The sequence below is a fragment of the Staphylococcus sp. HMSC069D12 genome, assembly GCF_001810405.1.
In the GTDB taxonomy this organism is placed as follows: domain Bacteria; phylum Bacillota; class Bacilli; order Staphylococcales; family Staphylococcaceae; genus Staphylococcus; species Staphylococcus haemolyticus.
In genome coordinates this window covers 437,013-493,892 of sequence record NZ_KV801108.1, presented here as the reverse complement: position 1 = coordinate 493,892, position 56,880 = coordinate 437,013, and the positions used below count along the sequence as shown (strand labels likewise).

The window sequence follows — 56,880 nt, the reverse complement described above, 5'->3', positions numbered from 1 at the left end:
GCTAATAATTATAGAGGTAATTGCGCCATTTTTGCATTCAAACATAAAAAATAGCTATGAAGCATTCTATAGTCATAGATTACTTCATAGCTATTTTAGTAATTAGTTATTCAACTGAGAATAAATATTGATAAATCGGTTGCCCACCATTATGTTCTTCTACTTCAACATCTGGGTATTCACTTTCAACCCATTCTACTAATTTGTCAGAGATTTCATCATTTGCATCCTCACCAGCAATGATAGTTAAAATTTCACTATCTTCGTTAAGCATAGCTTTAAGCAAACCAGTGACTGTAGCAAATTCATCATCATTGCTTGTAACAATTTTGCTTTCTGACAATCCCATGAATTCGCCTTTTTTAATTTCTACACCATCAATTTTAGTGTCGCGAACAGCAAATGTTACTGAACCAGATTTCACTGATTCTAATGCTGTTGTCATATGAGAGTGATTATCTTCAAGTGATGATGAAGGATCGTATTGGAACAATGCCGCAATACCTTGTGGAATTGATGTTGTAGGTATAACAACTGTATCCGCTTCAACTAAAGTTGCAGCTTGATCACTCGACATTCTAATATTTTTATTATTTGGTAGAATAATAGCGCGTTTGCATTGCGATTGCTCAATTACTTTCACAATATCTTCTGTTGAAGGATTCATTGTTTGCCCACCACTTATGATATGTGTCGCACCCATAGATGTAAACAATTCAGAAATACCATCACCCATTGAAATCGCGATAATCGCAGTCTCAACTGTTTTTGATTCTTCTTGCTGTTCAGAATGATGATTTAGTTTCTCTTTTCTAATCACTTCACGATGTTGTTCACGCATATTTTCAACTTTTAATTTAATAAGTTCACCATACTCTTGACCATAGTTGAACACTTCACCAGGCGTTTCAGTATGTACGTGCACTTTAACAATTTCATCATCATTAATCACAAGTAAAGAATCACCGAATTGACTCATATCTGTTCTAAATGTTTGTTCATCAAATGCTCTTTTATCTTTTCCAAAGCGAACCATCATTTCAGTACAATAGCCGTATTTAATATCTTCAGTATTTATCACACCGTGGAAATCATGTTCTTCATGTACTAATTCTTCTGTGTTTAACTTTTCTTTTTTAGCTTCAATAGTTTGACCTGTCAATCCTTTTAAGAAGCCTTCATACACACATAGTAATCCTTTACCGCCACTATCTACTACACCAACTTCTTTTAATACGGCAAGTAGATTTGGCGTATTATTTAATGATTTTTCAGCTTCCGCAATTGTATATTCCATAACTTCAACGCAATCATCTGTTTCTTCGGCTTTATTAACCGCAGCTTTTGCTGCATCTTTAGCAACAGTTAAGATCGTACCTTCAACCGGTTTCATCACTGCTTTATAAGCTGTATCAACTCCCGCTTGAAAACTACTTGCAAGTTGTTGCGCATTTATTTCATTTTCAGTTTCTATATTTTTACAGAAACCTCTAAATAATTGAGATAGAATAACACCTGAGTTGCCACGAGCACCCATAAGTAATCCTTTAGAGAATGTCTTCCCTAATTCACCAGTGCTTTGAGATAAATTATTTTCAACTTCTTCACGTCCAGAAGTAATTGTAAGATTCATATTCGTTCCTGTATCGCCATCTGGCACAGGGTATACATTTAAAGAATCCACTAAATCTGCATTATTAGATAAATTTTGTGCCCCTTGTATTATCATATCGGCAAATAATTTACCATTAATTTTGCTAATCATCCTGCTAAGTCCTCCTATACCTACTTGCCCTTATTATTAAGTCTTACACCTTGTACAAATATATTAATTGAATTCACTTTAACATTTAGTGAGTTTTCAAGTGTATATTTTACTGATGATTGTACGTTGTTTGCTACTTCTGAAATTTTTACACCATAGCTTACAATAATATACATATCTATATCAATGACACCATTGTTTTCTTTTACTTCAATGCCTCTAGCATAATTTTCATGTCCTAAAATATCGGCAATGCCATCTCTAACTTGTTGTCTTGATGCCATGCCTACAATACCATAGCTTTCAACAGCTTTGCTGCCTACTACAGAAGCAATGACTTCATTTGAGATATCGATTTTACCATAATCATTTGAGATTTCTATTGTCATCTTTATTTTCCTCCTGAAATTTGTTTAAAAATGACTTACAATTAAATTCATAATTGAAAATAACCGATTCTTCCATAAATAAGTCTTAATAACTTAATTAAATATATTACATAACTCCTCAGCTTACAATTATACCATAAATTATAAATTTCAAAACATTTTTAAAGAAAACGCCTTTAATTTCGTTGCTTTAAAATTTTATATATGGTATCTTATTTAAGTATATAAGTAGTCAAGTGTATTTATATTTATTAAAGGAGGTACTTTGATGGGTAAACAATGTTACGTAACAGGTCGTAAAGCATCGACTGGTAATAATCGTTCACACGCTTTAAATGCGAATAAACGCAGATTTAATGCTAACCTTCAAAAAGTTAGAATTTTAGTTGACGGAAAACCTAAAAAAGTTTGGGTTTCTGCTCGTGCTTTAAAATCTGGTAAAGTTACTAGAGTTTAATAAATATAATGCACTAAAAAATGCCTTCATATGTGGTGAAGGCATTTTTTTATGCTTAATTTTAATTTGCATCTCTACTTCTAATCTGTAAGACTTGTCCATCATGTACTTCGATTTGTGCAATTTTCTCTTTAACCTCATTCGATAATGTAAGTGTAGATCCTTTTTCAAGAGGTTGATGATTCAAATTGTATTTAAATCCAACTAATGACAAAGCAACCATATCACTAACTGGAATAAATGAAACATATGGATAATTTTGTAATTTATGAATTTCATGACTACCTTTCTTCAATAACTTAATTTCATTTTGTAGATCTTCAACAATAATTAAGATGTTTTGTTCTACATATTTTGGCTTTTGTAGTATTTGCAAAACACCCATAAAATGATCTAATCTACCACCTGTTGCTCCATAAATATGTATTTCTGTAAATCCTCTATTAACAGCTTCCTCTACACCTAATGCCAAATCAGTATCATCTTTTTCAGCCTTAACTGGTTTGATATTTAATTCGTGTTTCAATTGATGACGTTCTTCTTCTGAAACAGAATCAAAATCTCCAACTGAGAAAACTGGAATAATAGAATGATTTATTAGAATAAGTGCACCTCTATCAATCCCGCCCCAGCGGTCCTTCTTCAATGCGGTTAATACATCTGATGGCAAATGACGGTCACTACATAATAAATTGATTCGCATATCAATATCAGCCTTTCAATAATTGTGTTACCTTACCATAATCTTTCTGTTTAAAGAAATAAGAACCGGTAACAAACATATCTGCCCCATTATCAGCACATATTTTAATAGTTTCATTGTTGATACCACCATCAACTTCGATATTAAAATTTAAATTTAATGATTGTCTTAAATCTCTTAAGATTTTCACTTTTGCTGCACATGCTTCTATAAATGATTGACCACCAAATCCTGGATTTACAGTCATAACAAGTACAAAATCAACAATTTCAAGTACTGGCAATAATGACTCAACTGGTGTACCAGGATTAATTACAACGCCAGCCTTCTTTCCGGCATTTTTTATCATTTGTAATGCTCTATGAATATGCTGTGTAGCCTCTACATGTATTGATATCATGTCAGCACCGTGTTCAGCAAAGGTATTAATATATTGTTCAGGTTGTTCGATCATTAAGTGAACATCAATCGGTAATTGAGTAATTGCTCTAACTGAATCAAGAATAGGAATACCAATAGAAATATTAGGTACAAATTGACCATCCATTACATCAAAGTGCAGACCATCAATTTGTGCTTCTTCTAAAGCTTTAATTTCATTCTCTAAATTTAAAAAATCGGCTGATAAAAGTGATGGGTAGATTTTCTTCATTAATATCTGACCTTTCTATTTGAAATTTCATTATATAATTGAATATAGTGATCATAGCGAAATTGTGCTAAATAACCATTTTCTAATTGCTGTTTGACATGACACTTTGGTTCCTTAATGTGGTTGCAATTTCGAAATTTACATTCTTCACCAAAGCGATTCATTTCTATAAAATAATGCTTCAATTCATCTTTATCAATATGATCGAAATCTAGCGCACTAAATCCAGGTGTATCTGCGATAAAACCAGATTCTCTTTCAAATAACTCTACATGTCTAGTTGTATGTTTACCACGATTAAGCGACTTAGAGATATGATTAGTTTCTAAATTTAGTTCTGGTTTAAACGCATTGATAAACGTTGATTTACCTACACCTGATTGACCACTTAATACAATGAGCCCTTTAGGCCATGTAGCCACAACTTCTTGTTGATTCGTATGCTTGCCTACAAATTGCGTATTGTAACCAATTTCTTCATAAATTTTTAACCACGCATTAATTTGTTCAATTTCATTTTCAGAGGCTAAATCCTTTTTAGTCACTAGAATACTCGGCTCTAAATTATACGAATGCGCTATAACCAAGAAGCGATCTAACAATTGCGTTGAAAAATCTGGTTCTACAGCGCTCATCACGATGATTAAGCCATCAATATTACTAACTGGTGGTCGTTTCAATTCATTATGACGCTCGTGAATGTGATGAATATAGCCCTCACTTGTGTTTTGAATTTCAAAATCAACGATATCTCCCACAATTGGTGAAAATTTCTTCTTTCTGAAAAGACCGCGTGGTTTAGTATCATATAAAGTTCCATCAACATCGACTTGATAGACACCACTAATTAGTTTGATAATTCGTCCAGTTTCCAAAATGACACCTCTTAATCATTATTTATATTAAATTATTATAGCAAATGCTTGAAGATTATTATATTCAGAAGTGAATTGAAGAGATGATTTATCATAATATATTTATTTCTTTAGTTTACATAATAATTTTACGATATATTTTTCATGAAGAAACCCTTTTAGCGAATGTGCATTATTCCATTCACTAAAAGGGTTAAATTTAATATTCTATATCTTTATCTGCAATTACATCGCCATCAACTCTGATCGTATAGCCCGCGTCTGAGCCTTGCTCAATTTTAAGCGGAATCGTTATCGTTTTGTCATCTTTTATACTAAACGTTTGGCTAGCAGATGTGCCACTATTGTCCTTATCTCTAATGTAAACTTGAACTTTTTGACTTTCGTCATCTCCCGTATATGGGATGTGATATGTTTCTGTATAATTCTTAACTTTTTGTTTATCATCAGACTTGTCTTCACTAGAAGATTTAGATTTCTCTGAATCTTTGTCTCCATCTTTTGAAGATGCTTTTCCTTTTGAAACAATGAATTGTACTGTACTTCCCTCTTCAACCTCTGTATTTTTAGGGCTTTGTGAAATAATATTATCCTTTTTAACATTATTACTTGATTCTGTTGTCATTTGTACTTTCAGACCACTTTTTTCAAGTTCTTTCTTTGCAGTTTGATAATTTTTATTTTCATAATTTTTAACATATACCTTTTTAACACCTAATGATTCGGTTAAAGTAATTTGATGATCGTTTATGCGAACATAACTATCAGGATTAACACTTTGCTTAGCTATAGCACCTTTAGGTACCTGATTATTATATTCTTGATTGACTGTCACATGATCAAGTTTAGATTGTTTCAATTTATCTAATGCATCTGCTTTTTTCATGCCCATAACATTAGGCATTTTAGCACGTTCGGGCCCTTTTGAAAGCACAATATCTACTTTTTCATGCTGATTAACTCTTTCACCTTGTTTTGGTTTAGTCTTTATTATTTTATTTTCCGGATAATCATCACTGTAATCTCTAGAGATATTACCAATTTCTAAATGAGATTGTCGTAGAATTTTTTCCGCTTCTTTTTCAGTTTTACCTTTAAGATCAGGCATTTCCGCATATTTACTACCAAACATGCCCATCGCTATAAAACCAAATAAACTTGCGACTAATAAAAGTAAAATAAGCACAATAGCGAATTTCTTCTTTTTTGAACGTTTTTTCTTAGGTGGTTCATAGATTTGTGCTTCGTTAGTTTGAAAATGATGCTCATTAACAATCGGTATTTGCATCGTTTGTGCAATTTGTTTTTGTTCATTTTCTTCTTTTATTTTACTTTTAATATCTTGTCTATCAATCGATACTGTATTTGTCTCATCTTCTTCAATAGAATGCTTCTTTTCATTAGCACGACTAGAGACAAGCACACTACTTAAATCTTCTTTCATATCTTTAACACTTTGATAGCGATCTGAGGCTTTCTTCTCCGTTGCTTTAAGTACGACATTACTAAGTGATTGAGGTATTTCAGATCTTAACTCCGTTACATTTGGAATTGAATCTTGAATATGTTTTATTGCGATACTAACGGCTGTCTCACCATTAAAAGGCGGTTCACCAACTAACATTTCGTAAAGAACAATACCGATGGAATAGATATCAGTTGCTTCATTCGTAGTTTCACCTTTAGCTTGTTCTGGTGAGAGATACTGAACTGTACCTAATACATGATTCGTCTGTGTCATAGATGTTTCACTTAATGCTTTTGCAATTCCAAAGTCAAAAATTTTTAATGTTTTATTCTTATCAATTAAAATGTTCTGAGGTTTTATATCTCTATGTATGATAAGTTTTTCATGTGCTTGAGCCACACCTTTTAAAATCTGATTCGTGAAATCAATAGCTGTATCTACACTTAAAGGTCCATGGCTATGTATGTATTCTGATAAGGTAGGTCCATCTATATATTCCATAATTAGAAAGAAGCACTCTTCATTTTCTTGAACATCATATACTTCAACAATATTTTCATGTGAAAGTTGTGTCGCATTGTTAACTTCACGTTCGAAACGCTTCATCGTTTCTTCTTTTTCATTCTGAGGAATAGAGATTGCTTTAATCGCTACTTCACGATTTAAAATGGTATCTTCTGCTAAGTAAACGGTACTCATACCCCCGCCACCAAGCTTATCTACTATTTTGTAACGTTCACTAACTATCTTTCCAATCATAGATGATCACCTTCAATAGCTGCTATTAAGACACTGATGTTATCTTTTGAATCATGATTTAATGCTAATTGAATTAGTTGCTCCCCATGTTCTTCTAATGATAATGATTCATTGAAAGACTCATGAATAATTTCACCTCTAACATAGTCCGTTAAGCCATCAGAATTTAACATTATAAAGTCATAATGATTAAAACGTTTTGTAAATATATCTGGACTCACTCGTTTATCTGTCCCCATTACTTTAGTAATAATATTACGTTGCGGGTGTGTAAAAGCTTCTTCTTCAGTTATTTGACCTGTCATTACTAAATGATTTACAAACGAATGATCATAAGTAATTTGTTCAATTTCTCTAGAGTTAATTAGATAGGCTCTAGAATCCCCTATATTGGCCACTACCAATTGTTTATCAAATACAAGGGCACAAACGCATGTTGTACCCATACCTTTGTATTCTTCATTAGTTTGAGCATATTCAAATAGTTCACGATTAATCTCTTTTAAATTAAAACGCAACCAAGTTTCGGCTTGTTCATACTCTATAAAATTCTCATCTTCAAAACGTTTTTGAAGTTCATAAGTAACAAACTGACTTGCAATTTCCCCCGCTTTATGACCACCCATACCATCACATAATACTAATAACTGTTGTTGGGTTTGGTTATAAAAAATACCTCCTGCATCTTCATTTTTATTTCTATGTTGTCCAGTATCTGTGAAAAATTGTGCGTTTTGCATTGTGATTACCTCGTTTCTACTTGTCGTTCCTTCGCTCTTAATTGTCCACATGCTGCGTCAATATCTGATCCTTGTTCTCTTCTAATTGTAGCATTAATACCTAATCGTTTTAGTTCTTTTTCAAATTTAAAAATATCGTCTTTAGGTGTTTTGACGTAATTTCGTTCTGGAACATGATTAACTGGGATTAAGTTAACATGACAATTCAAATCTTTAATAAGATGTGCTAAATCACGTGCGTGCTCTAGTTGATCATTTACGCCACCGAACAATCCATATTCAAATGTCACACGGCGATTTGTTTTTTCTTGATAATATTTGATTGCTTCCATTAATTTATCTACATGATATGCTCTGTTAATCGGCATTAATTTAGATCGAATTTCATCTTTAGCTGCATGCAAACTTACGGCAAAGTTAATTTGAATGTCTTCTTCGGCAAAATCATAAATACGTGGAATAATACCTGATGTTGAAACTGTAATATGGCGTGCACCGATGTTTAAACTATTGTCATCATTAACAATACGTAAGAAATCCATCATTTCATCATAATTCTCAAAAGGTTCACCAATTCCCATTATAACAATTTGGGATACACGTTCATCAGTTGCATCTAATGCTTTTTGAACTGTTAAGACTTGTGAAACAATTTCTCCTGCTTCTAAATTACGTTTTAAGCCTCCTAATGTTGAGGCACAGAATGTACAACCGATACGACAACCAACTTGAGTTGTCACACAAACTGAATTTCCATAGTCATGACGCATTAATACAGTTTCAATAGTATAGCCATCTTGTAGTTCAAATAGGAATTTAATTGTTCCATCTTTACTTTCTTGTTTAACAACAGTAGTTAAAGTTGTCATTGCAAAATTATCTTTTAAAACTTGACGCAAATCTTTGGATAAATTTGTCATGTCATCAATGCTATCTACGCGCTTTTGATATAACCATTCAAATATTTGTTTGGCTCTAAATTTTTGTTGGCCGTGTTCTACTAACCATTCTTGCATTTCATCATATCTTAATGAGTAAATCGACTGTTTTTCAAAATCAGGCAAGAATTTATTTTTCTTCTTTTTTTCAGTAGTTATCATCTTAACTTTCCTTTCTTTTTATTTTAGTGATGAAAAAGCCATCCGAATTAAAGTCTTGGGGTAGAATTTGTATTGTCTTCACTTGTTCACCGGTAACTGGGTGAGTCATAAGTTCAAATTCGAAGTCTTTATTATTTTTTAAAAATGTATAAATAACATTTTCATTTTCAAGTTGTTCAATAGTGCATGTTGAATAAACTAGTGTACCACCAGGTTTCAAGTTATCTTTCACATTGTCTAATATCTCTAACTGTAATTCAACTAAGTCTTGAATATCTTGTTGCGTTTGAACATATTTAATTTCTGGCTTGTGTCTAAGCACACCTAAACCACTACACGGTGCATCGACGAGAATTTTGTCATATACATCTTTGTAAGGTTTTGTTGCATCATGATCAAAAGCTTTAATGTTATTAAGTTGTAACTTTACAATATTATCTTTTATTAAACCAATTTTATGCTTATGGATATCTGTAGCATCCACGTGACCACTTGGCGCCAATAACTCAGCTATGTGACACGCTTTACCTCCAGGTGCACTACAAGCATCTAAAATAACATCATTTTCTTCAACGCCCATCAAATATCCTACAAACATTGAGCTTTTATCTTGAATAGAAATATTACCATTCTTAAAGTTTAAAGATTCAATAATTGGACGCCCTTTTAGATGTAAACAATATGGAATCAATTCATCGACTTTAACTTCATATCCTTCACCTTGCAAACTTGACACAACGTCTTCAACTTTATTTTTACTTGTATTAACACGTACTGTACCCGCAGTTTGATCAAAAAATGATGATGCAATCTTTCGTGTCGTTTCAACACCATAGTGCGTAATCCAATGTTCAATAATCCACTTTGGAATACTATATTCAATGGCCATACGCTGCTTATCATTCTTAATAGATTCTAAACTTGGCAATTCACTTCTAAAGATTGTTCTCAATATTGCGTTTACAACATTACCGTTATGAGGGCCCCCACGATGCTTTGCAATATTTACTGCTTCGTTGATGATGGCATGATTCGGTACTTTATCTAGATAAATATATTGATATAAACTCATCCATAACAGTTGTCTTACCCAACTTTTTATTTTAGTCTTCACAAAAGGTCTAAGATAGAAATCCAATGTCATTTTTCTCTTTACTGTCCCATATACGAGTTCAGTATATAAAGGTTTATCGATATTTGAAACATTACCAGCAGATAAAACTTCATTGATTCTCAGATTACTGTATGCATAGTCATTAAATATTTCTTGAATTGTTTGAAACGCTAATTCTCTCACTGATTGTGTCATTTTAATATTTTCCCAACTAGCGATTCTTGTACACCGCTTAAATAATTTGATGCCAACATACGTTTCTTGCCAGCTAATTGAATATCTGTTAAAGCAATTGCATCATCTGATCCTGTAGCAACAACAATTGACTTTTTAGTCGTCTCTATGATCTCACCAGGTTGACCTTTTTTATTACTGACGATATGTGCTGCATATAATTTTAAATTTGTATCATCCATAGTTGTATAACCAACTGGCCATGGTGATAAGCCACGAATATGATTATGAATATCTTTTGCATTCATAGTCCAATCAATTCTTTCATCTTCTCTGCTAATATTTGAAGCGAATGTTGCTTGTGCATCATCTTGTGCAATACTATCATTCGTGCGATTTACAATTGAAGGTAGCGTTTCTTTTAGTAGTTTAGCACCGAGTACACTAAGTTTATCATGCATCGTACCTACATCGTCATTATCTTCAATATTAATAGCTTTTTGTGAAATAATATTTCCTGCATCTAGCTTTTTAACCATATACATGATCGTGATTCCTGTTTGAGCTTCACCGTCTATTATCGCTTGATGTATTGGTGCGCCACCGCGATACTTTGGTAATAATGATGCATGAACATTAATTGCACCTAACTTAGGTAATTGTAATAACTGTTCAGGCAATAACTGTCCGAAAGCTGCAGTAACAATTAAATCGGGCTCTAACTGTAATAGTTGCTCCAATTCATCAGATTGATTTAATTTTTCTGGTTGAAACACAGGTAAATTGTGTTCTTCAGCCACTCGTTTAACAGGTGGTGGCGTTAATACCCGTTTACGTCCAACTGGTCTGTCGGGTTGAGTCACGACTGCTATGACGTCATGCTCTTCGATTAACATTTCCAATACTTTAGTTGAAAAATCAGGTGTCCCCATAAATATCACTTTAGTCATTTTCAAAATACGCCTCCACTTCTTCATCTGTTAATAAATGCTGTGCACGTTTTGTAAATGGTATACCATTCATTTGATCGATTATATGCAGTATCATTCTAGCTACATCGTCATATGCAGTTAGTTCAATCGTATTACCTTCTAAATCATTCGCTTCAATTGCAATCATTTTACTACGTTCGACTTCTCCATATATACCCGGTAAATTTACAGACCCTTCAAGATCGATTATTTTATCATTAGATTCTGATTTGATTTTAGGATTGATTAGTTGCAATAATCCTTCAAATTCCATATCAATGATAGCTACTTGTTTACTTATGCCGATTTGAGGCGCACATAAAGCTGAGGCCTCTTCTGCATATAATGTGTCTTCCAAATCTAATAATAAATCTTTTAATTTAGCATCATACGCTTTAATAGGTTGTGCTTGTTTAGTTAATACAGGATGCGTTGACTGGACTAATTTTTGTATCGCCATTAAATATGCTCCTCTTGAAAAATTCATCATATAATTATAACTTAATTCACTTTGAAATGCGATCTTAGTCTTAAATTTAGGCACTTCAATCTGTTTTAATTGCTTTTATTTTCTGTACCTTTAAAATATACATTAAGGATACCAATAAATACAATATTTAACAGTGGAGGTGTAAATATGGAAGTAAATAAAATTATATACATTGTGCTCGCATTCTTTTTAGGCGGTTTCGGCGTTCATAAATTTTATGCAGGTAAAACAATTTCAGGACTTTTACACTTGGCCTTTTTCTGGACAGGAATTCCACACATTATTGCAATTATAAGTGGCGTCTTAACTTTATTAAGACCAGCTGATGAAAACGGAAATGTTGTAATGTAATTAAAGTAAAAGAGTTACGCAATTTAGGAATCCATCCCTAATAATTGCGTAACTCTTATTTTTTACATTAATATTTGCGGATTAATGTCTATTTTTAATGCTAGCTTATCCTTTAAATAAGCTTCATGATAATAATCATCTAAAAATTGAAGTGCTTTCAGTAATTCTGGTTCGCTCTTATATTTAACTAAAATTTGAAAACGATGTTCATTGTTAATTCGTGCGATGGCTGCTGGAGATGGCCCTAAAACTAACGCGCGATCTGTTAGATGTTGCAATAAAATTTGATGAATATGTTTAGAGGCCTCCATCACTTTTTTCATATTTTTATGAGATATCGTAAAATTAATTAAGAAATAGTATGGTGGGTATTTACCTATCTTTCTGAATTCCATCTCTTTTTGATAAAAGGTTAGGTAATCGTTCTTTTGAACATCTTCAATAGCATAGTGTTCTGGATTGTATGTTTGAATAATAACTCTACCCGGTTTATCATGACGACCAGCTCTTCCAGCTACCTGCGTTAATAGTTGATACGTTCGTTCACTAGCACGGAAATCAGGTAGATTTAACATTGTATCTGCGTTCAAAACACCTACTAGTGTAATATTGGGATAGTCCAACCCTTTTGCAATCATTTGTGTGCCTAATAAAATATCGCCCTTACCTTCTTCAAATTCAGTAAGTAATTTCTCGTGAGCACCTTTTCTAGAAGTTGTGTCAACATCCATTCGTATAATACGCGCTTCTTCAAATTCTTGTTGCAAGATTTCTTCTACTCGTTGTGTACCAGTCCCTACTTGACGTATATGCGAACTCTCACAATTAGGACACTTATTCGGAGGCATCTCATGATAACCACAATAATGACATTTTAATTGGTCCGTAGACTTATGATAGGTTAATGAGATATCACAGTGTGGACATTGTGGTACATAACCACAATCTCGACATAACATAAATGATGCATATCCTCGACGATTAAGAAATAATACGATTTGCTCATTTTTACGTAATCGTTCTTCAATAGCCTCTCGTAATTCAATAGAAAACATCGAACGATTGCCAGCGCTTAATTCTTCTCGCATGTCAACAATATCTATTGAAGGTAAAGCCTGTTGATTAACCCTTGTAGGTAACGTTAGTAGCTGATACACACCTTTTTCAGCGCGCGCATATGATTCTAAACTTGGTGTTGCACTTCCTAAGACTAGAGGACATTGATGAAATTGACTTCTCCATTCAGCAATATCTCTCGCGTGATAACGGGGATAATCCTCTTGTTTATACGTTGATTCATGCTCTTCATCTATAATGATAATTCCTAAATTTTTAAAAGGGGCAAAAATACTTGAACGAGCTCCAACACTAACACGGGCTCTACCATCTCTAATCTTTTGCCATTCATCATACCGTTCACCATTAGATAAGCCAGAATGTAATACTGCTACATCATCACCAAAACGACGCTTAAATCGTAAAACCATTTGAGGTGTTAATGCAATTTCAGGGACTAACATCATTGCTTCCTTACCTTTATTAAGTACTTCTTCAATAGTTTGCAAGTAAACTTCAGTTTTACCTGAACCTGTCACGCCATGTAGTAAGAATGTTCGTTGTTCACTATTATTAATTTTCTCTTTAATATTTTCATAAGCAATACGTTGTTCTGAAGTCAGTTCTCGTTTCTCTTCTTGTTCAAACACTCGATTAGCAAAAGGATCACGCTCTACTTCAGCATTATATTTTTCGATAAAACCTTTTTTAACTAATCCGTCAATACTTGATTTAGAAAAACCCATTTCTTCCATATCTTTTAAAAAGACAGTTTTATGGCGCTCATCTAGAAGGTAAGCATATACATCATATTGTTTGATTTTTTTCTCAAGTTTAGCAAGGACTTCATCTGGATGATATCCATCTATAATACGTACAGCTTTCTGTGTTTTCTTTTTAATATTTTGAGATAATAGGGTTACTTCTTTTACAGTCCCAGCCTTTAAGAGTTTATTTAAAATAGGAAGATGGTCATTTTTTTGAGCATCTTTATACTTATATTGACCGTCGGAATCAAAAAATTTTAGCAACTGCTCATCCATATCATTATGTTTCACAACTTCAAAGACTTTTGTATATTTAGCTTTGATAGCACTCGGTAACATGACCTCTAATACAGAAATACTTTTTGATACATGATAATGGCTAATCCATTCACTTAATTGAATTAATTCAGAAGTTAATTCAGGTTTTATATCTTGGACTTCTTTGATTTCTTTAAGTTTTTCAAGATTAATATCATCACTTGGTTCGGTTTCAATATTCATTACGTATCCTTGAATTGTACGAGGACCGAATGGAACTACAACTCTGACGCCAACTTGAATAAACGCTTCTAAATTTTTGGGTATAAGATAATCAAATTTGAAGTCAACGCTCTTAGAAGGAATATCTACTATTACCTTTGCAATCATTATTGCCACCTAGTTTCTAATTCATCTAAAATTTGTTCAGCTAATTGAACTTTTTTGCCTCTCTTAATATTAATCATTTCTTTACTTTTAAAATGCATTGTCAATTCATTATCATCTGATTTAAAACCAATCGTCTTGTCACCTACATTATTTGAAATAATGACATCTGCATTTTTTCGTTTTAACTTATCTTGTGCATATGCTTCTATATTTTGCGTTTCAGCAGCGAACCCAACTAAGTATTGTTGTCCTTTATGTTCACCTAAATATTTAAGAATATCTTTAGTACGTTTAAACGTCACAGCTAAAGTGCCATCTTGCTTTTTCATTTTATGATCTAATACCTCCATTGGCGTATAATCTGAAACAGCTGCTGCTTTAATAACTATATCTTGTTTATCAAAACGTGTCGTCACCGCTTCAAACATTTCCTCTGCACTTTCAATATGAACAACATCTATATCAATCGGATCAGTTAGTTGTGTTGGTCCAGTTACTAATGTAACGTGAGCACCTCTATTTCTTAACGCCTCAGCTAAAGCGTAACCCATTTTTCCAGAAGAACGATTTGATACAAAACGAACTGGGTCAATCACCTCGACTGTTGGTCCAGCTGTCACTAACGCATGTTTACCTTTAAATGAACTCTCTTCTTTTATCTTTTGAGAATTGAAAAAATCATTCAGAACTTTGACAATCTGCGAAGGTTCTTCCATTCGTCCTTTAGCAACATAACCACACGCTAAATAACCATCCCCAGGTTCAATAAAGTGATATCCATCTTGCATTAAAACTTTAATATTATGTTGCGTGCGGTTGTTCTCATACATATGTACATTCATTGCTGGGGCAATAAACTTTGGCGTCTCAGTAGCTATCAAGGTTGATGTCAAAATATCATCTGCGATTCCCACACTTAATTTAGCTATCACATTGGCAGTAGCTGGGGCAACTACAATCGCATCTGCCCAATCACCTAGTGCGATATGTTGAATTTCTTGTGGATTCTCTTCCTTAAACGTATTAGTATATACTGGATTTCTACTAATAGCTTGGAAAGCGAGTGGAGTAACAAATTCTTGAGCATGTTCTGATAACATCACGCGTACATCATAACCGGCTTGTGTTAATTTGCTCGTTAAATCTATTGCTTTATATGCTGCAATACCACCTGTAACAGCTAATAAAATGTGTTTCATAATCGTATTTCTCCCTTTTACTATCTCGATTATTAATCATAATTTATATTAAATTTATTATACACAAATTAAACGTTTAATTAAAAAGACACATCTTATTGAAAAGTGGTTATACTTAAATCAATAAGATGTGCATATGAAAAATTATATTTAATTCGTTTTTTACATTGTGAATTCATCAGAAACTACTGGTGTAATTTTACCTCCAGCAATCTCTTCTAACGCTTCACCAACAGGTTTAGCTGAATGATATCCACTTAATAAAGCAGTTTCAGGTCTTTCATCTAATTCACGTGCACGCTTAGCTGCAGTCGTAGCAATTAAATATTTAGAATTAATTTTAGATTGTAACTGGTTTAATGGTGGGTTTAACATTATTTTTTTGCCTCCAATAACATTTTTCTATATATAGCTTCAACACGTTCGCGTTTTAAGTGTTCTGCTTCAACAATTGATTGAATACGTTTTTTCGCTAAATGGACTTCATCGTTTACCACAACATAGTCATAGAGATTCATCATCTCTACTTCTTTACGTGCTTCATTTACTCTGGATTGTATCTTCTCGTCTGATTCAGTGCCACGTCCAACTAAACGCTCTTTCAAATGATCTAAGCTAGGTGGTGCAAGGAAGATAAATAATGCATCTGGAAATTTCTTTCTTACTTGTTTGGCACCCTCTACTTCAATTTCTAAGAACACATCATGTCCAGCAGCCATCGTATCCTTAACATATTGAACAGGTGTACCATAGTAATTTCCAACGTATTCAGCATATTCAATAAATTGATCTTCCTGAATTAAAGCTTCAAATTCTTCTTTCGTCTTAAAAAAGTAATCTACACCATCAACTTCACCTTCACGCATATTTCGTGTCGTCATTGAAATAGAGTACTTATATGATGTAGTTGGATCATCAAATATCTCTTTGCGAACAGTTCCTTTGCCAACTCCTGAAGGACCTGAAAGAACAATTAGTAATCCTTTTTCATTATCCATGCCTTACGACCTCTCTAAGCTATTCTTCTATTATTTAAATATAATATCATATTGTAGTTAAAATTGTATAGAGTATGCAACATAAACTTAAATCATGACGCTATCATTCTACCATGTTACAATATACTGAATGATTAAATTGAAGGTGGAAATTATTTATGGCATATGATGGCTTATTCACTAAAAAAATGATTGAATCAATACAGTTTTTAGTATCAGGACGAATTCATAAAATCAACCAACCTGAAAATGACACTATCCTTATGGTTATACGTCAAAATCGCAAAAATCATCAACTATTACTATCCATACACCCTAGTTTTTCAAGAATGCATATTACGACTAAAAAATATGATAATCCATTTGAACCACCAATGTTTGCTCGTGTTTTTAGAAAGCATCTAGAAGGTGGCATTATTAAAGCTATACGTCAGATTGGCAATGACCGACGTATTGAAATCGATATTGAAAGTAAAGATGAAATTGGTGATACCATTTACCGCACGGTTATCTTAGAAATCATGGGTAAACATAGTAACTTGTTACTTGTTGATGACAATTACAAAATAATTGAAGGGTTTAAACATTTAACCCCTAATACCAATCAATATCGTACTGTTATGCCAGGATTCAAATATGAAGCGCCACCTACTCAAAACAAATTGAACCCTTTTAATATAACAGGCGAAGAAGCATTAAAATATATAGATTTCAATAGTGGTAAAATTGCGAAACAATTATTAAACACTTTCGAAGGCTTTAGCCCACTCATTACTAATGAAATTGTTAATCGCTATCAATTTATGACAATGGAAACACTACCTAAAGCATATGACGAAGTTATCAACCAGACATTGAAAACACCCGTCCCTATTTTCCATAAAAATCATGAAACTGGAAAAGAAGATTTTTATTTTATGAAATTAAAGCAATTTCATGATGACATGGTTGAATATGAGTCCTTACATGAATTATTAGATCGCTACTATGATGCACGTGGTGAAAGAGAACGCGTTAAACAACGCGCAAATGATTTAGTTCGATTTGTGCAACAACAATCTCAAAAATATCAGCATAAATTAAGTAAACTAATTGATGAATATGAAAGTACTAAAGATAAAGATAAGCAACAACTTTACGGTGAATTAATTACCGCTAATATTTATCGCATTAATCAAGGTGATGACGCTGTAAGTGTATTAAATTACTACACCAATGAGGAAATAACGATACCTTTGAATCCTACTAAATCACCATCAGTTAATGCGCAATATTACTACAAGCAATATAATCGTATGAAAACACGTGAACGTGAATTAGATCATCAAATTCATTTAACACGTGAAAACATAGATTATTTTGCAAATATTGAACAACAATTAGATCATATTACAGTTGATGAAATTGATGATATTCGCGATGAATTAGCAGAACAGGGATTTATGAAGCAACGTAAAAACATCAAAAAGAAAAAGAATGATAAAATTCAACTTCAAACATATATCTCTACGGATGGCGATACTATATTAGTAGGTAAAAATAATAAACAAAATGATTATTTAACTAATCGTAAAGCTCAAAAGTCTCATATATGGTTCCATACAAAAGATATTCCAGGTTCACACGTTGTCATTTTGAATGATGCACCAAGTGAAGAAACGATTAAAGAGGCAGCTATGTTAGCTGGTTATTTCTCAAAAGCGGGTAATTCTGGTCAAATTCCCGTAGACTACACAGAAATAAGAAATGTTCATAAACCTTCAGGCGCTAAACCTGGGTTTGTAACTTATGACAATCAAAAAACATTATTTGCAACTCCAGATTATGACAAAATCCAAAGTATGAAAGTCAAATAAGAACGACAAAATAACTATATAATAAAGAATAGGATTAGAACCAAATGCATTTATACATTCGGTCCTAATCCTATTTTTTATTTTTCAGGTAACGCGAGTTGAAAACTAACGCCAAATTTATCTTGCACCCATGCAAATTCGCGGAATGGTGGCATTGCAGTTTTAGGCATCAATATAGCGCCTTCTTTCTTCAAACCATTAAATAGTCGTTCCATTTCCATGGCATTATCAACAGTTATATATAAAGAAATGGATGGATTCATCGGTAAATCTTCTCCATTATCAGCATCGATTGCCATAAATACTTGTCCATTCAACGTAAATATAGAATGTTGTACTGTTCCAGGAACGCCTGGTCCCTCTTCACCATACTTCACCATAGTTAAAATTTCACTGTTTTCAAATAGACTCGTATATAAATTCACAGCTTCTTCTGCTTGATTATTAAACATTAGAAATGTTGTTATTTTCGGTATTTCCACAATAATTCCCCTCTCTATATTTTTAATACTTATTTTAGACTAATTTTAATTATTTTGAAAAAATTTGAATATTTGATTCTTTTAATCTAAATTTTTGACTTATACTATTTTCAAGTTAAAATTAAACTAAAGTTCAATTGGAGGCTTTCTAATATGATGCATCTTATTATACCGATTTTATCTATGATTATTGTCTTACTTATCGGATGGGTACTAATTAAAATTTTTATTCGCTAATTTATTGTTTTATATTTTCTTTATTAAAATAAAACCGTGGTATATAAGACTACTTTTTAACTATATGTGAAAAAGAGTTAGTCATATATACCACGTTTTTAATCTAATTTACCTTTTTGTCTTAACGTTTCTTTAGCTTTTTTAAAGAAATCACTCGTATGGATAAATGAATCCATACTCACTTTTGACTGAGTTCCACTCATTTCTCTAATACTATTGTCAATCGACATTATGTTATCCGGGGATTTAAAATCTTCTTCTCTATATAGGAATTCGTTAACATGTTTCATATTGTTATAGAAACGATTGGCCTCACTATCGGTCATCATAATCAATCCCCCTTTTGACATACCATATTACAAGTTATCTCTCCATTCAACTAAAGTCTGTATATCATTCTCAGAAATTTTTCCTTCTTCAGGAGCCACTTCAATTAACTCATTATAATTACTTAGTGTATAAAATGGAACATCAATTTCATTAAACATGTCATCTGCTTTCTTTAAACCATAAGTGAAAATGGCAACGACACCTAAAACATCAGCACCAGCATCCTTTAAAGCTTCAACTGCTGTAATTGAAGATCCACCTGTAGAAATTAAATCTTCTACTACTACCACTTTATTCCCTTTACTTACTGCTCCTTCAATTTGATTTTGTTTACCATGACTTTTACTTTTAGAGCGAACATAATTCATAGGTAAATTTAACTTTTCAGAGATGTAAGCGGCATGAGGAATACCTGCTGTGGCTGTACCAGAAACAATATCTACGTCACCAAATTGTTCAATAATCATTTGACTTAATCCATCACGAATGGCACGTCGCACTTCAGGATAACCTAATGTTACACGGTTATCACAGTAGATAGGAGATTTGATACCCGAACTCCATGTATATAAGTCATTCGGAGATAATGTTACCGCTTCAATATCTAATAAAGATTTTGCTATTTCTTTAGCCATATTAACCTAACCAACTTTCTTTAATAGTATGATAACTTCCCACAGGATTCTCGCTTTGGGTTATTGGTCGCCCAACTACGATATGTGTTGCCCCTAATTGTTTAGCATCTTCAGGTGTAGTAATACGTTTTTGATCATTTACAGCTGCCCCTTGTGGTCTAATACCTGGTGTGACTTTTAAGAAATTAGAACCTAATTTGTTTGTTAGCAATTCTGCTTCAAGTGGAGAACAAACCACACCATCTAAACCAGCTTGTTGTGTTAAAGTAGCATAGTTTAACACTGCTTCTTTAATCGTCGTCTGAATGTTTTGTTCATTACGTAGCATTTCTTCTGTTGTAGATGTTAATTGCGTCACAGCAATGATTTTTGTATCATTACTATATTTATGCAACCCCCTTACTGCGGCTTTCATCATGTCTGTACCTCCAGCTGCATGCACATTAACTAAGTCTACATCTAACTTTCCTAAGCCTTCCATTGCTTTTTCAACTGTGTTTGGAATATCATGTAGCTTCAAATCTAAGAATATGTCATGGCCACGAGATTTAATCGATTTAATCAAATCTGGCCCCGCTTGATAGAAAAGTTCCATTCCAATTTTCACGAAAAGTGGTTCATCAAATTGGTCCAAGAATGTATTAACTTTATTTGCTGATTCGAAATCCAATGCTATGATAGGTAAATCTTTCATATTATAGCTCCTTTGAAAACGAACGACTTGGTCGTCATAATCAGTTTAAAAATATTCACTGACATATAACGCCCTTGTCGTTCTCAAGTTGTAAATCTACATAGTTCTCATTGAAAATGTCATACTTTCAATTACATTAGTTAAAGCATTAGCCGTATCTAATGAAGTTAGACATGGCACACCATTCTCAACTGTTGTACGACGAATTTGGAACCCGTCTCTTTCTACTTCTTTACCCTTAGTCATCGTATTAATGACAATTTGTACATCGCCATTTTGTATACGTGTTAATAAATCATCGTCGCCACCAATTTTGCCTACAACTTCAACTGGAATGTTGTCTTCTTTTAATTTTTCTGCAGTACCTTGAGTTGCTAAAATTTTATAGCCTACTTCATTTAAACGGTGTGCTATTTTAACAATTTCATCTTTATCTTTATCACTTACTGTCATAAGAACAGTACCGTGATCTTTAACTTCTACACCACTACCTGTTAATCCTTTGTAAAGTGCTTTTTCTAAAGTTAAATCTTTACCCATAACTTCACCGGTAGATTTCATTTCTGGTCCCAATGTCACATCAACATTTTTTAGTTTATTAAAACTAAATACTGGTGCTTTAACGAACACACCCTCTGAATAAGGTTGTACACCTTGTTTATAGCCTAAGTCTTTAAGACGAGTACCCATAATAGCTTGCATAGCTAGTTGTGCCATTTGATTATCGGTAATTTTACTTAAGAACGGTACGGTACGACTTGCACGAGGGTTTACTTCTAATACGTAAACACCGTCATGTGCAATAACAAACTGAATATTAATTAGACCAACGATGTTTAACCCTTTTGCTAATTTGATAGTATATTCCTCTAGCGTATCGATATCTTCTTGACTTAACGTTTGAGGCGGATATACAGCTATTGAGTCACCACTATGCACACCAGCACGTTCTATATGTTCCATAATACCTGGAATGATAACTGTTTCTCCATCTGAAATTGCATCGACTTCTATCTCTTTACCTGTTAAGTATCTATCAACTAACACTGGGTGCTCAGGGCTAGCTTTAACAGCTTGCTCCATATAGTTTTCTAATTCTGCCTCGCTACTTACAATTTCCATTGCGCGACCACCGAGCACATAAGATGGTCTTACAACTACAGGATAACCAATTTCACGTGCATTCGTTAGTGCCTCACTTGGAGAAGTTGCAGTCTTACCTTTAGGTTGAGGTACATCAATCGTATGCAATAGCGCTTCGAATTCTTTTCTATCCTCAGCACGATTTAAATCTTCTAAAGACGTACCTAATATTTTGACACCATGTTTAGCTAGTTTATCTGCTAAGTTAATTGCTGTTTGACCACCAAATTGAACTACAACACCTTTAGGTTGTTCTAAATTAATAATGTTCATCACATCTTCTTCAGTTAGCGGTTCAAAGTATAACTTATCTGAAATTGAAAAGTCAGTAGATACTGTTTCAGGGTTATTATTCACGATAATTGCCTCATATCCAGCATTTTGAATTGCCCATACAGCGTGTACAGTAGCATAGTCAAATTCTACCCCTTGTCCAATACGAATAGGACCTGAACCAAGCACTAATATTTTCTCTTTATCAGTTACAATTGACTCATTTTCAGTTTCATATGTGCCATAGTAGTATGGCGTTGTTGATTCAAACTCTGCAGCACAAGTGTCAACCATTTTGTATACTGGTTTAATATTGTTATCTTGGCGTAATTGATATACTTCTGATTCTGTCATGCCGAATCGATGTGCAATTACTCTATCACTAAATCCATAATCTTTAGCATATTTAAGATATTCCAAATCTCCTGGGTGATTTTTTAATTCATGTTCAATATTAATGATATTTTGGAATTTATTTAAGAAGAAATAATCGATTTGCGTCATACTGTGTATCTCTTCAAGTGTTGTACCACGTCTAATTGCTTCACCTATAAAGAAGAGTCTTTCATCATCTTGATGACTAATGCGTTCTTTAATATAATCTAAGTCAAAACTCTCTCCATTTGGTAAACCTAAATGATGTACACCGTATTCAAGTGAACGTATCGCTTTTAATAAAGATTCTTCATATGTACGTCCTATAGCCATTACTTCACCAGTGGCTTTCATTTGAGTACCTAATTCACGTTCACCTTTTTCAAATTTATCAAATGGGAATCTTGGAATTTTGGAAATAACATAATCTAGTGTTGGTTCAAAGGCTGCATATGATGTACCTGTAACTGGGTTTAGCATTTCATCCAACGTTAAGCCCACTGCAATCTTCGCTGCTAATTTCGCTATCGGATATCCAGTTGCTTTAGATGCAAGCGCTGATGAACGAGATACACGTGGATTCACTTCAATAATGTAGTAATTAAATGAATGTGGATCTAATGCAAGTTGAACATTACATCCTCCTTCAATACCTAATGCTCTAATAACTTTTAAAGATACATCACGTAACATTTGATATTCAACATCTGATAATGTTTGACTTGGTGCAACTACGATAGAGTCACCTGTATGAATACCTACAGGATCTATATTCTCCATATTACAAACCACGATAGCATTGTCATTTTTATCGCGCATTACTTCATACTCGATTTCTTTGAAACCAGCAATTGACTTTTCAATTAAGCATTGTGTAGCTGGGCTGTAATGCAATCCATTACTCACTACTTCTTTTAATTCTTCATCATTGTAGCATATGCCACCACCTGTACCACCCATAGTAAATGCTGGACGAACGATGAGTGGATAACCTACTTCATCTTTGAATGCAAATGCTTGTCCAACAGTATTCACAATATCACTTTCAGGAACAGGTACATTCAAATCATTCATTAATGATCTAAATAGCTCTCTATCTTCTGCTTGTTGAATTGACTTTAATTCTGTACCAAGTAATTTCACATTATTAGCCTCTAATACACCACTATCATGTAATTGAATAGCCATATTTAATCCTGTTTGACCACCTAAAGTTGGTAGCAATGCATCAGGTTGTTCTTTACGTATGATACGTGCAATAAAGTCGTGTGTTAACGGTTCGATATAAACTTTATCTGCAATTTCTTTATCCGTCATAATTGTTGCTGGATTAGAATTTACTAATATGACACGGTAGCCTTCTTCTTTTAAGGCAAGACACGCTTGTGTACCTGCGTAATCAAATTCTGCAGCTTGTCCGATGATAATTGGACCTGATCCAATCACTAGAATCGTTTGTATATCGTCACGTTTAGGCATTTGCTGTTTGCTCCTTTTCTTTAAATTCTTTCATCATAGTCATAAATTCATCGAATAAATAATTTGAGTCACTTGGACCTGGTCTTGCTTCAGGATGGTATTGTACAGAGAATGCTGGCAATGTTTTATGTCTTAGTCCTTCAACTGTACCATCATTAAGTGCAATATGAGTTACTTCTAAGTCAGTATTTACCAATGAATTTTTATCGATAGCATAACCATGGTTTTGACTTGTAATATCTACTTTCCCACTACGTAAGTCTTTTACGGGATGATTAGCGCCACGATGACCGAATTTCATTTTAAATGATGTTGCACCTTGAGATAATGCAAATAATTGGTGTCCTAAGCAAATTCCAAAGAATGGAATTTTACCTAAAATACCTTTAATCATTTCTATTGCAACCTCTACAACATCTGGATCACCAGGACCATTTGATAACATAACACCATCTGGTGACATGGCTAATATTTCTTCAGCAGTGGTGTTATATGGTACTACAGTTACGTTACAGCCACGCATATTTAATTCTCTAACAATATTTTGTTTTTTACCAAAGTCTAATAAGACCACACTCAAATCTGAACCTGTTGAAACATAAGGTGTTTTAGTAGATACTGTTTCTACTTCATCACGAGGTAATTCAGTACTTTTTAATGTGTTAATTAATGAATCAATGCCATCTCGATTATCAGTAAACCCAGCTTTTAAAACACCGTGTTGTCTAATTTTACGTGTGATGCTACGTGTATCTACACCTGAAATGCCAGGTATCTTGTATTGAACAAGCACATCATGTAACGTCTTTTGGTTTCTAAAATTACTAGGATGTGTGCTTGCTTCTTTCACTACTACACCATTCAAAGTTGGTGTTAGTGCTTCGAAGTCATCTCTATTGATACCGTAATTACCGATTAATGGGTATGTGAATGTAATGATTTGACCAGTATATGAAGGGTCTGATATCGTCTCTTGATATCCAGTCATCGCTGTGTTAAATACGATTTCTCCCACAGATAAATCATTAGATCCTAATTGATACCCTTCATAATAAGTCCCATCCTCTAATACAAGATAACGTCGCTCAAGCATTTATTTATCCTCCTTAAATTTTACTTCGCCTTCTACCATTGTTAAAATTGGATTACCATAAACTTTGTAACCAATGAATGGTGTGTTGTCTGCTTTAGATAAGAAATCTTCACCTTTGATTTCACGTTCTTCATCTAAATTGATAATCGTTAAGTCAGCAAAGCAACCTTCTTCCAATTTGCCATAAGGTAAATCAAATGTTTGTGCTGGTTTAATTGTTAGGTAGTCAACTAATTGTTGTAATGACCAGTCACCATTTTTTACAAAATGCGTGTAAAGTAATGGGAAAGCTGTTTCACTTCCTACTATGCCAAATGGTGCTTTAGTCATTGGCTGTGCTTTTTCTTCTTTAGCATGTGGTGCATGGTCTGTTGCGATACAATCAATTGTGCCATCTAATAATCCTTCTAATAATGCGTCTCTATCTTCTTTACTTCTTAAAGGAGGATTCATTTTATAGATTGCATTATCCCCTGGAACATCATCTTCAGTTAACAGTAAATGATGTGGTGTAACTTCAGCCGTCACATGAATACCTGCTGCTTTAGCATCACGAATAGCTCTGACACTCTCTTTTGTCGATACGTGACATACATGATAATGACAGTTAGCTGCTTCAGCTAATAATACATCTCTCACTATTTGTACCGCTTCACAAATATTTGGAATACCAGGTATACCAAGTTCTTCACTGCGTTTACCTTGGTGCATAGCACCGCCATAAATTAAACTATTATCTTCACAATGTGCTACAACTGCTTTGTTGACCTTTGCAGCTTGTTGCATTGCTTCATACATCATTGCTGATTCCTGCACACCAACGCCGTCGTCAGTGAAAGCAAACGCACCTTGCTTTGCTAATGCATCAAAGTCAACATGTTCTTTTCCAGCTTGACGCACAGTTATTGAAGCATATGGTAATACACGGACTTGCGCATTATCTTGAATTAATTGTTGTAATCGATCCATATGTTCAACTGAGTCTGGTACTGGGCGTGTATTAGGCATTGGACATACAGTTGTGAATCCTCCACGTGCTGCAGCTTTTGTACCTGTTTCAATTGTCTCCTTATGTTCCCCACCAGGCTCACGTAAATGTACATGAACATCGATTAAACCTGGTGCTACTAAATGACCTTGTGCATCAATTACTTCAACATTTTCATCTACTTCAATGTTATTGTTAATTTCTTTGATGTGCTGACCATCTATTAAAATGGATGCTTGTTTAAGTTCACCGTTATCTAAAATTTGAGCATTTTTAATTAATTTCAATGTTTACGCCTCTTTTCCTGATAATAGTTTATTGATTACTGACATTCTTAAATACATGCCATTAGTCATTTGTTTAAAAATTCGTGCCTTTGGTGCTTCAACTAATTCATTATCGATTTCTACTCCTCTGTTAACTGGTGCAGGGTGCATTACGATTGCTTTATCTTTTAACTTATTGTATCTATTCATTGTTAAACCATATTGTTCATGGTATTCATTTGCCTCGAAATTAGCTTCTCCAGTAATACCATGACGTTCATGTTGAACACGTAATAACATGACAATATCTACTTGGTCGATGACATCATCAATTTGAACATATGGTGCATCTAATGAGTCGTCCACCCATTCATCTGGACTTGAGAACATTACATTTGCGCCTAATGAAGTTAGACTTATGAAATTACTTCGAGCTACACGTGAATTTTTAATATCACCACATATTAAAATGTTTAATCCTTCAAATGAACCGTATTCCTCATAGATTGTCATAATATCTAAAAGACTTTGTGTAGGGTGTTGGCCACTACCATCTCCAGCATTAGCAATTGGAATATTAAGATTTTCTAATTCTTCATAGTATGCATTTTGAGAATGTCTGATTACTAGTAAATCAACACCAATGCTTTCAAGTGTTTTACAGGTATCATATAGTGATTCACCTTTTTGTACTGATGATGTACTTGTTTCAAAATTAACCTCTTTCAGACCTAATTTTTGTTCTGCTACTTCAAAGCTACACTTAGTTCGAGTTGAATTTTCGAAGAATAAATTAGAAACAAACTTCCCTTCGAATTGTGGTAAGGTTTGCTTTCCTGATTTGTAATCACAAGCTGTTTGAATTAAATCGTAAATGTCCTCGTTAGATAAATGTTCCATAGATAATAAGTTATTCATAAAGCGCCTCCTGATAAATAATCCTTGTTAAATTAGTTTTTTGAATCCTGTTTTTCTTTTGGCAAAATTAAATTTAAGATAATACCTGAAAGTGCTGCTAGTGCCATACCTTCGATTTGAAGGTTTACACCTAAACCTTTTAAATTGATGAGTAAGTTACCTATACCTACAACTAAGATGACTGATGCGATTACTAGGTTGCGGTTGCTTGCAAAATCAATGTTACTTTCAACTAACATTCTTAGTCCACTTGCTGCTATAATACCGAACAATAAGATTGACACGCCGCCCATTACCGGTGTCGGTATTGAAGAAATCAACGCTGAGAACTTACCAATAAATGATAAGACAATCGCTATAACCGCTGCACCGCCAATAACATAGATACTGTAAATCTTTGTTATTGCTAGTACACCGATGTTTTCGCCGTATGTTGTGCTTGGTGGACCACCAATAATACTAGCGAACATTGTTGAAACACCATCTCCGATTATTGAGCGATGTAAACCTGGATCCTCGAAGAAGTTTCTACCTACGATTTTGTTGATAACCATTTGGTGACCGATATGCTCACTTACGGTTACGAAAACGATTGGTAACATAACGAGTATTAAACCAAGGTGAATCGATGGCACATAATCTTTAAATGGTAAATAGATATGTGGGAAGTCAATCCAGTTTGCTTTAGCAATATTCGAAAAGTTAACTAACCCCATAAAGATTGAAACAATATAGCCAACAATGATACCAATAAGTACCGGTATAAGTGATAAGAAACCTTTGAAGAACCCTTGCACAATTATTGTTACAAGTAATGTAATAAGCGCGACAACCAGATAGCTTAAATTGTACCCTTTCATATCTCCCGAGTTCTCGTACATTGCCATATTAACTGCTGTTGGTGCTAAACTTAATCCAATTACCATGATTACTGGTCCTACAACTACCGGTGGAAGTAAATGCATTAACCATCCTGTACCACTGATTTTGATTAGGATACCGATGATGACATACATTACGCCACTTGCGAATAGTGCTACTAACATGTCTCCTAAGCTATGTGTGCTTAATCCAGTAATAATTGGTGTGATAAATGCGAAACTTGATCCTAAATATGCTGGAATCTTTGCCTTAGTAATTAATATATAAAGCAATGTTCCTATACCGGATGCAAGTAAAGCAGCTGATATTGGCAAGCCAGTTAGGAATGGCACTAATACTGTAGAACCAAACATTGCAAATAAATGTTGCAAACTCAGTAGCGCCCATTGTGTTGGTTTAGGTTTGTCTTGTACGTCTAACACCGGTTTGACGGTTCGTTCAAACATTTGTTCATTTTCCATCTTTTTTCTTCCTTTCATAAAAAAAGTCTCTTTTACATTTAAATGTAAAGAGACTAAAAAATCGTAGTAAACATACAGATAAGCACTCATACTTATCGTTATCCGTATCTACGTGACAAAGCATTCAATTATAGTGAGATGGTTATTAATACTGACCATTCTATCATCATAATCCACACTCACTTTTGAATACTTTACCTTTTTCAGTCTCTCGTACTGATTTAAAAGGTCTTTATTCAATTATTACTGCATTCTGTGAATCTTTTTCGTTTAAATACACTAAAACAGATTCTTCTTTAGAAGTTGGTATGTTTTTCCCTACAAAATCTGCTCTTATTGGTAATTCTCGATGTCCACGATCTACAAGTGCGGCTAAGCCAATTTTAATCGGTCGAGAATGAAGCAAGATTGCATCTAGGGAAGCTCTAACAGTTCTTCCTGTATAAAGTACATCATCAATGATGATGACTACCTTATCGTTAATATCAGCATCAATTTCTATTGCATCTTGAGTGATTTGCTTGTTATCAATTTCAATATCATCTCGAAAATGTGTAATATCAATTGTACCTGTTGGAACTATTTTTTGTTCAATTTGATTGATTTTGTCTTGTATACGTCTTGCTAAAAATTCGCCTCTCGTTTTAATTCCGAGTAACACAAGATTTTCTGTACCTTTGTTATATTCAAGAATTTCATGTGCCATACGCGTTACAGTACGTTGTATTGCAGCTTCATCCATGATGATTCGCTCAGACATTATCTCACCTCTTAAAATTAAAAACCCTCATGCCTTTTTCAAAGACATGAGGGCAAATTAATATATACGCACATGTAATGTTAGACATTACATGATAAAGCCATTCTAATAAAACAATTCATATATTTCGCTGAATTATTTTAAGAAAGTATATAGAATTATACTCATTGTCTTTGAAGCCTCTCTGGACTCTCTTTTAAAGACACCGATTTCTTTTTTGAACTGTTACTAGCTTAAAACTTTTTGAGCTATAAGTCAATGTAATTTTTTAAAATTATCAATTGTAAATAAATAATACTTTTACTGTAGTTAATCGAATTTGTGAAATACTAAAAAATTAGACAAACTTTTTCAAAAATACATATTAAAGAATCATTGATTAAATGTGAAATTAGAAAAAATACCCACAAAGCGTTGAAACTTTGCGGGCTACCAAACTATTCTTTTCTTATGCATCTCTTAAGCGAATATCTTCTAAAAGTGTTTCAAATTCTTTAGGTAGTTCTGCTTGACGTTCAATGTATTCATGAGTAACAGGGTGTTCAAATCCTATAACACCTGCATGTAATGCTTGTCCACCAATATCAAGTGTTTTTCGTGGACCATACTTTGGATCTCCAACAAGAGGGTAACCAATATATTTCATATGTACACGAATTTGGTGAGTACGCCCCGTCTCTAATTGACATTCAATTAATGTGTAATCATTAAAATGTTCTAAAACATTAAAGTGTGTAACCGCTTCTTTACCGTTATCAACGACATCCATTGATTGTCGATCTTTCTCGTTACGTCCGATAGGCGCATCAATCGTGCCATAATCATGTGGAATATTTCCATGTACTAAAGCGGTATATTTTCTTTTAACGGATTTATCCATTAATTGTTCCACTAACCCTCTATGAGCAATATCATTTTTGGCAACCATTAATAACCCTGAAGTATCTTTATCAATACGATGAACTATACCTGGGCGAATTTCACCATTAATTCCAGATAAATCTTTAATTTGGTACATTAAGCCATTAACTAATGTACCAGAATAATGACCTGGGGATGGATGTACTACCATACCTTTGGGTTTATAAACTATCGCTACATCTTCATCTTCATAATAAATATCTAAATTTAGGTTCTCTGGCTGAATATCGGCTTCGACAACTTCCTTCTCTGTAACAATAATAAGATCATTTAATTTAACTTTATAATTAGACTTAATTACTTTTTCGTTAACTGTAACTAAATCTTCTTTAATCAAATCTTGAATTTGACTTCTAGACCATTCATTATTGAATTCAGGTAATAATTTATCAATACGCTGTCCAACAAGCTCTTGGTTTTCAATTTTAAATTCATGTGTTTTCAAATTATAGTCTCCTATTCTTTTGAATTCGAATCTTTAAGTAAGGCAATGATTATGAACAATACACCTATTGTTAAACTTGAATCCGCAACATTAAATATTGGGAAATCATATCCAAAAATATTAGTATCAACAAAATCAACTACTTCACCATTAACTAATCGATCAATAAAGTTACCTAATGCACCTGCAAATAGTAAACTTATTGCAACTTGCATAAATAGATTATACTTTGCTTCTTTAATATAAAATAGTACAAGTACGATGAGAATAACTATCGTAATAATATAAAAGAATCCCATTTTACCACTAAGAATTCCCCATGCCGCACCATTGTTTCTATGTGATGTTATGTTTAAAAAATTAGGAATAACTTTATATGAATCACTAATATTCATTGTTGTAGCAATAATCCGTTTTGTGACTTGGTCAATAATTAATATAGCGATTGCTACTATTAAAGATATGGTTATATAATATTTCTTTTTCATTCACGTGCCTCCATTCACACACTACTCTTTGACAACACTCTACATTATAGCTTACTCCTCTATATAAAAAAAGCTACAGTTACAAATAGATGATAATATTAGTAACTGTAGTTCATTATGCGTTTTCACTTTGATTTTTCTTAGGATGAATATAATTAAATTCATCTAGTTGGTATTCGTAAACTGTGCGCTTAGTAACTTCATATGGTTTACGATAATTCATATCAAAAACGGTTAACGAGCCATCATGATTAACTTTGTCTACATATGCAACATGACCATGTTGACCTTTTGGATATTGAAGGATTGAACCAACACTTGGATTATCATTAACTTTATATCCTTCTTTGCTTGCTTCATTAGCCCAATATTTGGCATCTCCCCATCTATTACTAATCATATTGCCATCTTGTCTAATTCTATCAAACACATAATAGGTACATTGGCCTTTAGCATATAAGTTTAATTTCATTGGGTTCTTTTCCCAAAAATGAATTGTCGGTTGCGTCATATCTTGATTATCAATTCCATCATATATCGCTCCACCAGTGAAAAGTGCACTTCCTAAAACCATAATAAGTATAAATTTCTTCATTAAATCACACTACTTCTATAAAATTAAATCTAAAATAAAGCCCGTCTGGACCTTTAACATCAATATGCGTTGTTTCAGGATAATAATAATCAATTAAAGCAAGACCATATGTTACGTTATTCATCACACGTTTAGTACTTGATAACCATTGATTAACAGCTAAATGATGATAGTATTGATTTGAAGACATAAAGAGTGAAAACTGATCTAAATACGCAGATGGTTCAAGTCCAAAATATCTTAAATAATAAGATTCAACCTCTGACATACGTATCGTTTTAAGTGATAAATTTCCTATTTTTGTGCCTTTAGGAATCCCTTGCCAAGTTTGTTCTGATACATTTGTTAGTAAACGTGGAACATTGATTGCTTCAATATCTAACTTTACATTTTCATTATCGTAGCCCCAGTAATCCATATCATGGTCGACATAAAACTTGTATGTATTCCCCTCTGGATCTTCAAAAAAGAGGGACGTACAAACACTTTGTTCTCCACCATTTACCGGAATTTCAAAGTCTGTCATTTGTACAAGTAAATCGGCTAAATCTGTAATATTAGGAAGCATTATACCTACATAAAATAAACCTGCTTCAGATAAAAGTGGTTCCCTACCATTTATAACTTCATTTAATGTTAAAAAATGATTTGACTGACCTATCTCGTACTGAACAGAATGATTTGTTTCTGTAATAACTTTAAATCCCAATATAGTTTCATAAAATGGTCTTAAGTCTGCTAAATTTCTAACATTTATAGTTATACCATTTACAAAATGTGAATGTTTTGAATGAAACATTATGGCCTCCTAATATTGCATTACTAAATATAACTTACTTCTTTTAATGGATGAAAAATACAATTCAATGAAAATAATACCTACTATTTTATCTTAAAATATATAAAATTTTATCAGTCTTTGTATGTATATTGCAATTTATTAACTTCTAAAGTAGTGCTTTAAAGCAGTGTCTTAGAAATTGGGTTCATTATTACACTTAAGTCGAGATGTTTGCTTAAAATTTTCACACTATGTTTTATTATTTATTTTAGAACGCCTTACACAAGTGCAGTTGCACTAAATTTTAATAACGCTATACATCTTAATTCAAACAAAAAAAGAAAAGACAATTTCTATAATATATTCATAGAAATTGTCTTTCTCTCACTAATTATGAAGTTATTAATCGTGGATTATATTCAGCTTAAAATTAATACTAATTTTTCGTCATTTAGGCTTTAATCAAATGATAAATTTTTGATCCAACATATGCACTTATAACTGCTCCTGCAGTCATCGCGATTGTACTAAACAATTGATCACTTTGTGTTGTTGCTTCTTTATCTTTATCTGCAAGATTATTCATATGATTAACAAATAATTCCATTACAGATTTATGGATATTAGCCTGTGTAAACTTATAAACAGACCAAGGTAACGTCGGTTCATATTCTTGTAGTGCAATAATAGCTTCATTTGAATCCAAGATGCGTCTAAATTCAAATCTAGCATTGCCACCATTATTAGATAATGCTAAATTACCACCTATGATTTTATAAACAATCATATCTTTTGAAGAATCTTGCATGTCACGTTCCATTTTTAAAATAAATTGATTAGTAAATGGCAAACTAATATTAAATTCATTTTTATTTATAGTTCCATTAATTAAATGTAACGTAATATTATTTATAAACTTCGCATATGTTTTTGAGACATCTTCCATTGAATAATTTTCTGGGATTCTAAAGCGTGATATTGCTCTAACATCGTTAATTTGTTCTTTACTATTAGAACTAGACGATTTTTTTGATTTGTTTTGATTTTCATTTTCTTCATCTAGCGCTTGTTGCACACTTTCTTCATACGTCATCTCTCCAATAGAAATATCAGGATGCGTGCGCTCTGGTTGCGGAATCATATCATGAACTAAACTATTCATAAGTGGGTATACCATTTGTTTAGGTATTTGTGAAATGAGTTGTACCCAATATCTACTTACCCAAATAGGTATAATTGGTAAATCAACGATTCGCAAACGCTTATTTAGCACTACTGCTGTACGTTGTATTAATTCTTTATAATTCATAATTTCAGGTCCTGTAATGTCAAAAACCTCATTATGTTGTGATGTTCGCTCTACTAGTAATGCCAGTTTATTAATTACATCATTAATTGAAACTGGTGCTATCATATTGTATGCCCAACTAGGTAATACCATACCAGGCAATCGTTCAACTAAACGTTTTAAAATAGGATAAGAACTTCCCTTAGCCCCAATAATTAATCCAGCTCTTAATGTACTTACAGGTATACCATAAGAACCTAGAATTTTTTCACATTCCAAACGACTACGTAAATAAGCAGATAGTTTATCTTCATTTGGAATTAAACCACTCATAAATACAATATGTTTAACGCCTTGTTTCTTTGCAGCTCTCGCAAAATTATCTGCTAATAAAGCATCCATATCTTCAAAGTTTGCTTGCGTTAACTTGGCGTTTGGCATCATAGAATGGACAAGGTAAATTGCAGTATCTACCCTTTCCATTACTTCTGTTATCTCATCTAAATCAAATAAATCAGCAGCTTTCCAAGTAACATTCTCTTCATTTTCTTTGTTACTAGTATTCCTTGAAATTGCTATAATATCATGATGCATTTTTAATTGATCTTTTAAATGTCCACCAATATAACCAGATGCACCTGTTAATAAGATTTTACTAATAATTTCACCCCTAATTATTAAATAGTCGAATAATCTTGATTTAATGAATATATCTATTTAAATAGTCTTTTATTAAAAAGTGAAACATTACATATCGTCATTATTTTTACTTATAAATTATAAATGTAAATACAAAAAGGGAGTCGGACTGAATTCTTCTCAAATTCGTTGTCCAACTCCCAACTTGCTTTGCTTGTAGAATTTCTTTATGAAATTTTCTTTGTAGGGGGCCTGCCCTCAAGGATGACTAGAACTGAGAAAATTTTGATTTAAGCGTCTTGTCTATTCAGTCAGCTACAATAAATTGCAAAATAGGATTATTATATTATTTATGTCCCATGTGTTTTCAATAATATATTTATTAAACTAAAGTTTTAACTACTTCTTGGCATCGTGGACATAAGTGTTCTAATTCACCTACTGAACCTAATTCTTCAGTATAGTTCCAACATCTTTCACATTTTTCACCCACTGCATGATCAATTCTAATATCACCATGTTGATAAGCCTCTGCATTGTCTACAGAATCTGAAACTTCAACTTGTGAAACAATGAATAGTTGTTGTAAATCTTCAAATTGTTGTAAGAACTCTGCAGCTTTAAAGTTGTCGTTATTACCAATTACAACTTTAGCTTCAAGAGACTTACCAATAACTTTATTATTACGTGCAACTTCTAACGCACGGTTTACATCATCACGTAATGCCATGAATTGATTCCATTTGTCAAGCAATGCTTGATCAACTTCAACTACCTTAGGCATGTCAGCTAAATGAACACTTTCTTCTTTTACATGTGGTGTGTGTGTCCAAACTTCTTCAGCTGTGTGAACTAAAATAGGTGCTAATAATTTAGTCATATCAACTAAGATTTGGTATAGAACAGTTTGCATACTACGACGTTTATGCGCATTTTTCTCTTCAATATAAAGAATATCTTTACCGTAATCTAAGTAGAAATTACTCAATTCAACATTAATAAAGTTTTGTACTTCTTGATAAATATTTAAATAATCAAAGTTATCATAATGTTCAATTGTGCTAGCAGTAAACTCACGTAAACGATTTAGTAAATAACGATCGACTTCAAGTAATTCTGTTTCAGGAATTGCATCAGTATCAGGATTAAAATCGTTAATATTACCAAGCATAAATCTTAAAGTATTTCTAATTTTACGATATACATCAGAAGTTTGTTTTAAGATTTCATCCGAAATACGAACGTCTGCTAAATAATCAGTACTGCTTACCCATAAACGTGCAATGTCAGCACCTTTTTGTTTTACAACTTGGTCAGGAACAATAACATTACCTAGTGATTTACTCATTTTCTTACCTTCACCGTCCATTACAAAGCCGTGTGATAATAAGAATTTATAAGGCGCTTGACCTCTAGTTGCTACAGCAGTTGTAATTGAAGAATTAAACCAACCACGATATTGGTCACTACCTTCAAAGTATAGATCAGCTGGGAAACTTAATTCTGGACGATTTTCTAATACACCACGATGTGATGAACCAGAGTCAAACCAAACATCCATAATGTCCATTTCTTTTGTAAAGGTACCATTTGGACTACCAGGGTGTGTAAAGCCTTCAGGTAATAAGTCTTTTGTTTCTCTTTCAAACCAAATATTTGAACCATACTCTTCAAACAAATTAGCTACGTGATTAACTGTTTCTTTCGTCATAATGATATCACCATTCTCGGCATAGAATACAGGTAATGGAACTCCCCAAACACGTTGACGAGAAATAACCCATTCTCCACGATCACGGATCATATTGTAAATACGTGTTTTACCCCAATCCACTTTGAAATCTGTTTCTTCAATAGCATCTAAAATATCTTGTCTTACTTTATTAATAGAGGCAAACCATTGTGGTGTAGCACGGAAGATAACTGGTTTCTTAGTACGCCAATCATGAGGGTAACTATGTGTAATAAAGTTTAGTTTTAATAAAGCGTCTTTTTCAGTTAATAAATCAGTAACTGCTTTGTTAGCTTTATCATAAAACATACCTTCAAATTGTCCACCTTCTTCAGTAAACACACCTTTATCATCTAAAGGACTAATAACTGGTAAATCATATTTTTGACCAACGATATAGTCATCTTCACCATGACCAGGAGCGGTATGAACACAACCTGTACCAGCATCAGTTGTAACATGATTACCATTAATTACAAGTGAGATTCTATCTAAGAAAGGATGTTGTGCTTCAACATACTCTAACTCTTTACCTGTAAATTCTTTTTCTAATTGAATGGCATCTTTATCCCATTCTAAAGCTTCTGCTACACCTTCAGATAATGCTTGTGCGATAATATATTTCTTGCCATTCACATTATATTGACCATATTTTAAATCAGGATGAACTGTAATCGCTACGTTAGATGGAATAGTCCATGGAGTAGTTGTCCAAATAATGAATTGAGCATCCTCATCTACTACACCTTTATTATCTTTCACGTCAAATGCTACATAGATAGATGCTGAACGCTTATCATGATATTCAATTTCAGCTTCAGCTAAAGATGATTCACTTGACGGTGACCAATAAACTGGTTTCTTACCTTTATAAATTAATCCTTTATCCGCCATCTCACCAAACAAACGAATTTGAGCAGCTTCATATTCAGGTTTAAGCGTGATATAAGGATCATTAAAGTCTCCTCGTACACCAAGACGTTTGAAATCTTTCTTTTGTAATTCGATTTGTTCTAACGCAAATTCCTTACATTTTTCTCTAAATTCAGCAATTGACATTTTTTTGCGATCTACGCCCTTTTTAGTCAAAGCTTGTTCAATTGGTAAGCCATGTGTATCCCAACCTGGAACGTATGGTGCGTAAAAACCTTGCATCGTTTTATAACGTACAATAATATCCTTAATAATTTTGTTTAACGCATGCCCCATATGCAAATTACCATTAGCATACGGTGGTCCATCATGTAAGATGTAAGATTGGTTACCTTTATTTTTTTCTAATGCTTTTTGGTATTGATTGTTAGCTTCCCATTGTTCTTGGATTTGTGGTTCTTTATTTGGCAATCCACCACGCATAGGAAAGTCAGTCTTTGGCATTAATAAAGTATCTTTATAGTTCATAATTGATTTCACTCCTTAAATGTAAAAAGAACTCTAAGTTCAATTAAAAAGGGACGGATTTACCGCGGTACCACCCTTGTTAACTCAACTTAGAGTTCTCTCATATATAATATTACTTTGTAAAAATCAGTGATATAAGAGATAGACTTTTATTAGGCTTTCACCAACCCTAATTCGCTGTAAAAAGTTTATTATCTCCTACTTGTCTGACTCATTTTATAACAATTATTTATTTGATGTTGATTCGCTTTGACTCACGCTTGATTGTGAAGTAACGTTCTCACTTGTACTTAGTGAATCTGTTGTACTGTTATTACTTTCGCTTGCAAGCACACTTTCAGATTGTTGAGATTGAGCGCTAAGTTGCTCTTCAGGTGTAATATCTTGGCTATTTAAATGTTGGAAATTTTCTTGTGTGACTTTTTCTGCATCGATATCATAATTTAATAAATAATCCCAATCATCATTTTTAAGTAAATCTAATTGAGCTTCAACTAGCATGCGGAAACGTGATCTGAATATTTTAGATTGACGTTTCATATCTTCAGTTTGGAATGATAAATGACGTGCTTTTTCGATAGCGTCATTAACAATTAAATCTGCTTGTGCTTGAGCTTTACTGATAACAGCTTCAGCTTCTTTATTAGCAGCCAATTTAGTCTCTTCTCCAGCTTGTTGAGCTTGAACAAGGGCATCACTTACTGATTGATGAACTTGTTGATAAGACTTAATATTAGTATCTCTCTCTTCAATTACTTTTTCAAGCTGTTTTTTTTCTTCTTTTAAACGTTCAATTTCATTACTTAATTGATTTAAATAATCACTTACTTCAGCTGGTTCTAAACCATTTTTCACTTTTGTAAATTCTTTATTTTTAATTTCACTAGGTGTAAAAGGCATCCTACATCCTCCTTAAATCAACATTAAATTGACTTATATTTATTACTTAAATAGCGTTCGATAATTTATGTGTATTTTGTCTTTTTTAGTCCTACCACCTATATCAATGATTTGAGCTCTTCCAAATCCTTGAATAGATAATAAATCATTAGTTTGAACTTGAAAATCTGGTGAATCAATAATTGTGTGATTAACTTTCACGCGCTTCTTTTCAATTAATTGTTTCGCTATTGTTCGAGATTTATGAATCATTTCTTTTAAAACGACGTCTAATCTCAATGCACTTACAGTACTACCTTGGATTTTCCAATTCTCTACTGATTGTATCATATCTTTAAATGGAATAGAATTAAGTTTAACTGTAGCACCTTTTATCTTTGTTAATTCCAACATAATATACGATTCTAATTGCTTTGTCAAAACAAATTGAATACTGTCACCGACAATAATATCACCAACTTGTTCCCTCTCTATTCCTAATGACATAAGTGTTCCTAGGACATTTTGATGTTGTATATTAACAAACTTCTCTGGATAGTTGATTTGAATTAATACTTCTTCAAAGTCAGCTTCCCCAGGTTCAAAATAATTAGGAGCAATGATACCTCTTTTTCTCTCTGCGTTATCTCCACCAAAAAAAGTCACTTCCATATCTTCATAACTGCCTGTTATGACTTCAAGTATATATTGTCCTCTCGGATCGAGAAAGTTTGTCAAAATTGGCGCATACTGCTGTTCAACTTGATCACACTTATCTATTAATTGATCTATTAACCCTTGCTCTTCGTCTCTAAAATGCTGATAAATATCGATTATCTTACACCTCTCTGATTCTAAATTAAATGATAAAAGAGGTTGAAACAACCTCATGTATTGTCTCAGCCTCTTAAAAGCCATATATTATTACATTAAATGAACTATTACCATATTAAAGATACTTCTTAACCCAGCTTGGAATAATACAAGTACAAACAAAGCTACAAGTGAAGAAATATCAATCATTCCTATTGGTGGAATAATCTTTCTAAATGGTTCTAAAAATGGTTCATATAATTTACCTAGTATTTCACCGAACTTAGATTCTCTAATATTAGGTACCCAAGATGTAAAGAAATAAATAATCATTCCAAAGTAATATATTTGAACTAGAAAAATTATAAAATCAAAAATGGTAGCTAGTAAACCTACATCCATATAACGTTCTCCTTATTCGTAGTGTTGCGATTCCATTTGTTCAATATGATCTGTAATACTTCCCGCAACTTCTACATTATCAGGTGTACAAAGGAATATGTCAGTACCTACACGTTGAATATCTCCACCAATTGCATAAACTGTTCCACTTAAAAAATCAATAATGCGTTTAGCTGAAATTTTATCAATACGTTGTAAATTCACTAAAGTAGCACGGCGGTTTTTTAATTCATCCGCGATATCTTGTGTATCTGAAAATACTCGTGGTTCGAATAAGCACATTTTTGAACTTTCATAACCACTATAACTTTGCGACGTTTGATTCATTGTAACAACATTTTTGCCGTTTGACTTTGATTGCGGTTGATTCATACGCACATTCCTTTCTTCTGAGTTATAATTTCTTGTTGATTTCTTTTGTGGTACTGTTTTCAATTTACTTTGATTACTATATAAACGTTCTGATTGTTGCGGTTGATTCTGTTGAACATTGTTTGTTTCATTTTCTTCATTCTGAACTACACGACGTTGTCGCTCTTCAGGGCTTTCAACTTCTTCTTCATCATCCATTAGAAAAAAATTATTAAATAAATCTTTAATAGCCACGGGGCTCACTCCTATTCTCCTACAAGTTTAGTCCCAATTCTTATAAATGAAGCACCTTCTTCTACAGCAATTGCATAATCATTACTCATTCCCATAGATAAATAGTCACACGGTGCATAATCTAAATTAAGGTTTTTGATTTCATCTCGTTTTACTCGTAATTGTTTAAATAACTGTCGAATATATGTAGTGTCTTCTGTATAAGGTGCCATTGTCATTAATCCGACAATTTTTATTTTATCATATTGTTCAATTTGTTCTATAAAGTGATTAACTTCATTCAAAGCAATACCATGTTTAGATTCTTCTCCTGAGACATTGACTTGTATGAAGCAGGCAATCTCATGATCCGCTCTTTTATTAATTTCCTTAGCTAAACTAAGTCTATCTAGTGCATGTAGGTAATCAATTTCGTTTATGACTTCTTTTACTTTTCTAGATTGTAAAGAACCTATAAAGTGCATAGTAACATCGTTAGGCAAAGCAGATTTCTTCTCTAAAAAGCCTTCTAATCTATTTTCACCAAAATGTCTAAGTCCAGCATCATAAGCTTCTTTAGCACGGTCTATTGTAACATATTTTGTTACTGCAATCACGTTTGGCAAGGTAGACGCTTCACTATTTTTAAAGTGTGATTGTATTTCACTTTCAATATTTCTTAAATTTTGTTTTACATCCATTTTCTACTCAACCTCTTCACCATTTGTTAAGTTTAGTTATCACTAATAAACACATATGTATTTAAATATTTATTATTTATATAACTAATCTAATGAGATTATTTTTGGCCTATAAAAGCCAACATTCTACCTGTTTGACCTTTTTCAACTCGATATGAAAAGAAAAGTGATAAATCCTCTGATGTAGCATAATCAGTTATATATATATTGTCGAATGGTACACCATAATGATTAAGTAATAGAGCATTAGCACGTTTTAAATCAATACCATGTCGATTCTCTCCACGAGTTTCAATATAATCTTTTACATTAATCGGTAATGTTTCAAACTTTGCTTTAATATCATCATTAATTTCATATGTAGTTGATGTAGATGGTCCAATTACAATCTTTAGATCATTATAATCAAAATCAATTTGCTTTAACATTTCACTAACAATTTGACCATATGTACCTCGCCAGCCAGCATGTGCTAATCCTACATAGTGATGTTTTTCACTATAGAAATAAACTGGTACACAATCAGCGTAGCACATCGTTAATAACGTATCAGGTTCATATGTATAAATCCCATCAATACCATACATATCATCTGTTAATGTATCGATGTTAGTTCCACGATGACTTTGCGAAATTTCCATTACTCGATTTTCATGAGTTTGAATTGGAAACACCCATTGTGCTCTTTCAAACCCAATCGCGTCCGCCAACATTTCTTGGTGTTTAGTAATATTTTCAGGATTATCATCCACATATCTTGCCATATTGAATGATGATTCCGGATATAGACTATAGCCACCTTCTCTTGTAGTGAATCCTAATTTGACACACTTCAAGTCTTGAGATTCATATTTCAAGTGATGGGGATACTTTACAAATTTCTCTGACACGAGATCAAACCACCTTAATTAAAAGTTTTATTTTTGTCGATTTCTAAAAAGCTTACTCTAAAATTGAATATAGATATATTATATAACAATCTTCACTTTACTTGAAAGTAAATAAAAAGGGAGCGAACATGAATCCACAAGTGAATTCGCCGTTCTACTCCCAATTAGGAATGATTAAGACGATAAATACACTTAACCATACAACGAAATATAGACAAAACTTATTTTAAATTAACGTCTAGTTCTTCTAGAACGTCTTTCTTCTCTATTTCTGATAAAGCTAGGAATATCGTCATCTTTAGTAGTATGATTTCTTTCTGATACACTTTCAGAAGAACGAGAGCTTGATGAGCTTTGAGAGAATGATTCTTCTCTAGGCGTACTTGCTTGTGTTGAAGTGCTTGAAGTTACACTTGTTCCGAAACCAGTACTTGAAGCTTTACGTCCTTGTGAAGTTGGTTTATCTTCAAAACCAGTAGCAATTACAGTTACTACAATTTCATCTTGTAGTTCTGGATTGATAACTGTACCAAAGATCATATTTACATCTTCATCTGCAGCATCTTGCACGATGTCAGCCGCTTCTTGAGCTTCAAATAATGATAGTGATTCCCCACCAGTGATGTTCATTAACACACCTTGAGCGCCAACGATTGAAGTTTCAAGTAATGGTGATGAAATTGCTTTTTTAGCTGCTTCAACTGCTCTGTTCTCTCCAGAAGAGACACCAATACCCATTAAAGCAGAACCTTGGTTAGACATAATTGTTTTAACGTCAGCAAAGTCTAAGTTTACTTCACCTGATACAGCGATTAAGTCAGAGATACCTTGAACACCTTGACGTAATACATTATCTGCTTCTTTAAATGCTTCCATCATTGGAGTTGATTTATCAACGATATCTAATAAGCGATCGTTAGGGATAACAATTAATGTATCAACTGCTGCTTTCATAGATTCAACACCAGCTGCCGCTTGAGTTGAACGTTTACGTCCTTCAAAACCGAATGGACGTGTTACTACACCAACAGTTAATGCTCCCATTTCTTTAGCAATCTTAGCTACTACTGGTGCAGCACCTGTACCAGTACCGCCACCCATACCAGCAGTTACAAATACCATATCTGCACCTTGGATTGCATCTTCAATTTGTTCACGTGACTCTTCAGCTGCTTTTTTACCAATTTCTGGATTTGCACCAGCACCAAGTCCGCGTGTTAATTTCTCACCAATTTGGATTTTAGATTCTGCTTTAGATAAGTTTAAAGCTTGTCCGTCTGTATTAATTGCAATAAATTCTACATTGTTCATGCCATGGTCGATCATACGGTTAACAGCGTTGTTACCACCGCCACCTACACCTATGACTTTTAATGTCGCTAAATGATTAAATCCTTGTTCAAATTCTAACATTTATATTTCCTCCTAGTCTTTTTGGCCCATCATTCAAATAGAGATTTCATAAGTTTTTTAAATTTGCCCTCTTCTTTTTGAGGTTGCTCTTGATCATCATAATGTTCTGTCGTATCGTGATGACTTTCATTTCTATCATACTTATCGTAGTCGTCTACTTTATCAGTTCTTTCATGTGGTTCGTTGTAGTCTTCTTCATAAGTATCTTCATTTTTATTTGACTTACGTTTAAACCAGTCAAATCCACCTGGTTTAGAAGTATGTTCTCTCTCGTTATCTTCAATAACTTCTTCTTCAAACTCATCATTATCTTGATAACTCATTGTAACATAATCGAGCAACTCATCAAAAGTGATGCTACTAGATATAGTAGAAATAGCTGATGTGAATTCTGGTTTTCTGATACCCATTTGTGACGGTGTATGAACTCTAATCTTTTCATTTACCATCGTATTAAGTAATTCTTTAACTCCTAATAAGTTTGAAGAACCGCCAGTTACAATGAAACCACCGTTCACTCTAGTTAACCCTAACTCAACTAATACATCAAACACCTCATCAAAGATATCTTGCATTGTTCTCTCAATTACAGCACTTAAATCTTTTTGAGTATATTCAACTAATTCATCACTGTCTACTTGATCTACACTAAATACATCTTGATCTGATGCAGAATTAGCATAAGCATGACCATATTGATGTTTAATCTTTTCAGCCGTTTCATATGTAGTATTTAGTTCTTCAGCAATATCATCAGTAATATCGCGACCTGCTAATTCAATTGAATCAGCGTCTACTAATTCTCCACGCTCATAAAAGGCAATTTGAGTTAAATCTTCACCAATATCTATTACACATGCTCCTAATTCTTTTTCAGTAGCTGTAAGAATTGAACCATAATTATAAGCATCTGAATAAACATCTAAAACATCTACGCCACATGATTCTACACATTTAATCATGTTGATTAAGATAGATTTATGAATTGCAATAACTCCTGCTTCAACTCTTAATGAGTGTCTAGCAATCAATTCTTTAGGGTCTGATACTTCATTATCCCCATCCACAATAAAACGAATAGGGAATACATCAATTACATCAGTATCCGCTACATCATTTTTTTGACGAATACCTTCTAACACTTCTTCAATGTGTGTGCCGTTTATTTCAGTATCTTCATAAAAATCAATTTCATTTACTTCATCATATACTTCAGTACCTATGATAGGTAATTTTAAGAAAACTTCTTTAATGTCTACACCTGATGCGATAGAAGCTTTTTTAATTGTATCTTTAACTGCTTGTTTAGCAATGTCGAAATCATCAATTAATCCGTTCTTGATACCGCTAGTGTAGGTTTGTCCTGTACCTATCACATTTATTCCATTGTGAAATTTTTCGCCTACTATTGTTTTTACACTTGATGAACCAATATCTATGCTTACATAGTAATGTTCCTCCATAGATAGGCACCTCCTGACAAATTACTATTAAAATACACTATGTTTAGTTTACAATACGTCGTAAGGCTTGTGAACTATAAACACATATTAATATCGAAATTTTTTAATTATTTGACTCTGATTGTTCGTTAATTTTATTTAAAGCGCTTTGTAACTCATCTTTTGCATCAGTTTCTTGTTGTGATTTTTGACGAACATTTTGATCAGATTTTGAATCTCCACTACTGTTTTCATTATACGGTATAAATGATGCACCTACAGATAAATCTATATAACCTTGGGTTTTCAAGTTACCAGAGTCGTCTTTTGATAAAGATTGTGACATTTGAGGATAATATTTAATTTTATTAGCAATCGTTTTAATGTTACCAACTATTTGCATATCATCTTGCATATATAAAAGAATTCGATTTTGAGTATTTTGCTTAGGTGCGTACTTAATCTCTGAAATCATATCTCTAATGTCTGGAGACATCTTAGATAAAGATTTAATCATGTTGCTTTTTTCTTCACCTTTAAATCCTTCTAAAATAGGTCCACTTCCAGCAATATTACCATCAAAGTTTTTCAATTCTTGATTTCCTTCTATAATTGGCACATATTTATCCTTTTCTTTAACAACACCTACAACTTGATTTTCAGTTATTTGCACTTTTAACGTATTCGGTAATTGCTTTTTAATTTTTACGCCTTTTATTAAATCATTCTTCTTTAGATTTTGAACACCTTTACGTTTACTATAGGTATACATTCTTGAATTATCTTTCACATCCAAAGCTTTTTCAACTTGACTGTTACTCACATTGTTATTTCCACTAATTTTAATATTAGAAATTCTACTTAGTGGTGTAAACATGTAGAGTAAAAATAAAATTATTAATAATACTAAAAATGTAATGATAACGTACTGAATTCTTTTTTGACGCTTCCTTCGCTGAATTCTTAATTGTTCTTTTCTCTCTTGTGGTGATAAATGATCAAATTGTGTACTCTTGGCATGTTTTTTTCTTTTACGCTTGTCATTGAACTCTTTAACTCTATCTTTAATAGATAGCTTATATATGTTTTCACTAGAATTAGTGGAGAGTCTGTGACTATCATTCGTTTTAGTACTTTCAACGCTTTGAGCATTTTCACCAGATGTTTCGTTAGATTGTTCAATTGCTTCATTTTGTTCCAATTGTTCGGATTCATTTGATTGATTATTAAAGTTATCTTCATCTATTGATTGATTTTGATCTTGTTGTTTAGAGGTCTCATTAGGCTTATTAATTTTATACAATTGAGCGTCATCTGTGGAAACTTTATTCTTATCCTTATGATTAGCATCATGATTTGAAAGGTGTTCTTCATTGTTTAATTCTCGATTTCTTTTTTCAATAAGACTTTGAATCGAGCTCACCTTATTATCTTTACGTCGTTTATCTTTCACTTGATTTCACAACCTTTAATAAGATGGTAAGTGGGCACGGAAACTTTCTATAAATCTTTCTCCACGTTCTTCAAATGTTTTATATTGATCCCAACTTGCACATGCAGGTGATAGTAAGACAACGTCATTCGGTTCGACTACATCTTGTACCTTTTTAACAGCGTCTTCAATATCTGTAGCTTTCACCACTAACTTACCTTGACTATTGCCAAGCTTAGCAAATTTTTCTTGAGTTTGACCAAAAACAACCATGACACGTACATTCTTCATATAAGGTATTAATTCATCGAAATCATTACCACGATCTAAACCACCACATAACCAAACGGTTGGTTGTTTGAATGAATTTAATGCAAATTGTGTAGCAAGTGTGTTTGTAGCTTTAGAATCATTGTAATACTTGTTAGTGCGATTTGTACCTATATATTGTAATCTGTGATCTATACCAGAAAATGTCGTTAAACTATCTATAATTGCTTTTATTGGAACACCAGCTAAGATTGAAGCTAACACTGCAGCTAGAATATTTTCTAGATTATGTTCTCCAGGTAATACTAAATCATCTATATTAATGATTCTTATTCCTTTGTAAACAATAAACCCATCTTTAATATAAATACCGTCTACTTCCTGTTGAGTAGAGAAATACAATGTTTTAGCTTTCAAATTTTCAGACTCAATTAGATGTCTTTGATGATAATTACATATTAGGTAATCATTTTCTGTTTGATTTTTGTAAATCTGTTTCTTTGCGTTTTGATAGTTTTCAAGCGTTTCGTGATAATCTAGATGAGCAGAATATATATTTGTGATAATCGCAATATGCGGACGATATTGCTCTACACCTAATAATTGGAATGAAGATAATTCAGTTATTAGATATTCATTAGGTGATGTTTCTTGTGCTACTTTAGATGCTACATAGCCTATATTGCCAGATAGTCTACCAGTCAATCTACTTTTCTTAAACATATCGCCAATTAAAGAAGTCGTAGTTGTTTTACCATTAGTTCCAGTTACAGCTATAATCGGTGCTTCTGATATTAAATAACTTAATTCTACTTCAGTTAATATTTTTAAATGTCGCTGATATGCTTCTTGAATTATAGAAACTGTATAAGGTATACCAGGATTTTTTACTATAATTGGCTCATTATCTAATAGTGATAAAGGATGTCCACCATCAACTATTTTAACTCCTAGCGCCTCTAAATCCTTGGCATGAGGATCTTGTGACAAGTCTTTACCATCATTTACAGTCACATTGGCACCTAATTTGATTAATAACTTAGCTGCTTCATATCCGCTTTTGGCTAGTCCTACTACAAGAACATCTTTATTTTCTAATCCTGTATAATTGAGCATGCTAATGCACTCCTATCCATAATCCGATTAATCCTGAAATTAAACCTGCTGTCCAGAACACTGTCACTACTTTCCATTCTCCCCAACCACTTAATTCAAAGTGATGATGAATCGGGCTCATCTTAAAGATACGTTTTTTTGTAAGTTTATATGAAGCAACTTGTAACATAACTGAAGCAGTTTCAATTACAAATACTAGCCCAATTAGTAACAATGATAATTCTTGATTTAGCATAATTGAAATCGTTGCGAAAATTCCACCTAAAGCTAAACTACCAGTGTCTCCCATAAATACCTTTGCGGGATTGAGGTTATACGGTAGAAATCCTAATAATGCAAAAATCATTATAATACAAAATGCTCCAATTGCTGGTGAATCTAAAACAAAGCTCATAATGGCATACATTGTAAAACCAATGATTGATAATCCTGTTGCTAAACCATCTAAACCATCTGTTAAATTCACAGCATTTGAGAACCCAACTTGCCAAAAAACAATAAAAATCACATATGCAAAAGATAATGGAATACTAATATTTGTAAAAGGTATGTTTAGATTAGTTGAAAATTCTACAAGATGGAAAACATCACTTAGTAAAAAGAATACTACTGCAATTGCAATTTGTGCTAAAAATTTCTGCTTACTTGTTAAACCTTGGTTGTTTTTCTTAACTACGATGATGTAATCATCAATAAAACCTATTAAACCAAAACCAATTGTCACAAATAATAATAAAATGATTGGATTTGAATTATCTACAAAGAAAATTGCAATAATTGAGGTAATGATAATGCTAATTAGAAAAGTCAAACCACCCATTGTCGGTGTGCCTGTTTTTTTCATATGGCTTTGTGGACCTTCTTCACGAATGCTTTGTCCAAATTTCATTCGCTTAAGCGTTGGAATTAAAATAGGTACTAAGATAAAAGTAATTAATAGTGCGATAACCGCAAGTATAAAAAGCATAATTGTCTCCTTTATATATTTAATTTTTCGTTTTGTCTTCTGAGTTTATTAATTGATAATATCTCGTTCATTTTATCAATATTTTAAAGTAAATTCATTTAAAATTTGTAAGAGATTGTATGACGCCCTTTGAATTAACACGAGCTGAGAAGGGAATGATATAACCACCCCCCCTCACTTATATTTGCTACTAAAGTTCTATTTTGTAACCTATGCTCAATATGCTTGTCACAACTTTTAGACGTTCATTCAATTCTCATAACTTATCATCTACTTTTTCAATTCAAATTATAATTACTCGTTGGAATCTTGACTATTGTTTGTCTGTTGTTCTTGTTCAGAAGAGCTTGAAGTATCATTCTTATTGCTTTTTTCCTTATCCTCTGAAGAAGAACTAGCTTTATCTTTATTAGTAGAGTCATTTGATGCTGTCTCATTGTCATTTGTATTCGTCGATGTATCGTCAGGATCTTCTGGAGATAATTCAATTTCAACCTTACTATTGTCTTTTAATGTGGTTCCATTGTTAACCGATTGTTTTGATACATAGCCACTACCTTTAGTTGTAACGTTAATGCCAGTTAATTCTTGAAAGGCAAGTACATCATCTTTTGTCCAACCTTTCATATTTGGCATTGTAATATCACCATCAGTTAACAAGAGCACCTTACTATTAGGCAATAATTTTTTATTGGCTTTAATTGATTGAGATTTGACGTTATCTCCATTACCAATAACGGTTGCTTGTAAATCTTCAGATTTCAAACTTTCTTTTGCTTTATCAGTAGATTGTCCAGTTACATTTGGTACTTTTGAATATTGTGCAGATTTAGTTTCATCTTTTTTAGAACCTACATTTAAATATTTAAGTGTATTTTCCATAATTGGTTTGAAAGCCTTACTTACACCCATTTCATAAGCTTCTTGATCATTCTTTTGAGCTAAGCTCATACCGGCATAAACAATAACTTTGGGATTTTTCTTAGGCGCATCACCAATGAAACTTACAAAGTATGGGTTTTCACCCTTAACATATCCGCCGCTCTTTTCATCCGCCACTTGGGCAGTACCTGTCTTACCTTCAATATCATAACCATCTACTCTATAATTCATCGCATGACTCTTCTTACTATTAACTACTTTATCTAATTCTGTTTCCACTTTACTAGCGGTAGAAGCAGTAATTGGTTTGCCAGCAATTTCTTTTTTGCCTTGATAGAATGTCTTTTTGGAAATTGGATTTTTAATACTATTCACAAACCATGGTTTAAGCATATTTCCTTTATTAAAGAAAGCAGATTGTGCCTGAATCATTTGTACCGGCGTAACAGTTGTAGATTGCCCGAATGCTGACGTTTTTTGTTGTAATTCATTCGACCAAGCAATATTACCTTCTGCTTCACCATCAAATAGACCACCAGTTGGTTTGCTAAAACCAAATCTTTCGTACCATGATTTCATTTTGTCAGCACCTACTAAGTCTTGTAAGTGCATCATCAGCGTATTTGAAGAATAAGTAAAGCCTAATGACATTGGAATTTCGCCCCAACCAGTTTTATTCCAGTCGGAAATTCTAGAACCCATGATATCACGATGTCCAGACTCATATTTTTTCTTAGGATCAAACTTACCTTCCTGTATAGCTGCCGCTAAACCAAATGATTTAAAAGTAGAACCTGGTTCATACGTATTTTGATATAAATCATTCGCCCATTTTTTTCCGAAATCTTCACCTGTCTCAGGATTAAACGTAGGACGTTGACTGAATGCTAAGATTTCACCTGTTTTAGCATCCATGACAACAGCAAATAAATCTTTTGGTTGATATCTCTTAACCATATCATCCAATGCTTCCTCAACGAATATTTGAACATTTGAATCAATTGTTAAATGAACATCATCACCACGTTTAGGTGATTTTTCATTTTTAGTATTTGGAGCAATATATCCCCAAATATCTTGTATATAAGATAATGCACCTTTAGTTCCACTTAAATAACTATCAAAGATTTTTTCAACACCAAGTGCACCTTTTAATTCGCCTGTATCTGGATTTTTTTGTGCCATTCCTATTAAGTGAGACGCAAAATTACCATTTGGATAAAAGCGTTCAGTTTCTGGATATAATGTAATACCTGGTAAGTCCATTTTTTCCAGTTTCTGTTTATCTTGATAAGTTAAATTAGTTCCTTTTTGACCAAATTCCACTTGGAATGCTTTTTTCTGATTAAGTCGTTTTCCAATTTCTTCCGGTTTCATGCCTATAATTTTAGAAAGTTCTTTAGCTGTCTTCTTTTTATCCTCTACATAGCGAGGTTTATCTCCATTTTTACCTGCGCTCTTATCGACTACCGCTACAACTTTATATCTTTCGACATCTTCAGCAAGAATTTTACCGTTTCTATCATAAATCTTGCCTCGTTCAGCTTGTTCATTGTTTTGAACTAAATATTTTTCATTCGCTCGCATTACTAAATCTTGTCCATCAGAATGTCCTGTGATCATAATATATGAATATCTTAAAACCAATATAAAAAAGAGCAGTCCGAATATACCAACAAGGAGGACTGCTCCTAATTTATTTTTTCTAATTTTAATTTTTCGCTTCGCCATTTGTACGCACTACCTTTACATTGTTGTTATTTAGGCTCATACCTTGTGCTTTAGCCTTATCGTAAATGCGTTGGTAAGAAGAACTTTTTTTAATTTCAGATTGAATTGCGCTATTTTCACTTGATTGTTGTTCAATTTTGGAGTCTAAATCTGCAATCTTTCCATTCGTATCATACGCATCCATTTTTAAAGATAGCATATAAATAGCAATAACTGCAATTGCAGTAACAAGTGTTATGTATAAGTATTTCTCAAATCTTGTGAGTTGAACTACAACCTTCTTAGTAACTGTTCTTGTTTGTGGTTCCGATTGAGGTTGTTGTTTCGGTATACTATTGTGCTGGACGTCTTCATATGGTTCATATATTTCTTCTACAGCCATCGTCAATTACTCCTTATTTTAAAATTTCTGCAACACGTAATTTAGCACTGCGCGCTCTGTTATTTTCATCCAAATCTGTATCCGTTGCCGTAATTGGTTTGCGATTTACTCTCTTGAGTTTAGGTGTGTAAGCTTCAGGAATAATTGGTAACCCTCTAGGCACATCAGGACCCTTTTCATACTCTTGAAACATTTGTTTGCATAATCTGTCTTCTAAAGAATGGAAAGTGATTACTGAAATTCTGCCTCCAACTTTTACAAGCTCGATTGCCTGCTCAATTGAATCTTCGAATGCAGATAATTCGTCATTAACGGCAATACGTATAGCTTGAAATACACGCTTTGCAGGATGACCACCTTTTCTTCGAGCTTTAGCAGGAATGCCTTCTTTAATGATGTCAACTAGCTCTAATGTAGTTTCGATAGGCTGATGTTCACGATGTGCTTCAATTCGTCTCGCTATTTGTTTAGAAAATTTCTCTTCACCATAACGATAAAAAATCTTAACAAGTGCTTCATATGGCCATTGATTGACTACTTCGTATGCGCTAAGTTGCTGCGTTTGATCCATTCTCATATCAAGTTTAGCATCATGATGATAACTAAATCCTCGCTCTGGAACATCCAACTGTGGACTAGAAACGCCTAAGTCATAATAAATTCCGTCTACCTTTTCAATGTTTAAGTTTTTTAAAATGTCAGTTAATTCTCTAAAGTTGCTATGTACGAACGTGACTTTATGTAGATGATCTTTCAATACCTCTTTAGCATTATCTAATGCTGTAGTGTCTTGATCAATCGCAATTAATCTACCATCATCGTTTAATTGATTTAATAAATAGAGTGCATGACCCGCGCCACCAAGCGTACAGTCTACGTAAATACCATCTTCTTTGATGTCTAAATAATCAATTGTTTCGTTAAGCATGACGCTAATATGATGAAACACGACTTATTCCTCCATTAAAAATCAAAATCTATTAAATCTTCAGCAATATCTTCGAAACTCTCTTCAGATTCATCATAAAAATCATTCCAAGTTTCTCTATCCCAAATTTCAATTCGATTTGAAACACCTATTACTGTACATTCTTTAGTTAAACTAGCGTACTTCCTCAAATTTTGAGGAATGTTAATACGCCCTTGCTTATCCAATTCCACTTCGATGGCACCTGAGAAGAACATACGCATAAACTTACGTGCGTCTTTCTTTGTCATAGGTAAGGTTTTCATTTTTTCTTCTATTTGTTGCCACTCTTCAAGTGTGTAACCGAACAAACATTTATCAAGGCCTCGCGTGATAATAAAACGTTCGTTTAAGTCATATCTAAACTTAGATGGAATTATCATACGTCCTTTAGCATCAAGTTGATGTTCGTATTCTCCCATGAACATTATTATCACCTCACCTTATTTATAATTTACCACATATCCCCACTATCCTCCACTAATTCTGTAAAATATCTTAAAATTCTTTTTTTATACAAAAAAACCTATTTTATCATTTCGATAAAATAGGTCTAAAGCTTGATTTATTAAGGTTTAATGATGATTTGATCAAATGTATATTCAAGTGGTGGGAAAGTGGAGGGACTAAACACATCAATCCCAAAATCATTCATAATTTGTAGTGGATTCCAGATTCTTTCTTGTAATCCGTGGTGAGGATGTAATGATAAATCCAATTCTCTAAATTGTCTCATACTAATATCATTCTCACGTTCAATATTTAACAAATAGCGTTTCAGTAAATAATCAAATTGTTTATTATGAATTTCTTCATTTTTATTTACTAAATTGAAATTATCTTGATTTTCCTTAACTTCATTTAATAATTGTTGATACACATTTTCATGTTTTGCTTTCAATTCTTCTACTTGTTGTATAAACGTATCGGAAGCTTTTTCACGTACAAATTCATTTTTGTCATCATCGATACCATCTTGAATAACTTTTTCAGCATTAAGGCTGTATTGTTTAAGTAGTTTTTGTGTTCTTTCCATCATATATGTCATCTTCATACGTGGAAGAACTATTGGCATTTCTACATTAAGTAATTTGAATACATTATTTAGTTCTGCCCAATATTTAATTTCACTTGGACCACCTATGAATGCTACTGTATTAAATAGCCATTCTTCCATAACTGGTCTCGTAACGACGTTGTTTGAGAAACGCTCCGGCTCTGTCTCTATTAATTCAATTAATTCCTCTTCAGAGTAGGTAATATCAGATTTACTTAATTTAAAATGATTATCTTCTTTTGATATTAATTGACGCATACCATCCTCATGAAGGAACAAATGTACATTAGTATCTGTCTGTATCATTTGTGTTAATCCCGATGCAATGGTTTGCTCTTGTGTTTGTCTGAATACTTGATTAATTTTAGAATGATTATTTACTATTTCTTTGAGTAATGGCTTTTCAAGTTGTCTAAGCTTATCGTTCTGTGCATCGATGAGTAGCACACCGTGTTCTTTAAAGACCGTATGCAATAAAGCCTTAAATATATCAGTCCAAGTATCAAACTCATTAATAATATCCACGCATAATCTATATAAAGGTTTAGAATGTTTAGTTTCTTTTAATTCTTCGAAGAAAAGATTTAATGCATTAAGCATAGCTTCCTTATCAGGAGTATATCTTGAAATATTTGTTTCTGGAGGCGTCATTGTATGGTACTTCACTTTCTTTAATTGCGCCTCTTTCACATTATAAACATACGTATGATTCACTTCATCAAAATCATGATCCTCCCCAGCAATCCAAAACACAGGAACAACCGTTTCACCGTATTCTTTAGTTAGTTGACTACTTAACGTTACTATCGAAAGAATTTTATGGAAAGTGTATAAAGGTCCCCCAAACAATCCTGATTGTTGACCTCCAATAACTACTTTAGCTCCTTGTTCAAGCGCCTCAATATGCTCTAGCTGAGAAGTAGTTAATTTCAAATCCGCCATATAGTCTTTAATGATTTGTGCTAATTGTTTTTCTCTACCATTATTAGCACGTTTCATTCTAGTCGTGAAACTAGCTGTCTCAACTGGGTTATATTGATAAAATTCTAATAAACTTTTATCACTTTCTTTTAATTTTGAAATAAATGAATCTTTTTCTTTAAAATGAGTTACTCGACAGTCCATATCTATACTCCTTCAACATAACTATTACTCATATAGTATAAAGATTATAGCATTATATGACAATTTAACGGCTTAAAAATTTATAATCTTTGAAGTGAAATTTACCCTTTCGTCCTGAAAATACAATTGAATGAAATTTACATATTATTTAAGTTATAATATAACAAAAGAAATAAGGGGGATAACGCAAATGAGTGAAGTAAAACATCTTGAAATTAATTATAAAACAGACGAATTGTTTGAGGCTTTTAGAGAATTCGGTAATAAAGATTTATACATGGTTGAAGAACTACAAGGCCAAATGATCGATGCCAGTTCTGAATCACCATTCTATGGCATCTTTCACGGTGAAAACCTTGTTGCCCGAATGGCTTTACTAAAAAAGGGTGACGTTGAGGAAATTTACTTTCCAGAATTCGATGATTATTTACTACTTTGGAAATTAGAAGTTTTAGATAACTATAAAAATAAAGGTTACGGTCAGTCACTCATTGATTATGCAAAATCTTATCATATGCCTATCAAAGCTATTGCACGTCAAAATTCTAAAGATTTTTTAATGAATCAAGATTTTGAGGATGTACACGCTAAAAATCCTGAAGGTCATGATGTACTCGTATGGTCTCCTAAATAATTAATTAGAATATGGAAAAGCTATGGAGTGATAAAAGTTCAATCAGAACCTTTACCACTCCAACTTTTTTGCATAAAATGTTTTTACTCATTTTCAATTAAATCAACTAATTCACTCAATGATTTAATTTCATAATCTGGATTTATATCAGAATTATTCTTTTTATTTCTTACATTAAACCAGCATGTAGCTATTCCCGCATTTTTTCCACCTAATACATCTGAAGTTAATGAATCACCAACAATAATGGTAGATTTTCGTTTGTCCTCACCAATTTTTTCAAACACATAATCAAAAAACTCAATCATTGGCTTTTGATAACCCGTTTCCTCTGATATAAATACACCATCAAATGTGTCTTTAAATTGTAATTGTGCGATACGTCTTTTTTGAGTATCTGTAACACCATTAGTAACAATATAAAGCTCATTGTTTTGAGCTAATCGATCTATCGTTTCTAGAGTGGAATCAAAATGCTTAATGGGTGCTTTAGCTAATTCATCCCTAAAAGTAACATCTGCTTGTTTACCATCCACTTCAATACCATAATGATTAAAATATTCAATGAATCTGTTTGAAAGAACTTCTTCTTTAGTTAGTTTATTCTTTTGAAAAGCCTCCCAATGTGCCTGATTAATTTGTTTAAAAAATTGAAAGTCTTCTGCTGTTGGGTAATGATGATAATGTTTGGCCATATTGTGAAAAGCTTTATCTTCAGCATCATAAAAATCAACTAATGTATCATCGAAGTCTAATAATATTGTATTATATTTCATATTTTCATCCTTACGTTTATTTTCTAAAATCTATTTTAACAGAAATATATTTATAAATTAAAAAAGACCAGAGCGCTTGCCCTGGTCCATGATAATTAAAATTTCAAATTAGAAGCCGAAAATTTTACCTAAAACACTGATTCCGTTTTCTACGATACCTACGATGCTTGTACCCATTTTACCCCAGTCTTTATCTTGTCCTGCTTGTACTGCTGTTGCAATTGCTTCTGCTAATTTTTGCATATTTATCTCTCCATTTCTCAATAATTTTTTAGGATTTAAACTAAGTTTTAAAATAAACGTTAAATTAGAAACCAAAGATTTTACTTAATTCAGTTACACCGTTTGAAACGATATCTAAGATACTTGTACCTAATTTAGTCCAGTCTTGGTTTTGACCTGCTTCAATTGCACTTTTTACTGCGTTTGCGATTTTTTCCATGATCATTATCTCCTTTGTATTGTTTATATATATAAATAAAATGTTATCTGTCGAACTTAGAATCCGAATAATTTACCTAGAATGCCTACACCGTTTTCTACAATACCTACAATGCTTGTACCTAATTTAGCCCAAT

At 32.9% G+C, this 56,880-nt stretch carries 54 protein-coding genes and 1 pseudogene; 4 read left to right on the top strand and 51 right to left on the bottom strand.

Going from position 1 to position 56,880, the window contains the following annotated elements; all coding sequences use genetic code 11:
* Positions 1 to 106: 106 nt before the first annotated feature.
* Positions 107 to 1,765, bottom strand: coding sequence for a fatty acid kinase catalytic subunit FakA (gene fakA, locus HMPREF2737_RS08155; RefSeq protein WP_037552309.1), 1,659 nt, complete (start codon positions 1,763 to 1,765; stop codon positions 107 to 109).
* A gap of 20 nt (positions 1,766 to 1,785) precedes the next feature.
* Positions 1,786 to 2,154 carry an Asp23/Gls24 family envelope stress response protein gene (locus HMPREF2737_RS08150; protein ID WP_037552311.1) on the bottom strand — a complete coding sequence of 123 codons (369 nt, stop codon included), beginning with the start codon at positions 2,152 to 2,154 and terminating at the stop codon, positions 1,786 to 1,788.
* A 268-nt stretch (positions 2,155 to 2,422) separates the two neighbouring features.
* Here HMPREF2737_RS08150 and rpmB point away from each other — a divergent pair, with 268 nt between their 5' ends.
* Positions 2,423 to 2,611, top strand: coding sequence for a 50S ribosomal protein L28 (gene rpmB, locus HMPREF2737_RS08145; RefSeq protein WP_011275976.1), 189 nt, complete (start codon positions 2,423 to 2,425; stop codon positions 2,609 to 2,611).
* Between the two features lie 61 nt (positions 2,612 to 2,672).
* Here the strand turns inward: rpmB and HMPREF2737_RS08140 are convergent, their stop codons facing one another.
* The 9 genes from HMPREF2737_RS08140 to HMPREF2737_RS08100 form a co-directional block, all read right to left on the bottom strand.
* Positions 2,673 to 3,314 (bottom strand): thiamine diphosphokinase, encoded by a 642-nt coding sequence (locus tag HMPREF2737_RS08140; RefSeq protein ID WP_037552313.1) that lies wholly within the window; start codon positions 3,312 to 3,314, stop codon positions 2,673 to 2,675.
* A 7-nt stretch (positions 3,315 to 3,321) separates the two neighbouring features.
* Positions 3,322 to 3,966 carry a ribulose-phosphate 3-epimerase gene (gene rpe, locus HMPREF2737_RS08135; protein ID WP_037552315.1) on the bottom strand — a complete coding sequence of 215 codons (645 nt, stop codon included), beginning with the start codon at positions 3,964 to 3,966 and terminating at the stop codon, positions 3,322 to 3,324.
* The gene (gene rsgA / locus HMPREF2737_RS08130) at positions 3,966 to 4,841 is read right to left on the bottom strand and encodes a ribosome small subunit-dependent GTPase A (RefSeq protein ID WP_037552317.1); all 876 of its coding nucleotides are present in this window, start codon (positions 4,839 to 4,841) and stop codon (positions 3,966 to 3,968) included. The genes rpe and rsgA overlap by 1 nt, the downstream gene beginning before the upstream one ends.
* A gap of 199 nt (positions 4,842 to 5,040) precedes the next feature.
* Positions 5,041 to 7,068, bottom strand: coding sequence for a Stk1 family PASTA domain-containing Ser/Thr kinase (gene pknB, locus HMPREF2737_RS08125; RefSeq protein ID WP_037552318.1), 2,028 nt, complete (start codon positions 7,066 to 7,068; stop codon positions 5,041 to 5,043).
* Positions 7,065 to 7,808: a Stp1/IreP family PP2C-type Ser/Thr phosphatase gene (locus tag HMPREF2737_RS08120; protein ID WP_037552320.1), complete on the bottom strand. Its 744-nt coding sequence runs from the start codon at positions 7,806 to 7,808 to the stop codon at positions 7,065 to 7,067. Before HMPREF2737_RS08120 ends, pknB begins: the two co-directional genes overlap by 4 nt.
* A 5-nt stretch (positions 7,809 to 7,813) precedes the next feature.
* Positions 7,814 to 8,908 carry a dual-specificity RNA methyltransferase RlmN gene (rlmN, locus tag HMPREF2737_RS08115; protein ID WP_011275982.1) on the bottom strand — a complete coding sequence of 365 codons (1,095 nt, stop codon included), beginning with the start codon at positions 8,906 to 8,908 and terminating at the stop codon, positions 7,814 to 7,816.
* Between the two features lies 1 nt (position 8,909).
* On the bottom strand, positions 8,910 to 10,217 hold the full coding sequence (gene rsmB / locus HMPREF2737_RS08110) for a 16S rRNA (cytosine(967)-C(5))-methyltransferase RsmB (protein WP_037552322.1): 1,308 nt from the start codon (positions 10,215 to 10,217) through the stop codon (positions 8,910 to 8,912).
* On the bottom strand, positions 10,214 to 11,146 hold the full coding sequence (gene fmt, locus HMPREF2737_RS08105; RefSeq protein WP_037552389.1) for a methionyl-tRNA formyltransferase: 933 nt from the start codon (positions 11,144 to 11,146) through the stop codon (positions 10,214 to 10,216). Before fmt ends, rsmB begins: the two co-directional genes overlap by 4 nt.
* Positions 11,139 to 11,627 (bottom strand): peptide deformylase, encoded by a 489-nt coding sequence (locus HMPREF2737_RS08100; protein ID WP_037552324.1) that lies wholly within the window; start codon positions 11,625 to 11,627, stop codon positions 11,139 to 11,141. Before HMPREF2737_RS08100 ends, fmt begins: the two co-directional genes overlap by 8 nt.
* Positions 11,628 to 11,804: 177 nt before the next feature.
* On the opposite strand from HMPREF2737_RS08100, the gene HMPREF2737_RS08095 reads away from it, so the two are divergent.
* Positions 11,805 to 12,008 carry a TM2 domain-containing protein gene (locus tag HMPREF2737_RS08095; protein ID WP_037552326.1) on the top strand — a complete coding sequence of 68 codons (204 nt, stop codon included), beginning with the start codon at positions 11,805 to 11,807 and terminating at the stop codon, positions 12,006 to 12,008.
* 62 nt (positions 12,009 to 12,070) lie between these two features.
* Here the strand turns inward: HMPREF2737_RS08095 and priA are convergent, their stop codons facing one another.
* The 4 genes from priA to gmk all read right to left on the bottom strand — a co-directional run bounded on the left by priA (position 12,071) and on the right by gmk (position 16,676).
* The gene (gene priA / locus HMPREF2737_RS08090) at positions 12,071 to 14,479 is read right to left on the bottom strand and encodes a primosomal protein N' (RefSeq protein WP_037552327.1); all 2,409 of its coding nucleotides are present in this window, start codon (positions 14,477 to 14,479) and stop codon (positions 12,071 to 12,073) included.
* Entirely contained in the window at positions 14,479 to 15,678 is a 1,200-nt protein-coding gene (gene coaBC, locus HMPREF2737_RS08085) for a bifunctional phosphopantothenoylcysteine decarboxylase/phosphopantothenate--cysteine ligase CoaBC (protein WP_037552330.1), read from the bottom strand. Before coaBC ends, priA begins: the two co-directional genes overlap by 1 nt.
* A gap of 162 nt (positions 15,679 to 15,840) precedes the next feature.
* The gene (gene rpoZ, locus HMPREF2737_RS08080) at positions 15,841 to 16,053 is read right to left on the bottom strand and encodes a DNA-directed RNA polymerase subunit omega (protein WP_037552333.1); all 213 of its coding nucleotides are present in this window, start codon (positions 16,051 to 16,053) and stop codon (positions 15,841 to 15,843) included.
* Positions 16,053 to 16,676: a guanylate kinase gene (gene gmk, locus HMPREF2737_RS08075; protein ID WP_037552335.1), complete on the bottom strand. Its 624-nt coding sequence runs from the start codon at positions 16,674 to 16,676 to the stop codon at positions 16,053 to 16,055. The genes rpoZ and gmk overlap by 1 nt, the downstream gene beginning before the upstream one ends.
* Before the next feature lie 158 nt (positions 16,677 to 16,834).
* Between gmk and HMPREF2737_RS08070 the strand changes: the two genes are divergently transcribed.
* Positions 16,835 to 18,532, top strand: coding sequence for an Rqc2 family fibronectin-binding protein (locus HMPREF2737_RS08070; RefSeq protein WP_037552337.1), 1,698 nt, complete (start codon positions 16,835 to 16,837; stop codon positions 18,530 to 18,532).
* Between the two features lie 77 nt (positions 18,533 to 18,609).
* On the opposite strand, the gene HMPREF2737_RS08065 is transcribed toward HMPREF2737_RS08070, so the two are convergent.
* The 32 genes from HMPREF2737_RS08065 to bshC all read right to left on the bottom strand — a co-directional run bounded on the left by HMPREF2737_RS08065 (position 18,610) and on the right by bshC (position 54,892).
* Positions 18,610 to 19,014, bottom strand: a complete 405-nt coding sequence (locus HMPREF2737_RS08065; protein ID WP_037552339.1) for a VOC family protein — start codon at positions 19,012 to 19,014, stop codon at positions 18,610 to 18,612.
* A gap of 335 nt (positions 19,015 to 19,349) precedes the next feature.
* Complete coding sequence (locus HMPREF2737_RS08060) at positions 19,350 to 19,580, bottom strand: hypothetical protein (RefSeq protein WP_037552341.1); 231 nt, start codon at positions 19,578 to 19,580, stop codon at positions 19,350 to 19,352.
* A gap of 27 nt (positions 19,581 to 19,607) precedes the next feature.
* Positions 19,608 to 20,216, bottom strand: a complete 609-nt coding sequence (pyrE, locus tag HMPREF2737_RS08055; RefSeq protein WP_070650051.1) for an orotate phosphoribosyltransferase — start codon at positions 20,214 to 20,216, stop codon at positions 19,608 to 19,610.
* A gap of 1 nt (position 20,217) precedes the next feature.
* A complete protein-coding gene (gene pyrF / locus HMPREF2737_RS08050) occupies positions 20,218 to 20,910 on the bottom strand; it encodes an orotidine-5'-phosphate decarboxylase (RefSeq protein WP_037552345.1) in 693 nt (230 codons plus the stop codon).
* 96 nt (positions 20,911 to 21,006) lie between these two features.
* Positions 21,007 to 24,180: a carbamoyl-phosphate synthase large subunit gene (gene carB / locus HMPREF2737_RS08045; protein WP_037552347.1), complete on the bottom strand. Its 3,174-nt coding sequence runs from the start codon at positions 24,178 to 24,180 to the stop codon at positions 21,007 to 21,009.
* The gene (locus HMPREF2737_RS08040; protein ID WP_037552349.1) at positions 24,173 to 25,273 is read right to left on the bottom strand and encodes a carbamoyl phosphate synthase small subunit; all 1,101 of its coding nucleotides are present in this window, start codon (positions 25,271 to 25,273) and stop codon (positions 24,173 to 24,175) included. Before HMPREF2737_RS08040 ends, carB begins: the two co-directional genes overlap by 8 nt.
* Positions 25,274 to 26,548: a dihydroorotase gene (locus HMPREF2737_RS08035; protein ID WP_037552351.1), complete on the bottom strand. Its 1,275-nt coding sequence runs from the start codon at positions 26,546 to 26,548 to the stop codon at positions 25,274 to 25,276.
* 3 nt (positions 26,549 to 26,551) lie between these two features.
* Positions 26,552 to 27,445 carry an aspartate carbamoyltransferase catalytic subunit gene (locus HMPREF2737_RS08030; protein ID WP_037552354.1) on the bottom strand — a complete coding sequence of 298 codons (894 nt, stop codon included), beginning with the start codon at positions 27,443 to 27,445 and terminating at the stop codon, positions 26,552 to 26,554.
* A 32-nt stretch (positions 27,446 to 27,477) separates the two neighbouring features.
* A complete protein-coding gene (locus HMPREF2737_RS08025) occupies positions 27,478 to 28,788 on the bottom strand; it encodes a uracil-xanthine permease family protein (RefSeq protein ID WP_037552357.1) in 1,311 nt (436 codons plus the stop codon).
* Between the two features lie 232 nt (positions 28,789 to 29,020).
* Positions 29,021 to 29,548 (bottom strand): bifunctional pyr operon transcriptional regulator/uracil phosphoribosyltransferase PyrR, encoded by a 528-nt coding sequence (gene pyrR / locus HMPREF2737_RS08020; protein ID WP_037552359.1) that lies wholly within the window; start codon positions 29,546 to 29,548, stop codon positions 29,021 to 29,023.
* A 448-nt stretch (positions 29,549 to 29,996) separates the two neighbouring features.
* Positions 29,997 to 30,914, bottom strand: a complete 918-nt coding sequence (locus HMPREF2737_RS08015) for an RluA family pseudouridine synthase (RefSeq protein ID WP_037552361.1) — start codon at positions 30,912 to 30,914, stop codon at positions 29,997 to 29,999.
* 11 nt (positions 30,915 to 30,925) lie between these two features.
* Positions 30,926 to 31,402 (bottom strand): signal peptidase II, encoded by a 477-nt coding sequence (gene lspA / locus HMPREF2737_RS08010; RefSeq protein WP_037552363.1) that lies wholly within the window; start codon positions 31,400 to 31,402, stop codon positions 30,926 to 30,928.
* 115 nt (positions 31,403 to 31,517) lie between these two features.
* The gene (locus HMPREF2737_RS08005; protein WP_037552365.1) at positions 31,518 to 31,997 is read right to left on the bottom strand and encodes a CHAP domain-containing protein; all 480 of its coding nucleotides are present in this window, start codon (positions 31,995 to 31,997) and stop codon (positions 31,518 to 31,520) included.
* Between the two features lie 4 nt (positions 31,998 to 32,001).
* Positions 32,002 to 32,796, bottom strand: coding sequence for a VOC family protein (locus HMPREF2737_RS08000; protein ID WP_037552367.1), 795 nt, complete (start codon positions 32,794 to 32,796; stop codon positions 32,002 to 32,004).
* A gap of 433 nt (positions 32,797 to 33,229) precedes the next feature.
* On the bottom strand, positions 33,230 to 34,726 hold the full coding sequence (locus HMPREF2737_RS07995) for an NAD-dependent epimerase/dehydratase family protein (RefSeq protein WP_037552368.1): 1,497 nt from the start codon (positions 34,724 to 34,726) through the stop codon (positions 33,230 to 33,232).
* Between the two features lie 361 nt (positions 34,727 to 35,087).
* Positions 35,088 to 37,838, bottom strand: a complete 2,751-nt coding sequence (gene ileS, locus HMPREF2737_RS07990) for an isoleucine--tRNA ligase (protein WP_037552369.1) — start codon at positions 37,836 to 37,838, stop codon at positions 35,088 to 35,090.
* Between the two features lie 225 nt (positions 37,839 to 38,063).
* On the bottom strand, positions 38,064 to 38,738 hold the full coding sequence (locus HMPREF2737_RS07985) for a DivIVA domain-containing protein (RefSeq protein ID WP_037552371.1): 675 nt from the start codon (positions 38,736 to 38,738) through the stop codon (positions 38,064 to 38,066).
* A gap of 42 nt (positions 38,739 to 38,780) precedes the next feature.
* The gene (locus HMPREF2737_RS07980) at positions 38,781 to 39,608 is read right to left on the bottom strand and encodes a YlmH family RNA-binding protein (RefSeq protein ID WP_052071624.1); all 828 of its coding nucleotides are present in this window, start codon (positions 39,606 to 39,608) and stop codon (positions 38,781 to 38,783) included.
* Between the two features lie 33 nt (positions 39,609 to 39,641).
* The gene (locus HMPREF2737_RS07975) at positions 39,642 to 39,932 is read right to left on the bottom strand and encodes a YggT family protein (protein ID WP_037552372.1); all 291 of its coding nucleotides are present in this window, start codon (positions 39,930 to 39,932) and stop codon (positions 39,642 to 39,644) included.
* A 12-nt stretch (positions 39,933 to 39,944) separates the two neighbouring features.
* The gene (locus HMPREF2737_RS07970; RefSeq protein WP_037552373.1) at positions 39,945 to 40,538 is read right to left on the bottom strand and encodes a cell division protein SepF; all 594 of its coding nucleotides are present in this window, start codon (positions 40,536 to 40,538) and stop codon (positions 39,945 to 39,947) included.
* Between the two features lie 11 nt (positions 40,539 to 40,549).
* Positions 40,550 to 41,218: a YggS family pyridoxal phosphate-dependent enzyme gene (locus HMPREF2737_RS07965; RefSeq protein WP_037536278.1), complete on the bottom strand. Its 669-nt coding sequence runs from the start codon at positions 41,216 to 41,218 to the stop codon at positions 40,550 to 40,552.
* 98 nt (positions 41,219 to 41,316) lie between these two features.
* Complete coding sequence (pgeF, locus tag HMPREF2737_RS07960; RefSeq protein WP_037552374.1) at positions 41,317 to 42,108, bottom strand: peptidoglycan editing factor PgeF; 792 nt, start codon at positions 42,106 to 42,108, stop codon at positions 41,317 to 41,319.
* Positions 42,109 to 42,339: 231 nt separating this feature from the next.
* The gene (ftsZ, locus tag HMPREF2737_RS07955; RefSeq protein WP_037552375.1) at positions 42,340 to 43,521 is read right to left on the bottom strand and encodes a cell division protein FtsZ; all 1,182 of its coding nucleotides are present in this window, start codon (positions 43,519 to 43,521) and stop codon (positions 42,340 to 42,342) included.
* 29 nt (positions 43,522 to 43,550) lie between these two features.
* Positions 43,551 to 44,984, bottom strand: a complete 1,434-nt coding sequence (ftsA, locus tag HMPREF2737_RS07950) for a cell division protein FtsA (protein ID WP_037552376.1) — start codon at positions 44,982 to 44,984, stop codon at positions 43,551 to 43,553.
* Positions 44,985 to 45,087: 103 nt separating this feature from the next.
* Positions 45,088 to 46,416, bottom strand: a complete 1,329-nt coding sequence (locus tag HMPREF2737_RS07945; RefSeq protein ID WP_037552377.1) for a cell division protein FtsQ/DivIB — start codon at positions 46,414 to 46,416, stop codon at positions 45,088 to 45,090.
* Between the two features lie 15 nt (positions 46,417 to 46,431).
* Complete coding sequence (gene murD / locus HMPREF2737_RS07940) at positions 46,432 to 47,781, bottom strand: UDP-N-acetylmuramoyl-L-alanine--D-glutamate ligase (RefSeq protein WP_037552379.1); 1,350 nt, start codon at positions 47,779 to 47,781, stop codon at positions 46,432 to 46,434.
* A gap of 1 nt (position 47,782) precedes the next feature.
* Positions 47,783 to 48,748, bottom strand: a complete 966-nt coding sequence (mraY, locus tag HMPREF2737_RS07935) for a phospho-N-acetylmuramoyl-pentapeptide-transferase (RefSeq protein ID WP_011276018.1) — start codon at positions 48,746 to 48,748, stop codon at positions 47,783 to 47,785.
* A 294-nt stretch (positions 48,749 to 49,042) separates the two neighbouring features.
* Positions 49,043 to 51,361, bottom strand: a complete 2,319-nt coding sequence (locus HMPREF2737_RS07930) for a penicillin-binding protein (protein ID WP_037552381.1) — start codon at positions 51,359 to 51,361, stop codon at positions 49,043 to 49,045.
* Positions 51,342 to 51,743, bottom strand: a complete 402-nt coding sequence (ftsL, locus tag HMPREF2737_RS07925; RefSeq protein WP_037552382.1) for a cell division protein FtsL — start codon at positions 51,741 to 51,743, stop codon at positions 51,342 to 51,344. Before ftsL ends, HMPREF2737_RS07930 begins: the two co-directional genes overlap by 20 nt.
* Before the next feature lie 13 nt (positions 51,744 to 51,756).
* Complete coding sequence (gene rsmH, locus HMPREF2737_RS07920; RefSeq protein WP_033080059.1) at positions 51,757 to 52,692, bottom strand: 16S rRNA (cytosine(1402)-N(4))-methyltransferase RsmH; 936 nt, start codon at positions 52,690 to 52,692, stop codon at positions 51,757 to 51,759.
* A 14-nt stretch (positions 52,693 to 52,706) separates the two neighbouring features.
* Positions 52,707 to 53,138, bottom strand: a complete 432-nt coding sequence (gene mraZ, locus HMPREF2737_RS07915; RefSeq protein ID WP_011276022.1) for a division/cell wall cluster transcriptional repressor MraZ — start codon at positions 53,136 to 53,138, stop codon at positions 52,707 to 52,709.
* Positions 53,139 to 53,278: 140 nt separating this feature from the next.
* On the bottom strand, positions 53,279 to 54,892 hold the full coding sequence (bshC, locus tag HMPREF2737_RS07910) for a bacillithiol biosynthesis cysteine-adding enzyme BshC (protein ID WP_037552383.1): 1,614 nt from the start codon (positions 54,890 to 54,892) through the stop codon (positions 53,279 to 53,281).
* 190 nt (positions 54,893 to 55,082) lie between these two features.
* On the opposite strand from bshC, the gene HMPREF2737_RS07905 reads away from it, so the two are divergent.
* The gene (locus HMPREF2737_RS07905; protein WP_037552384.1) at positions 55,083 to 55,526 is read left to right on the top strand and encodes an N-acetyltransferase; all 444 of its coding nucleotides are present in this window, start codon (positions 55,083 to 55,085) and stop codon (positions 55,524 to 55,526) included.
* An 83-nt stretch (positions 55,527 to 55,609) separates the two neighbouring features.
* On the opposite strand, the gene HMPREF2737_RS07900 is transcribed toward HMPREF2737_RS07905, so the two are convergent.
* The 4 genes and pseudogenes from HMPREF2737_RS07900 to HMPREF2737_RS11295 all read right to left on the bottom strand — a co-directional run.
* Positions 55,610 to 56,302: a YjjG family noncanonical pyrimidine nucleotidase gene (locus tag HMPREF2737_RS07900; RefSeq protein WP_037552385.1), complete on the bottom strand. Its 693-nt coding sequence runs from the start codon at positions 56,300 to 56,302 to the stop codon at positions 55,610 to 55,612.
* Positions 56,303 to 56,410: 108 nt separating this feature from the next.
* Positions 56,411 to 56,545, bottom strand: coding sequence for a phenol-soluble modulin PSM-beta-1 (locus HMPREF2737_RS07895; RefSeq protein ID WP_037552386.1), 135 nt, complete (start codon positions 56,543 to 56,545; stop codon positions 56,411 to 56,413).
* Positions 56,546 to 56,609: 64 nt separating this feature from the next.
* Positions 56,610 to 56,744, bottom strand: coding sequence for a phenol-soluble modulin PSM-beta-2 (locus tag HMPREF2737_RS07890; protein ID WP_011276027.1), 135 nt, complete (start codon positions 56,742 to 56,744; stop codon positions 56,610 to 56,612).
* A gap of 56 nt (positions 56,745 to 56,800) precedes the next feature.
* Positions 56,801 to 56,880 (bottom strand): annotated as a pseudogene (locus HMPREF2737_RS11295) (phenol-soluble modulin PSM-beta-3); the annotation flags it as partial.

What these genes read in the sequence shown, in the direction of transcription:
- fakA (WP_037552309.1), bottom strand. Translation starts at nt 1,765, where the DNA reads ATGATTAGCAAAATTAATGGTAAATTATTTGCCGATATGATAATACAA.
- HMPREF2737_RS08150 (WP_037552311.1), bottom strand. Translation starts at nt 2,154, where the DNA reads ATGACAATAGAAATCTCAAATGATTATGGTAAAATCGATATCTCAAAT.
- rpmB (WP_011275976.1), top strand. Translation starts at nt 2,423, where the DNA reads ATGGGTAAACAATGTTACGTAACAGGTCGTAAAGCATCGACTGGTAAT.
- HMPREF2737_RS08140 (WP_037552313.1), bottom strand. Translation starts at nt 3,314, where the DNA reads ATGCGAATCAATTTATTATGTAGTGACCGTCATTTGCCATCAGATGTA.
- rpe (WP_037552315.1), bottom strand. Translation starts at nt 3,966, where the DNA reads ATGAAGAAAATCTACCCATCACTTTTATCAGCCGATTTTTTAAATTTA.
- pknB (WP_037552318.1), bottom strand. Translation starts at nt 7,068, where the DNA reads ATGATTGGAAAGATAGTTAGTGAACGTTACAAAATAGTAGATAAGCTT.
- HMPREF2737_RS08120 (WP_037552320.1), bottom strand. Translation starts at nt 7,808, where the DNA reads ATGCAAAACGCACAATTTTTCACAGATACTGGACAACATAGAAATAAA.
- rlmN (WP_011275982.1), bottom strand. Translation starts at nt 8,908, where the DNA reads ATGATAACTACTGAAAAAAAGAAGAAAAATAAATTCTTGCCTGATTTT.
- rsmB (WP_037552322.1), bottom strand. Translation starts at nt 10,217, where the DNA reads ATGACACAATCAGTGAGAGAATTAGCGTTTCAAACAATTCAAGAAATA.
- fmt (WP_037552389.1), bottom strand. Translation starts at nt 11,146, where the DNA reads ATGACTAAAGTGATATTTATGGGGACACCTGATTTTTCAACTAAAGTA.
- HMPREF2737_RS08100 (WP_037552324.1), bottom strand. Translation starts at nt 11,627, where the DNA reads ATGGCGATACAAAAATTAGTCCAGTCAACGCATCCTGTATTAACTAAA.
- HMPREF2737_RS08095 (WP_037552326.1), top strand. Translation starts at nt 11,805, where the DNA reads ATGGAAGTAAATAAAATTATATACATTGTGCTCGCATTCTTTTTAGGC.
- priA (WP_037552327.1), bottom strand. Translation starts at nt 14,479, where the DNA reads ATGATTGCAAAGGTAATAGTAGATATTCCTTCTAAGAGCGTTGACTTC.
- coaBC (WP_037552330.1), bottom strand. Translation starts at nt 15,678, where the DNA reads ATGAAACACATTTTATTAGCTGTTACAGGTGGTATTGCAGCATATAAA.
- rpoZ (WP_037552333.1), bottom strand. Translation starts at nt 16,053, where the DNA reads ATGTTAAACCCACCATTAAACCAGTTACAATCTAAAATTAATTCTAAA.
- gmk (WP_037552335.1), bottom strand. Translation starts at nt 16,676, where the DNA reads ATGGATAATGAAAAAGGATTACTAATTGTTCTTTCAGGTCCTTCAGGA.
- HMPREF2737_RS08070 (WP_037552337.1), top strand. Translation starts at nt 16,835, where the DNA reads ATGGCATATGATGGCTTATTCACTAAAAAAATGATTGAATCAATACAG.
- HMPREF2737_RS08060 (WP_037552341.1), bottom strand. Translation starts at nt 19,580, where the DNA reads ATGATGACCGATAGTGAGGCCAATCGTTTCTATAACAATATGAAACAT.
- pyrE (WP_070650051.1), bottom strand. Translation starts at nt 20,216, where the DNA reads ATGGCTAAAGAAATAGCAAAATCTTTATTAGATATTGAAGCGGTAACA.
- pyrF (WP_037552345.1), bottom strand. Translation starts at nt 20,910, where the DNA reads ATGAAAGATTTACCTATCATAGCATTGGATTTCGAATCAGCAAATAAA.
- carB (WP_037552347.1), bottom strand. Translation starts at nt 24,180, where the DNA reads ATGCCTAAACGTGACGATATACAAACGATTCTAGTGATTGGATCAGGT.
- HMPREF2737_RS08040 (WP_037552349.1), bottom strand. Translation starts at nt 25,273, where the DNA reads ATGCTTGAGCGACGTTATCTTGTATTAGAGGATGGGACTTATTATGAA.
- HMPREF2737_RS08030 (WP_037552354.1), bottom strand. Translation starts at nt 27,445, where the DNA reads ATGAATAACTTATTATCTATGGAACATTTATCTAACGAGGACATTTAC.
- HMPREF2737_RS08025 (WP_037552357.1), bottom strand. Translation starts at nt 28,788, where the DNA reads ATGGAAAATGAACAAATGTTTGAACGAACCGTCAAACCGGTGTTAGAC.
- pyrR (WP_037552359.1), bottom strand. Translation starts at nt 29,548, where the DNA reads ATGTCTGAGCGAATCATCATGGATGAAGCTGCAATACAACGTACTGTA.
- lspA (WP_037552363.1), bottom strand. Translation starts at nt 31,402, where the DNA reads ATGAAAAAGAAATATTATATAACCATATCTTTAATAGTAGCAATCGCT.
- HMPREF2737_RS08005 (WP_037552365.1), bottom strand. Translation starts at nt 31,997, where the DNA reads ATGAAGAAATTTATACTTATTATGGTTTTAGGAAGTGCACTTTTCACT.
- HMPREF2737_RS08000 (WP_037552367.1), bottom strand. Translation starts at nt 32,796, where the DNA reads ATGTTTCATTCAAAACATTCACATTTTGTAAATGGTATAACTATAAAT.
- ileS (WP_037552369.1), bottom strand. Translation starts at nt 37,838, where the DNA reads ATGAACTATAAAGATACTTTATTAATGCCAAAGACTGACTTTCCTATG.
- HMPREF2737_RS07985 (WP_037552371.1), bottom strand. Translation starts at nt 38,738, where the DNA reads ATGCCTTTTACACCTAGTGAAATTAAAAATAAAGAATTTACAAAAGTG.
- HMPREF2737_RS07980 (WP_052071624.1), bottom strand. Translation starts at nt 39,608, where the DNA reads ATGAGGTTGTTTCAACCTCTTTTATCATTTAATTTAGAATCAGAGAGG.
- HMPREF2737_RS07975 (WP_037552372.1), bottom strand. Translation starts at nt 39,932, where the DNA reads ATGGATGTAGGTTTACTAGCTACCATTTTTGATTTTATAATTTTTCTA.
- HMPREF2737_RS07965 (WP_037536278.1), bottom strand. Translation starts at nt 41,218, where the DNA reads ATGGATGTAAAACAAAATTTAAGAAATATTGAAAGTGAAATACAATCA.
- ftsZ (WP_037552375.1), bottom strand. Translation starts at nt 43,521, where the DNA reads ATGTTAGAATTTGAACAAGGATTTAATCATTTAGCGACATTAAAAGTC.
- ftsA (WP_037552376.1), bottom strand. Translation starts at nt 44,984, where the DNA reads ATGGAGGAACATTACTATGTAAGCATAGATATTGGTTCATCAAGTGTA.
- murD (WP_037552379.1), bottom strand. Translation starts at nt 47,781, where the DNA reads ATGCTCAATTATACAGGATTAGAAAATAAAGATGTTCTTGTAGTAGGA.
- mraY (WP_011276018.1), bottom strand. Translation starts at nt 48,748, where the DNA reads ATGCTTTTTATACTTGCGGTTATCGCACTATTAATTACTTTTATCTTA.
- HMPREF2737_RS07930 (WP_037552381.1), bottom strand. Translation starts at nt 51,361, where the DNA reads ATGGCGAAGCGAAAAATTAAAATTAGAAAAAATAAATTAGGAGCAGTC.
- ftsL (WP_037552382.1), bottom strand. Translation starts at nt 51,743, where the DNA reads ATGGCTGTAGAAGAAATATATGAACCATATGAAGACGTCCAGCACAAT.
- mraZ (WP_011276022.1), bottom strand. Translation starts at nt 53,138, where the DNA reads ATGTTCATGGGAGAATACGAACATCAACTTGATGCTAAAGGACGTATG.
- bshC (WP_037552383.1), bottom strand. Translation starts at nt 54,892, where the DNA reads ATGGACTGTCGAGTAACTCATTTTAAAGAAAAAGATTCATTTATTTCA.
- HMPREF2737_RS07905 (WP_037552384.1), top strand. Translation starts at nt 55,083, where the DNA reads ATGAGTGAAGTAAAACATCTTGAAATTAATTATAAAACAGACGAATTG.
- HMPREF2737_RS07900 (WP_037552385.1), bottom strand. Translation starts at nt 56,302, where the DNA reads ATGAAATATAATACAATATTATTAGACTTCGATGATACATTAGTTGAT.
- HMPREF2737_RS07895 (WP_037552386.1), bottom strand. Translation starts at nt 56,545, where the DNA reads ATGCAAAAATTAGCAGAAGCAATTGCAACAGCAGTACAAGCAGGACAA.
- HMPREF2737_RS07890 (WP_011276027.1), bottom strand. Translation starts at nt 56,744, where the DNA reads ATGGAAAAAATCGCAAACGCAGTAAAAAGTGCAATTGAAGCAGGTCAA.